Here is a 53,940-nt window from a genome sequence, read left to right on the forward strand (position 1 = left end):
CGGTGGCGGCCGCTCGCAGGCGCGCGCCCGACCGTATCTGGTGTCTCGCCGAAGCGCTCGAAACGCCCGGTTCGTCGCGGCTCGCGTCCGTTGTCGCCGTGACCGAAACCCTTTCACTGCGACCCCGAAAGGTGGAGACGATGCGGAAAAGCGGCCCCCCGAAAGGCCTGATCTCGTACCTCGTCTTGGAGCTGCTCGACGAACGCCCGCGCTACGGCTACGAGCTGCTCGGCGAGATCACGGAGATAAGCGGCGGCCACTGGGAGCCCTCCTACGGCTCCGTCTACCCCATCCTCTACAAGTTCGAGGAGGAGGGCGTCGCGGAGCGCGTCGAGCGCGACGACGAGCCGGACCGCAAGTACTTCGCGCTCACCGACGCGGGCCGCGAGGAACTGGCCGAGAAGCGCGCCGCGATCGGCGGCGAGGCGCGGGACTTCGGCGACGTGGTATTGGGCTTTTACCACCTGTACGCCGCGCTCGCAACCGACAACCGCTTCGAGGTGACCGACGACGACGCCGAGTGGGAGTACTCGGAGCGGTACAGCGCGTGGATCGTCGAACAGATCATCCGCCACCACGAGCGCGACTTCGGCGAGTTCGAGCGGATCGACGCCTCACCCGAGGAGTTCCACGACGAGGCCGACGCGACCGACACCGGAACCGCGGACGAGGCCGACGAGTCCGAGGAGGCCTCGTCCGGCGCGGCCGACGACTGAGCCCGGACGCGACCCTCGCGGTTGACGGTCGGGGTTCGCCCGCGAAGCAGTCGAACAGCGGCGGCTCAGCGGTGGAGCAGCCGCCACAGGATCCCGCCCGGGAGCCCCGCACGGACGAGTCGGTCGTACAGCCGGTCGGGGAGGACGCGAGCAAGTCGCGGCAGCCACCGCGCCCGGTGGCTCACGCGGTACCGGGTCCGCGGCCGGTCCGCGGTCGTCGCGGTCACCACGCGTTCGACGACGGTTTCGAGGTCGGTGGCGGCCGGCGAGTACCCCTCGAACGCGCGGTAGGCGTCGGCGTAGGGCCCGTCGGAGTCGGCCGCGGCGGCCGCGGCGGCCGCCCGCTCGTTGAACCCGGTCGGGACCGGTCCCGGCTCGATCAGCGCCACGTCGACCCCGCGGGGGCCGACCTCCCTGCGGAGTGCGTCGACGTAGCCGTCGAGTCCGGCCTTCGCGGCGCTGTACGCGCCGTGGTACGGCAACGCGACCGATCCGACCATCGAGCCGACGACCACGACCCGCCCGCCCCGCTCGCGCAGCGCCGGGAGCGCGGCGGAGACGGTCGCGTGGACCGCCGTCAGGTTCGTGTCCAACTGCCGCCGGAACGCCTCGACCGAGGTGTCCTCGATCGCCCCGATCTCGTAGCCGCCGACGCAGGAGACGACCGCGTCGAGCGACCGGTCCGCGAGCAGGTCTCGGACGGCGGCCTCGTCGCGGAGGTCGACCGCGGCGGTCTCGACCGCGTCCGGCAGGTCGGCCAGCCCGTCCGCGTCGCGGTCGACCCCGAGGACCTCGTGTCCGGCGGCCGCGAGCGAGCGCGCGACCCCGCCGCCGATCCCGCCCGCGGCCCCCGTCACGAGCACGTTCATGAGTCGGCGTTCGCGGCGGGGTCAGTAGACGGTGGCGGTTCGCGGCGTCCCCGCGAGTCGGCGGGTCACCCTCCCACCGCACCCGGGAGTCCGGGCCGACGCCCGAAGGCATATATCCGCGACGGGCGATCGTCCGGACAATGTCCACCGACGAGCCGTCCGTCCCGATCGTGTGCGACGAGTGTGAGACGGAGACCCGCGTCCCCCTCGACGACCTCGCGGACGCGCTCGACAAACACAACGCCCAGAAACACGACGGGGAGTCCGTCGCGGAGGTCGACCCGGCGATCAAAGAGCGCCTCGCCGACCTCGTCGCCGAGGATCTGGGGCTGTTCGACGAGGAGGCGACGGAAGAGCCGTGAGCGGGCCTCGCTGACCCGGGACGAACGCCTCGGCCCGCGGGACCGGCAGCAATACTCGCCGTAGTCGGTGACGCCGCCTACAGTAGAATATTTCGTAAAATCGGTTTTTGAGCGGTTCTAGTGGCAATATAGTCGATCAGTGGCGTCATCGGAATCCGCTTCGGTTGCTGGTGACGCGAGGGTGTTGCCCGCGGCCCCGCTTTCAGGTATATGTACCAGTCAACGCGGACAGCGTCGCGACGGTCGTTTCTCGCGGCCGCGGGCGGGACTGCCACGGTCGGACTCGCGGGCTGTACGGGCGGCGGAAGCGGCGGCGGCCTCGACGAACTGACGGTCGCGCACATGCCGATCTACCCCGACCTCCAGTGGTACGTGATGGAGGGCGAGGGGTACTTCTCCGAGGTCGACGCCGAGATCACCGGGCAGGAGTTCGGCAACGGCCCGGCGATCGTTCAGGCGCTCGGCGGCGGCGACATCGACGTCGCGATGTTCGGGATCGTCCCCGCCATGATCGCGATCGACCGCGGCGTCCCCGCGCAGGTGACCGCCGCGAACATTCGGGAGCCGATGGGGATCATGGCCGAGGAGTCGTTCCACGAGACGTTCGAGTCGCAGGGGGCCGACGCGTTCGCGGCGTGGGAGGCGGAGACCGGCGAGCCGTTCACCTTCGGCACGTTCCCGCAGGGGAGCGTCCCGGACGTGCTGCTCCGCTACTGGCTCCGCGACGTCGGCGTCGACCCCGCCGCGAACGACAGCGTCGAGATCATCGAGATCGACGGCGCGAGCGCGGTGTGGCAGGCGATCGCCAACGACGAGATCGACGGCACGTCGATCATGGAGCCGGTGCCGACCATCGCGCAGGCGGAGGGCTCGTCCGTGACGATGCTCCGGACCGCCGCCGAGGTCCTCCCCGGCCAGCCCGCCGCGGTCACCCTGATGAGCGACGCGGTACGGGACTCGCCGCTCGCGGCGCAGTTCCTCGAACAGCACGTCCGCGCCACGGACTTCATCGACGAGAACCCGGACGCGACCGCGGCCCACGTCGAGGAGGGGATCGGGATGCCGGTCGACCGCGCGCGGAACGCGCTCGACTCGCCGCTGTCGAACTTCATCACTGACCCCAACGAGATCACGGACGCGACGCAGGTGTTCTCGGAGTTCGCGGCCGGGAACGACCAGATCGACGAGCAGCTGTCGACCGATCAGATCTTCGATCTGGAGGGGTACGACTCGCTCTGATGGCGACCGAAACCGGATCGGAACTGGACGGCGACGCGGCCGTCGCGGTCGGGCTCGGCGACCCCCGCCGGCTCCTCCGCGGCGCGCTCGGCGTCGCGGGGTTCCTCGCCGTCTGGTACGTCGTCGCGCTCGGCTCGCCCGCGTACGTGGTCCCCTCGCCGGTCGCGGTCGCCGAGGCGTTCGCGAGCGAACTGGCGTCGGGAGACATGACCGCGGCGCTCTTCCAGAGCGTCAGGCACTGGATCCCCGGCACCGTCGTCGGGACCGCGCTCGGCGTCGGTGCGGGCGTGGCGCTCGGGTGGAGCCGGCTGCTCGACGACCTCACCGCGCCGCTCGTCCGGACGCTGCGACCCGTGCCGCCGCTCGCGCTGATCGGCTTCGCGATCGCGTGGTTCGGCATCAACGACTGGGGCGCGGCCTTCATCATCGCGGTGGGCGCGTTCTGGATCAACTTCTACGCGGCGTACGGCGCGGTCGAGGGCGTCTCCGAGGACCTCCTCGACGTGGGGCGGACGCTCGGCGTCCGGGGCGACCTCGACGCGGTCCGGTCGATCGTGTTGCCTGCGGCGACCCCGGGGATCATGACCGGGATCCGGACCGGACTGGGGCGGTGTTGGATGCTCGTCGTCGCCTCGGAGATCTTCGGCGTTCCCGGGGTCGGCCGCGAGATCATCCGCGCCAGCAACAACCTGCGCGTCGACCAGGCGATCGCGTACATCCTCGTGTTGAGCCTGATGTACCTGCTCGTCGATGTGGCGTTCCGCGCGGTCGAACGGAGGGTGTTGGTATGGCGCGCATGAACGGGAACGGCGCGGACGAGTGGGAAGGAGGCGGATCCCTCCCGCCCGCGGCCGCGAGCGTCGCGCTCGACCGGGTCGGCAAGACGTACTCCGCCGACGGCGACCCGGTGCGCGCGCTCGACGACGTGTCGTTCTCGGTCGCGGACGGCGAGTTCGTCTGCCTCGTCGGCCCGTCGGGCTGCGGGAAGACGACGCTGTTCCGGATCGTGGCCGGGCTGACCGAGGCGACGGACGGCCGCGTCCTCCTCGACGGGACCGAGGTCACGGGCCCGACGACGGACATGGGCGTGGTGTTCCAGGAGTACCACCTGTTCCCGTGGCTGACGGTCGCCGAGAACGTCGGGTTCGGGCTGGAACGAAGCGACCGCTCGCCCGACGAGCGCGAGCGGCGGGTCGACGAGATGCTCGGTCTCGTCGGCCTGACGGAGTTCCGCGACGCCTACCCGAAGTCGCTGTCGGGCGGGATGAAACAGCGCGTCGCCATCGCCCGGGCGCTCGCCGTCGACCCGGACCTCCTGCTGATGGACGAGCCGTTCGGCGCGGTGGACGCCCAGACCCGAGAGATGCTCCAGCGGGAGCTGCTCGACGTGTGGGCGTCGACGGGGAAGACCGTCCTCTTCGTCACGCACGACGTGGCGGAGGCGGTGACGCTCGCGGACCGGATCGTCGTGATGGCCGCCGACCCGGGCCGCGTCCGCGAGGTCGTCGACGTCGACGTCGGGCGGCCGCGCGAGCGCGGCGACGCCGCATTCGCCGAGTACGTCGGCCGCGTGCGGGAACTGATCGGTGCCGGGCCGTAGCCGGATCGTAGCCGGGTGTTCGACCGCCCGCGGGGGACCAGTCGGCGACCCGGTCCCGCGCCGGCTACTCCTCGCTCTCCTCGACGCTCGCCGACAGCTCGTCGACGTGCGTCCGCAGCGTCGCTAGCGTCGCGTCCGCGTCGGCGTACCCCTCGTCGTAGTCGTCGAGCGCGGACGCCGCTCGGTCGAGGAACCGTTCCACCGCCGGGTCGGTCGACTCGTCGGTCATGCCCGTCCCTCCGCCCGCGAGCGGTTTATGTCTCCCGCCGGGAGCTTTCGGACGGCGCGCTCGGCCCACGGATCGCGCGTTCAGCGCCCCGTCAGCGCCGTCGGAGGGCGTACGTCGTGTAGCCGACCGCGGCGACGAGGACGGCCGAGAGGAGGGTGCCGAGGACGGCTGGCGAAGCGGTGACGTAGTCCCCGAACGGGTCGGTCAGCGCGAACACGGCGACGACGAGCGCGACGCAGATGGCGATCCCGACCGCGCCGAACGCCTTGAACGCCGCGTCGAGGTCGAAGCGTGGCGATCCCGGTTGGTGGCTCATACCTCTCTATACGCGCTTCGAACATAAACCCGTCCGGCAGGATTCTCACTCTCGGGGAACACCGACCAGTCCGCGATAGAGCGTAGCTACCGTCGTTTTTCTATCGCTGTTGATAATTTACGCCGAGGTTTTTTAGGTCTATCTTGCCGATTCTCGCGGGATGAAAAACGTGCGAACTGCCACGCTCTCTCGGCGGCGGCTCACCGTCGGCCTCGGCGGCGCGGTCGCGGGCGCGCTGTCCGGGTGTCTCGGGGACGGGACCGACGGGACGGCGTCGATGGAGTCCGGCGACGACGACTCGACGGACGGGGGAACCGACGCGATCCGAAACGCGGGCGACGCGAGCGCCACGGTCGGGATGATCTACGCGCTCGGCGGGCTCGACGACCGCTCGTTCAACGACGCCGCGAACCGGGGGATCCAGCGCGCTCGCCTCGACCACGACGTGGCCTTCGCGAACGAGGAACCGAGTTCGGTTCCGGCGTTCGAGACGACGCAGGCCGACCTGTCGGCGTCCGACGACCCCGACTACGACCTGCTCTGCTGTATCGGCTTCCTCCAGGCGGACGCGCTCTCGACCGTCGCGGGCGAGTACCCCGACCAGCGGTACGCCATCGTCGACGCGGTCGTCGACCGCGACAACGTGGCGAGTTACGTGTTCCGCGAACACGAGGGGTCGTTCCAGGCCGGGCACCTCGCCGGGCTGGTGACCACCCGCGACCTCTCCGTCGGCGCGGGGTCGACCCGGCCCGATGAGCGGACCGTCGGCTACGTCGGCGGCGTCGAGTCGGACCTCGTGCGCAAGTTCGAGGCCGGCTACCGCGCCGGCGTCGACCACGCAGCCGCCGACGTGTCGATCCGTTCCACCTACCTCGGCGACTTCGACGACCCCGAGGGCGGGTACGACGCCGCCGCGGAGATGTACGAGGCGGGGGCCGACGTGGTGTACCACGCGGCCGGCGGCAGCGGGCTCGGCGTGTTCCAGGCCGCACAGGAGTACGGCCGGTACGCGATCGGCGTCGACTCCGACCAGTCGCGGAGCAACCCGCGGTACGCCGACGTGATCCTCGGCTCGATGGTGAAGCGGGTCGGCACCGCGGTGTACGACGCCGCCGAGCGGACGATCGATGACGAACTCCAGACCGGCTCGACGAGGGCCCTCGGCCTCGCCGAGGACGGCGTCGCGCTCGTGTACGGCACGTCGCTCGGTCCGGCGATCCCGGACGAGGTCCGCGCGGCGATCGCCGAGTCCGGCGAGCGGATCGTCGCCGGCGACCTGTCGGTCCCCTCGGACCCGGAGGCGGTGGGCCAATGAGCGACGGGATCGTCGAGCGGGTGGCGCGCGCGGCGGGGCGGGTCATGCCCGACGCGGTCCGTCGCCGGTACGCCGCCAAGTTCGCGCTGGCGTTCCTCGTCGTCGCGGCGGTCGTCGTCGCCGGCGGCGCGTTCACCTACCTCCAGACCGAGCAGACCGTCGAGTCGGACGCGACGACGCAACTCGCCGAGACCGGCGGGCTCCAGGCCGACGCGATCGGCTCGTGGACCGAGCGGATGAGCACCGAAACGCGGTCGATGTCGGCGGCCGACGCCCTGCGGTCCGACCGGCGCGCGCCGGCGTACATCCTGTTGAAAGACGAACTGCTCTCCGAAGACATCGTCAGTATCCACGTCGTCGACTCGGGCGAGGACCGGGTCGTCGCCAGCACGGAGCAGCCGCTCGAAGGCCGCGCGCCGAGCGACCTCGACGCGCCGTGGAGCGACGCCGACGTGCCGGAGGGGGTCGGCGACGACGACCGCGTCTGGCGGTCGGAGCGCTCGTACCGGTCGCCCGTGCTCAACGACCGCCCGGTGATGGCGTTCGCCAGCTCCGTGCCCCGGTCCGACGGGCGATACCTCGTCGTGGTGACCCGGATCCAGCCGCAGCTCGAACGGATCCAGAACACCGACACCGGCGAGGAGACGATGATCCTCAACGCGGCCGGCGAGACCGTCCTCGACATCGACGGCACGGTCGACGAGGACCGCCACGCCGACGGCATCGGGACGGTCCGGGACGGGAACGCCACGACCGCGACGCGGATCGGCGACGGGCAGGTCCACGCGTACGCGTCGGTCCCCGAGACCGACTGGGTCGCCGTCACGAGCGTCGACCAGTCGACGGCCTTCGCCGTCCGGGACGACGTGGGGAACTCGGTGCTGCTCCTCATCCTCCTCACGCTCGCGTCGCTCGGGGTCGTCGGCGTCGTGTTAGGCAGCCGGACCGTCGTCCCCCTCGCGCGGCTGCGCGACCGCGCCGAGCGGATCGAGTCGGGACAGCTGGACGTGGACCTCTCGACTTCTCGGATCGACGAGATCGGTCGCCTGTTCACGAGCTTCGGCGAGATGCGCGACTCGCTGCGCGAGCGGATCGGCGAGGCGGAGACCGCGGCCGACGAGGCCGAGGCGGCCCGCGAGGAGGCCGAGGCCGTCACCCGCGACATGGCGGCCCGCGCGGCCGACTACAGCGAGGTGATGGGCGCGGTCGCCGACGGCGACCTCACCCGACGGATGGACCCCGACGCCGACCGCGACGCGATGCGGGAGATCGCCGAGGAGTTCAACGACATGGTGGCGCAGCTGGAGCGGACCACCGCCCGGGTCGCCGACTTCGCCGGCGAGGTCGACGACGCGAGCGCGGACCTCGCGGCCGGCGCGGACGAGGTCGAGACCGCCAGCGGGACCGTCAGCGAGCAGATCCAGGAGATCGCGGACGGCGCGGTCAGACAGGACGAACAGCTCGACGCGGTGGGCGACGAGATGAGCGACCTCTCCGCGAGCATCGAGGAGGTCGCGTCGTCGGCCGCGTCGGTCGCGGAGACCGCGGAAGCCGCCTCCGAGCGCGGGGCGACCGGCCGCGAGGCGGCCGCGGAGGCGCTCGACGAGATGGACGCGATAGAGGAGCGCTCCGCGGCCGCGGTCGAGCAGATGGAGTCGCTCGACGAGCGGATGGACGAGATCGACGAGGTCGTCGACTTCATCACGGACGTCGCCGAGCAGACGAACATCCTCGCGCTGAACGCCTCGATCGAGGCCGCCCGCGCCGGCGAGGCCGGCGAGGGCTTCGCGGTCGTCGCCGACGAGGTCAAGGACCTCGCGGAGGAGACGCAGGAGGCCGCCGCCGAGATCGAGTCGCAGATCGAGACCGTCCGCGAGGAGGCGGACGAGACCGTCGACGACATCCGCGAGGCGAACGCGCGGATCGACGAGGGGTCGGACACCGTCCGGGAGGCCTCCTCGTCGCTCGAAGCCGTCGTCGACGCGGTCGAGGAGACAAACCACGGCGTCCAGGAGATCAGCGAGGCCGCGGAGGACCAGGCGCGGTCGACCCAGCGCGCGGTCGAGGGCGTCGAGGACGTCGCCGAGGTGAGCGGCGAGGTCGCCTCCGGGTCCGAGCAGGTGTCCGCGGCCGCCGAGGAGCAGACGGCGACCGTGACCACCATCGCGGAGAACGCCGACCGGCTCCGCGCTCAGGCCGAGGCGCTCTCGGAGTCGGTCTCGACCTTCGAGGTCGACGTCGACCCAGACGAGGTCGACGACGGAGCGGACGGGGCGGCCGCCGAATCCGGCGGCGACTCGACGCCCGGTGACGGTCTCGCGGCCGACGGGGACGGACGAGAACAGCCGTCGGACGGGGCGGACCGGGACTCGGACGGGGACACCCGTCACTCGGAGGAGTCGGCTGGACCGTCAGCCGGGCGCTAATCCGCGCTCTCGGGGAATCCCTCGACGATTTCCACGCCCGAGGAGGCCCCGATCCGGACCGCCCCCGCGTCGAGCATCTCCGCCGCTTCCTCGTAGGACCCGACGCCGCCGGAGGCCTTCACCGGGAGGTACTCGCTCATCAGCTCCACGTCCGGGACCGTCGCGCCGCCGTCGGCGAAGCCGGTCGCAGTCTTCACCATGGCGGCGTCGGCGGCGACGGCGGCCTCGCAGCCCCGGCGCTTCTCGCCGTCGTCGAGGAGCGCGGTCTCGATTATCACCTTCACGGGGACCGGGACGGCCGCGACCACGTCGGAGAGCTCGTCGGCGACCGCGCCGTCGTCGCCCGCCTTCAGCCGGCCGACGTTGATCACGATGTCGACCTCGTCGGCCCCGTCCTCCCACGCCGCGACCGCCTCGTCGCGCTTGACTTCCGGGGCGTGCTGCCCGTGCGGGAACCCGACCACGGTGGCGAGCGTGTCGGGCGCGCCCTCGTACTCGGCCGCCTCGGCGACGTAGCAGGGCGGGATACAGGCGTTCATCCCGTGTTCGGCGGCCTCGTCGAGGACCGTCCGCACGTCGGCCCACGTCGTCTCCGGGCCGAGCACGGTGTGGTCGATGCTGGCGGCGAACTCCTCGCGGTTCATGTCTCCCCCGTGGCGACGGAACTTAAAAGACGTACGGGGTCGGCGCGGTGTCCGACCGGTGTCAGTCGCGGAATACGACCGTGTGGCCGTTCTCGCGGAGCGCCTCGACGAGGTCGTCGTCCGGCTCTATCCGGAACTCGTGGAAGGAGTTGCTCGGGCTGTCCGCCGAGTACAGCTCCGAGTCGATGTTCTCGGGGATCTCGTTTTGATGGGTGTCCTCCTGAACGACGACCGGCTGGCTGCGGGCGCGGTCGGAACCGTTGTCTTCGGTCATCTGGATACCGCTCCTCGTACCCGTTCGACCAACTGTGTTCCGATCCGAATCTTCGGTGTCCCGAGCGATCCGGACGGGCGGACCCCTCGGACCGCATCCCGACGCCGAACCCCCGGTTCGGGTTGGAGAAATCTCCAACCGTTTTGCGATCGCCCCGGACTTATTTTATCCGCGTGCCAGTCGGACCCATGGACCGCGACACCGCCACGCCCGTCGTCGACGACCTCCCGGGCGATCGCGCTCGGGAGTGGGTCGAGTACCACCACGAGTCGGCCGCGCCGAGCACCTACGTCTACGAGTTCGTCTGGGACCGCACCGCCCCCGCCGAGGGGCCGTTCTGTACCGACGTGGACGGCAACGTCCTCATGGACTTCACCAGCCACGTCGCCGCCGCGCCGCTCGGCTACAACAACCCGCTGATCATGGACCGGCTGGCGGAGTTCGACCTCGTCGATCCGCTGAAGATCGCCGGACAGGACTTCTACGCCGCGGGCGGTCCGACGCCCGACGACGGGATCCCCGGCTCCTCGGGACTGATGGACCGGCTGACGGACCTCACCGACCACTACGACATGGACACCGTCTTCCTCTCGAACTCCGGGGCGGAGGCGGTCGAGAACGCGATCAAGATCGCCTACGACGCGTCGGACGGCGCGAAGTACGCGATCACCTTCGACGGGGCGTTCCACGGCCGGACGCTGGGCGCGCTCTCCCTCAACCGTTCCAAATCCGTGTACCGCCGCGACTTCCCGGAGATGAGCGGCGTGATGGAGATGCCGTACTGCGACGACCGCACCTGCTCGCCGGAGACCTGCTCGTGCGGCTTCTTCGCGGACGGCGTCTCGCGGCTGCGCCGGAAACTCGACCCGAAGCGGGGGAACGTCCACCCGGACGACGTGGCCTACCTGATCATGGAACCGATCCAAGGGGAGGGCGGCTACCGGTTCCCCTCCGACGCGTTCACCGACGAGATCGCGGCGATCACCGAGGAACACGACATCACGCTGATCGCCGACGAGATCCAGTCCGGCGTCGGCCGCACCGGCGAGATGTGGGGCTCCGACCACTACGCCTACGAGCCGGACGTGATCACGAGCGCCAAGGGCCTCCGGGTGGGCGCGACCGTCTCCCGTTCCGACGTGTTCCCCGAGGAGACCGGCCGCCTCTCCTCGACGTGGGGGGCCGGCGACCTGATCGCCTCGGCGCAGGGGGCGATCACGCTGGACGCCATCGAGGAGGCGGACCTCATGGCGAACGCCGTGACGCGCGGCCGGCAGTTCACCGAGACGATGCGCGACGCCGACCTCGACCCGGTCGACGACGTGCGCGGGAAGGGGCTGCTGTGCGCCGTCGAGTTCGACACGAAGGAGCGCCGCGACGCGGTCGTGAAGAACGCCTTCGGGCGCGGACTCCTGACGCTCGCGTGCGGCCACAACGTCCTGCGGATCCTCCCGCCGCTCGACGTCACCGAACGCGAGATCGACCTCGGGACCGACCTGCTGACCGACGCGATCGCCGAGGCGGCCTGAGGCGTCGACCGCGGCTCGGGACCGCCGCCGAGACCGGGACCGCGACTCAGCGGTCCGCGTACCACTCCGCGAACTTCTCCAACGCCCGGCCGCGGTGCGACACCGCGTTCTTCCGGTCGGTGTCCATCTCCGCGAACGTCTCGCCGTCGTGTTCGAAGATCGGGTCGTAGCCGAACCCGCCGTCGCCCCGCGGCGCGACGATCCGGCCCGGGACGTACCCCTCGAACAGCTTCACGGGGAGCGGGTCGTCGCGGCCGCCGTCGACATCGTCGTCCGCGCTCTCGCCCGCTTCGGGTCCGGCCGCGGCGGCCGCGTCGCGGTCCCCGCGGTCGACGGGGTCGGGGCTCGCGGCGAACCCCTCGCCGTCGCAGTAGCCGAGGACGCACCGGAAGGCGGCGCGGCGGTCGTCGAGGTCGGCGGCGATCTCGTGGACGCGCTCGACCCCGAGGGTGTCCTCGACGTACGACGAGTACGGGCCGGGGAAGCCGTCGAGCCCCTCGACGAACAGCCCCGCGTCGTCGACGAGGACCGGCGCGTCGGCGTGGCGGTACGCCTCGCGGGCTCCCCGGGCCGCGATCGGGCCGAGTCCGTCGGCCTGGACCTCCGTGTAGTCGAAGTCGAGCCGCTCCACCGAGCCGTCCGGGAGGTACCGCTCCGCCTCGCGCACCTTCCCCGGGTTCGTCGTCACGTACCTGAGCACGGATCGGCGTGGGCGCGCCCGCGAGGAATAGGCGTCGGTCGCGCCCGGAGCGACGGCCCGTCGGCAGTATGCTTTTGTCAACGTAACTGGATCGTCCGACCATGGCCCTCCCCACGTTCGGTAAGACGCGACTCACCGGTCTCATCGGGGTCCTCTCGTTCGGACTCACGTCGCTTTTCGCGGTCCTGGTCCCGGCACTGTTGGAGCCGCTGATCCCCGCCACCTTCATTTTCGGCTTCTTCATCCTGATCCCGCTGGTGTGGCTGCTCGGCGATGACTTCCCGCTGGTCGCCTCCGGAAGCGAGGCGGACACCGCCGTCGACCGCTCAACGACGGCCGAGCGTCCGATCGCGGAACTGCGCGAGCGGTACGCGGCCGGCGAGATCGACGAGGCCGAGTTCGAGCGGAAGCTCGACCGGCTGCTGGCGACGGAGGATCTCGACGAGCGGTTCGACCGCGTCGAGTCCGACCGCGCCGAAAGAAGCCGGGAACGCGATCTCGAACTCGAATGAACCGGACCTCAGAGTTCAGGGATCGACGCGGACGATCCACGCCTCGGGGTCGTCGATCTCGGCCGCGGTCGGGAGGTTCTCGGCGCGCTCCCAGACGGCCCCCGCCGCCTCGATGCCGCGCTCGTCGGCGACGTGTCGGAAGAAGGCGGCCCCGCGCTCGTACTGCCGCCGTTTGAGCCCCAGCCCGAGGAGCCGCTGCGCCAGCCGCCGCACCGGGCCGCCCCCGCCGCGGCGGTCGTCGAGCTTCCGCCGGAGGTCCGCGTACTCGCCGTCGAACGCGCGGTCCATCAGCACCTCGGCGTACCCCTCCACGGCGGTCATCGCGGTCTGAAGCTCCGCGAACGCGTCGGGGTCGAGCCCGCGGCCGGTCATCCCCTCGACCCCGCGCTCCACGCGCGATTCGAGGTACTCCGGGAGCCACGGTGCCGCGCCGAACTCGGCGGCGTGGGTCACCTCGTGGAACGCGATCCAGCGGCGGAACCGCGGGTACTCCACGTTGAGCGCGGCCGCGACGGCGACGATGTTCGGGTGGACGAAGTAGAGCCCGTGGTCGGCGTCCGGCTCGTCCGCGAGCAGGAGCGGGTCGTACTGGCCGAGGACGTTCCGCGAGAGGAATCCCAGCGCGAACGCCATCGACCCGGTGTTGGCGATCCGCGAGAGGTCCCGCGCGAACGCGGCCCCGGGCGTCGACCCGACCGGCCCGGGGGCGGCGTCCGGCACCACGTCCACCGAGTCGCCCGCGACGCCGGAGCCGGAGCGGTCGTCGCCGAGCGCGCCGGCGTCGTCGCCGAGCGCGCCGGCGTCATCGCCGACCGCGCCGCCGTCGTCACCGAGCGCGGACGCCTCGATCGGGTCCATCACGCGCCGGAACGTGCCGACGCTCGCGTCGATCCAGTGGTGGCGGTTCTGGACCTCGACGGTGTCGGGCACGTCGAAGTCGATCCCCGCGACCGCCGAGAGCCGCGAGCGGGCGTCGCGGACGTCTCCGGCGTATCCCGCGCGCTCGGCGTCGGTGAGCGCGATCGATCCCGGATCGGTGGCGCTCTTGGCGGCCGACGCGGCCCGGTCCCAGTCCACGACGCCCGGTCCCTCGGCCTCGGCGACGGCCCGGACGCTTCGGAGGATGTCCATGGCGATCGGACGGGCGGCCGCCTCAAAGCGCTTGTGTCGGCCGGCCCTTTCGGGGGAAACGGCGGATCCGGATCCGACGTTTTCTTGCCGGACGCCACGCAGCCGCACACATGGACGACACGCGCCGAGCGTTCCTCGACGACCTCCTCGCGACGCCGAGTCCCTCGGGATTCGAAACCGCCGTGCAGCGCGTCTGGACCGACTACGTCCGCGAGTTCGCGGACCGCGTGGAGACCGACGCGTACGGCAACGCCGTCGCGGTCCACGAGGGCGACCCCGACGCGCCGACGGTCGCCGTCACCGGCCACGCCGACGAGATCGGCTTCATCGTCCGCGACGTGCTCGACGAGGGGTTCCTCCGAATCGCCCGCATCGGCGGTGCCGACCGCACCGTCTCGAAGGGCCAACACGTCACGGTCCACGCCGAGGAGCCGGTCCAGGGCGTCATCGGCCAGACCGCGATCCACCTGCGCGACGGCGACGACGAGTACGAGGACGTCGCCGGCCAGTTCGTCGACATCGGTGCCGAGGACGCCGACGAGGCGCGCGAACACGTCGAGGTCGGCGACCCCGTGACGTTCTCGACGGGGGCCCGCGACCTCGTCGGCGACCGAATCGCCGCCCGCGGGGTCGACAACCGGGCCGGCGCGTGGGCGGCCGCGGAGGGGCTCCGGCGCGCCGCCGAGGACGGGGTCGACGCCGCCGTCTACGCGGTCTCGACCGTCCAGGAGGAGGTCGGCCTTCAGGGCGCGCGGATGGTCGGCGTCGACCGCGACGACGTGGACGCGTTCGTCGCGGTCGACGTCACGCACGCCACCGACAACCCTGACGTCGACCGCGAGCGGCGCGGTCCGGTCGAACTCGGAGCCGGCCCGGTGATCGGGCGGGGCAGCGCGAACCACCCGGTCCTCGTCGACCTCGCGCGCGACGCGGCCGAGGCCGCCGGCGTCGAGGTCCAGCTACAGGCGGCCGGCACCCGGACCGGCACCGACGCGGACGCGTTCTACACGGCCCGGGGCGGGACGCCGGCGCTCAACGTCTCGATCCCGAACCGCTACATGCACACCCCGGTCGAGGTGATCGACACGGCGGACCTCGACGCGGTCGCCGACCTCCTCGCCGCGATCGGATCCGCGGCGGGTGACGCCGACTCGACGCCGGACCCGTTCGCCGTCGACGTCTGACTCGTCCGCCGTCGGAGCCCACACCGAATCCGTCCGCTCTCGGTCGGTTCGCCACGACAAACCGGGGCACGGCGGCGTCGAAACGGAACTGTTTTACTATCGTCTTTCCTACCGTAGATTGCGACGAACGGACGTGCTCTGGTGGTGTAGTCCGGCCAATCATATCACCCTCTCACGGTGATGACCTGGGTTCGAATCCCAGCCGGAGCACTTTTTCGAACGACGCGCACCGAACTTCCGTAGCGTTGCGTGCCTCGACCGCGTCGGGGCGCTCGCTCCGGTTCGGTCGTCCGCGACGAGTCAGTCGTCCCCGACGGCCACCGACTCGTCATCTCCGACGAACCCGGCGTCGCTCGCTCGGCGACGTGCGGCTGGAACACCCACGCCGTCAACAATACGACCGGGACCATCGAGCCGGCGGCCGCGGACGCCCCGACCGAGGAGGCGGAGCCGCACGAGGCTGCGGCCGACGACTGACGGGCCGCTCCGAGGCGACGGGTCGCGGCGCGGCGTCCGGCGCTCGATCCGCCAAGCGAGGGTTTAATTCCGACAGCGCGCGAGGGCGTCGTGTGGACCCNGAGATGTGTATAAGAGACAGGCGCAGTAACAGGCGGTCGCCGACATCCGCGACGCGTTCGCGGCCGGGAACCGGGTCGTGCTGGTGCGCGCGCCGACGGGCAGCGGCAAGTCGCTGCTCGCCCGGGCGATAATGGGCGCGGCCGAGACCGCCGGCGAGGCGGCCCCCAGCGAGGCGACCGGCGCGTACTACACGACCCCGCAGGTGTCGCAGATCGACGACGTCGAGGCCGACGACCTGCTCGACGACCTGGCGGTGATCCGCGGGAAGTCGAACTACGACTGCGTGCTCCCCGGCGAACACGACACGCCAGTGAACCGCGCACCCTGCGCGCGCCAGCAGGGGTTCGACTGCTCGATCCGGCACCGCTGTCCGTACTTCTCCGACCGCGCCATCGCCTCCGGCAACCGCTTCGCGGCCATGACACTCGCGTACTTCATGCGCACCGCCGGCTCCGAGGTGTTCCGCAAGCGCGACGTGGCGGTGATCGACGAGGCCCACGGGCTCGCGGAGTGGGCCGAGATGTACGCGACCATCGAGTGCTCCCCCGAGCGCGTCCCGGTCTGGGACGACGTCGGCGTTCCAGACGTCGCGGCCGACGCCGGCCCCGAGGAGGACGCGCTCGACCGGACCGCGCGGTTCGTCGAGACCCTCCGCGACGTGGCGATCCGCGCCAAAGACGAACTGGTCGGGCGGCCCGAACTCGACCGCGAGGAGGTCGCCCGCCGCGACCGGCTCCAGGAGCTGATAAGCGAACTCGGCTGGTTCTTGGAGGACTACCGCGACCCGGAGTCGCCGACCACGTGGGTCGTCGACCAGCCGGGCGGCGAGGGGTCGGCGATCGACATCAAGCCGCTCGACCCGGCGCGGTACCTCAGGCACACGGTGTGGGACCGGGGGAACCGGTTCGCGCTGCTGTCCGCCACCATCCTCTCGAAGGAGGCGTTCTGCCGCGGCGTCGGCCTCGACCCCGCCGACGTGGCCCTCGTCGACGTCGAACACACGTTCCCGCTCGCGAACCGTCCGCTGTACGACGTGACGCAGGGGTCGATGACCTACGAGCACCGCGACGAGACCGTGCCGAAGATCGCCCGCCTGATCGTTCGGCTGATGGCCGAACACCCCGACGAGAAGGGGCTGATCCACGCGCACTCGTACGACATCGCCGAGCGCCTCACCGAGCGGCTCGGCGAGTTCGGCGTCGCCGCGCGCGTCAGGCGGCACGACCGGGAGAACCGCGACGCCGAACTGGAGGCGTGGAAGGCGAGCAGCGATCCCGAGGTGTTCGTCTCGGTGAAGATGGAGGAGGCGCTGGACCTGAAAGGCGACCTCTGTCGCTGGCAGGTGGTGTGTAAGGCTCCCTACCGGAACACGAACGACTCGCGGGTCGAACGCCGGCTGGCGGACGGCCAGTGGGCGTGGTACCACCGCACCGCGCTGCGAACCGTAATTCAGGCGTGCGGGCGGGTCGTCCGCGCCCCGGACGACTACGGCGCGACGTACCTCGCCGACGACTCCCTGCTCGACCTCTTCGACCGCGCGGAGCCGGACACCCCCTCGTGGTTCCGCGACCAGATCGACGCGATGACGACCCCGTCGCTGCCGGCCGTCGACCCCGAGGCGGCGCTCGCCGGGATCGACGCCGCTCCCGCCGGCGGCGTGGGCGCAGGACGGCGACGGAGCCGCCGGTCGGGCGAATCGAGCGGGTCGGACGGCACGGGCGACGGCCGCTCGGCCGCCCGCGACAGGGACGGCGACGCGGGCGCGACCGCCTCCGACGACTCCGGCGGCGGCGGTTCGGTCCGGACCCGCTCCGAGCGGGACGCCGAGCGACGGTCGGACCACCCCCTCTCCGACGTCTGGGGCGACGGCTGACTCGGGAACGGTTGCGGCCGCAGCTCGACGGCGGCGACGGCGACGGCCTCGACTGCCGACGGCCTCGACTGCCGACGACCTCGACTGCCGACGACCTCGACCGCCGACCGGAAGGGGACTCCTCGCCGACTACAGCAGCGAGACGCCGTAGGCGACCATCGAGCTCACCATGAGAAACGCGAAGAACAGCGCGAAGATCTGTTGTCTGTCCATGTCCGCGTCTCGACCGCAGAGCGACATAACTCCTGCGGGAGACGGTCGCACGGCCGAACGCGCTCGATCGCGCCCCCGACGCGTCCGCGGGAGCGGCTGCCGCGCCCCTGTGTATTATCACCGCGGTTTCGATCACTCGTCAATATATATCGTATAAGGTGTATCAGGTCCCTCAATGAAGTAGTAACCTTCATAATCCCTCACTCGCCTACTGAGTGTATGGCCACCAACGGGCTGTCGAGCGCGCTGACGCTGTACGGTGCGAGAACCCTGACACTGTCGCAGGCGGCCGCGCAGGCGGGGCTCAGCGAGGCCGAGTTCATCGAGCAGCTCGAGCGCCGCGGCATCGAGGTGACCGACTCCGAGCGCGCCGCGGCGCTCGGCAGCGAACGGCCCGCCCGCGCCGACTGACCCGTCGCGCCCTCGGTCGGCCCGCGACGGCCCCGCTCCTCCGCGTTCTCCGACGACCGATCAGTTTTCGGTCTGTCGCGCGTCGTCCGCGACGGACGCCTCGCCCTCCCTCGGCACGAGGCGAACCTCGCCCTCGTGTTCGAACGCGAGGACTTCGTCGGCGTCCTCGTCGACGAACGCGGGGTTCGGCACGGTCTTCGCCTCGTAGGTGACCGGATCGAGCACCTGGATCGCGTTCTCGTCCTCGACGGTCACCACGGTCGTCTCCGTCGCGTCGTCGCGCGTGCCGAGTCGGGTCGCGTCCGGGGCCTCCCCGTCGGCGAACGCGGAGGTGTACGCCGCGCCCGTGGCGAGCCGGACGCCCTGAAGCCGGCCGGAGACGCCGGTGACGAGGACCGGGCCGTCGCCGTCCTCGGGATCGATCACCTCGCCCTCCGCGTACTTCGGAAGTCGGACCGCGAACGTGACGCGGTACACCTCGTTGCCGTCGCCGTCCTCGGTGACCAGCGTCGGGTACGACTCGAAGCTTCCCCCCAGCGACTCCGTGATCCGCGTCGCGACGTTCTGCGCGAGGCGGTTCGAGGAGAGCTTGATGTCCGGCCCGTCGTCGGTCTCGTTCACTTCGGTGATGAACGCCTCGCGGTCGCCGTCGGCCTCCTGGTCGGCGACGTACGTCTCGGCGATCTCCAGCGCCTCGGCGCGCTCCGCGGGCGTGAGGTCGCGCTCGTCCGCGCGGACTTGGACGATCCCGGCGTAATAGCCGCCGGCGATCCGGCCGCAGCGGTCGCAGGTCCCCCGCGAGATCTTCACCGGGACCGTCACCTCCGCGGAGCGGAGCGTCCCGCGGACGACTCCCGAGAAGCGGCAGTGCATCCGAACCGTGTTCTCGTCGACCTGTTCCGGCTCGACGCCCCACTCGACGTCCTCGGCGTCGACGTGGACCCCGAGCGCCTCCGCGACCTCGTCGACCGCGACGTCGGTGTAGTCGCGCGCGCCCACGTCGCGCCACGACTCGCCGCGCCGGACCGCGCCGCAGCCGGAACAGACCAGCACCTCGATCCGGTCGGGCGCGTCGACCAGCTCGAAGTCCTCGAAGTAGCAGTCGTCACACAGCAGCGCGTCACGCCCTCGGGGGTCGCCGGGAAGCGGCTCGCGCCGCTCCGGGACGGCGTCGCCACACCGAGGACAGAACTCCCGCGAGTCGCTCATTACCGGCGGCTACGCCGAGGACCCGTTTAAACGGCGCGGACCGCACCGCCAACCGCCGCCGGCTGCGAGCGCGGAGCCGGCCGATCCGCGCGGGTCTCGACCTCCGAAATGGTTTTTCGCACGGACCGAGAACGGATGCGTATGAGCGGTAACCCCGACGACGAACGGCTCGAAGAACTGCGCGAGAAGAAGATGGAGGAGCTTCGCGAGCGACAGGGCGGCCAGGGCGACGCCGCCGAGGCCCAACAGGAGGCGCAGGAGCGCGCCGAGGCCCAACAGGAGGCGGTGTTGAAACAGCACCTGACCGACGGCGCGCGCCAGCGGCTCAACGCGGTCGAGATGTCGAAGCCGCAGTTCGGCGAGAAGGTGAAACAGCAGGTCGCCGCGCTGGCACAGAGCGGGCGCGTTCAGGGGCAGATCGACGAAGACCAGATGCGGGAGCTGTTGAAAGAGCTCCAGCCCGAACAGAAGAGCTTCGACATCCGCCGCCGGTAGATGGAGCTCGCGCTGCTGTACAGCGGGGGGAAAGACTCCTCGCTCGCCGCCCACCTGCTCGACCGGTTCTACGACGTCCGCTGCGTCACCGGCAGCTTCGGGCTCACGGACGACTGGCAGCACGCGGAGCGCGCGGCCGCCGAGCTGGGGTTCCCGTTCGAGCGCGTCGACCTCGACCGCGACGTGGCGGAGCGCGCCGCCGAGACGATGGTCGCGGACGGCTACCCGCGGAACGGGATCCAGCGCGTCCACGAGCACGCGTTAGAGACCATCGCCGCGCTCGACGTGGACGCCATCGCGGACGGGACGCGCCGCGACGACCGGGTTCCCACCGTGTCGCGGGCGCAGGCGCAGAGCCTCGAGGACCGCAACGGGATCGACTACATCTCGCCGCTCTCCGGGTTCGGTCGCCACGCCGTCGACCAGCTCGTCGACGCGACGTTCGACGTCCAGCAGGGCCCCAGCGAGGAGGTCCCGAAGGCGGACTACGAGGACGAGCTCCGGACGCTCATCGCCGACGAGTACGGCGAGGGGACCGTCAGCGACGTGTTCCCGGACCACGACCAGACGTACGTCCACGGGCGCAACGACTGACCGGCGACCCCGCGGCTCTCGTTAGTTGATAATTCCGTCCGACTGACCGGATCACGTCAGGACTCCGTCACATGGTGTCTCACGCATCTCCTCACCTCGGTCGCGATCGTTCCTCACTAGATTATCCGATCCGATAATTCGGAGTGAGGCGTTAAAACCCGGTCCCCATTCCAGTTGCGTATGTGTCGCAACGGGCGGATCTCGGAACGCAGCCGCCGCGAGTTGTTGGCCGCGACGACCGGCGTCGCGGCCGTCGGGCTCGGCGGCTGTCTCGGATCGAACGGCGAACAGGCCGCGGACAGCCGCACGCCCCTGTCGGAGCGAACGCTCCGGTACGGCGGCGTGATGGCGCTCTCGGGCGGACTGGGATCGGTCGGGGAACCGATCGCCGACGCGGTTGAGCTCCCGGGGAGACAGCTCGAGGCGTCGGACGTCGAAGCCGGCGTCGAGTGGCGGATCGAGGACTCGGAGACGACCGCCCGCGGCGGGATCGACGCGATGCGGACGCTCGTCGACGCGGGGTACCCCGCGGTCGCCGGGCCGCTCGGCTCCGACGTGACCCTCCAAGCGGTCCAGCAGGCCTCCATCCCCGCGGAGGTCGTCAACTGCTCGCCGGCGAGCACGACCCCGACGCTCTCGATCCTCAACGACCGCGGGTTCAGCTTCCGGACCGCGCCCGACGACTCGCTGCAGGCGGTCGTCGCCGCCGGCCTCGCGGCCGACGACCACGGCGCGTCCTCGGCGGCGACCCTGTACATCGCGGGCGACTACGGACGGCAGCTCTCGGGCGCGTTCGCCACGTCGTTCGACGGCGAGATACAGCGACAGGTCTCCTTCTCGGACGCCTACGAGGAGGCGCTCGCGACCGCGCTCGCGGACGACCCCGACCTGCTCTTCGTGATCGGCTACCCGGAGGACGGCGTCGAGATCTTCTCCCACTACTACGACGGCCACGCCGGCGACGAGACCGTGTTCACCACAGACGGGATGATGGACCCGTCGCTCCCGGAGCAGGTGGGCGAGCCGATGTCGAACGTGTACGGGACCGCGCCGTCCTCGAACGGCCCGGGCTACGACGCCTTCGCCGAGCGCTACGAGGCGGAGTACGATCGCTCCCCGGGCATCTTCACCGCGAACGGGTACGACGCCGCCGCGGTCCTCCTCCTCGCGAACGCCGCCGCGGGCGAGAACGACGGAGGCGCGATCCGCGAACAGATGCGGGCCGTCGTCTCCGACGGCGGCACCGAGGTCACGCCCGACACCCTCGCGGAGGGAGTCCGCCGGGCCGCCGCGGCCGACCCGGTCGAGTACCGGGGCGCGTCGAGCGAGGTCGTCTTCGACGAGAACGGCGACGTCTCCGGGATCGACTACGAGTACTTCCGGTACGACGTCGACGGGATCAGCGTCATCGAGACGGTCTCCCCGGAGGTGGAGGCATGAGCGGTCCCGACGCCGACCCCCGGGAGAGCGACGACCCCCGGACCGACGCCGACGGGTCGGTCGTCGGTCGCGTCGCGCGACGGCTCACCCCGGGCGTGATCCGGCGGAACTACCGGGCGAAGTTCCTCATCTCCATCCTCCTCGTCGTGGTCGTCCTCGCGGCCGTGGGCGGCGTGAACTACGCGAGCGCCGAGGCCACGGTCGAGCGGGACGCCGAACAGCAGCTCACCGCGACGGTGGACATGTACGCCGACTCGATAAACGAGTGGGCGGTCTCGATGGAGACGCACACGCGGTCCGTCTCGTCGACGCAGGCGCTCGCCGGGGCCGAGGCCGGGACCGCCGAGGGGGAGCTGATACAGAAGCAGGCGCAGCTCCCGGTCGACGTGCGGGCGATCCACCTCGTCGACACGGCCGGCGGCGAGGTCGTCACGAGCACGTCGCCCGCCCTCCGGGGCGAGTCGGTCGACGGGGTCGACGCCCCGTGGAGCGACGTGGAGCCGGGCGTCGACCTCACCTCGTCGAACGACGTGTGGAACTCGCCGACGGCCTACGAGTCGGCCGAGATGGGCGATCAGGTGATGGCGTTCGCCAGCCCCGTCGCGGGCGACGAGTCGCGCGTCGTCGTGCTGGTCGGCACGCTGGAGTACCGGGTCGACAACCTCCGACAGCTCCACGCGGATCAGGAGACGACGATTGTCGGCGCTGACGGCGAGACGATCCTCTCCAGCGGCGACGACGCCCTGAACGCCGACGAGGGGCTCGTCGCCGAACTGGGCGCGTCCCGCGACGGGGCCGCCTTCGAGCGCAACGATGACGAGGTGGCGGCGTACGCCTCGACCGGCGACAAGGAGTGGGTCGCGGTCACCACGGTCCCGACGGCGCAGGCCTTCGCCGCGGGCGACGCGGTCGGCACGAGCGTCCTGACGGTGATCGGTGCCGGGCTGCTCTCGCTCGCCGTCGTCGGACTGGCCCTGAGCCGACAGACGGTCGGGCCGCTGCGGGACCTCCGCGACCGCGCGGAGCGCATGGAGTCCGGGGATCTCTCGGTCGACTTGGAGACGAACCGGATCGACGAGATCGGTCGGCTGTACGGGTCGTTCGGCGCGATGCGCGACTCCCTCAGCACCAAGATCGACGAGGCGGAGTCCGCACAGGAGGCCGCCGAAGCGGAGCGCGAACGGATGGAAGAGCGGAACGACCGACTGCAGTCGACGGCCGACGACTACGGCGAGACGATGCGGGAGGCCGCCGACGGCGACCTCACCGCGCGGATGCGCACCGACGCGGACGACGAGGCGATGGCGGCGATCGCCGAGGAGTTCAACGGGATGATCGCGGAGATAGAGCGGACGTACGCCCGCCTCTCCGCGTTCGCCGACGAGGTCGCCGCCGCGTCCGAGCAGGCGACGGCCGCCGCGGAGGAGGTGGCCGAGACGGCCGACGAGGTCGCCGGCTCGGTCGACGAGATCTCGCAGGGAGCCGCGGACCAGAGCGAGTCGCTGGCCGAGGTGAGCGGCGAGATGAGCGATCTCTCGGCGACGATCGAGGAGGTCGCCTCCTCGTCCGACCAGGTCGCCGAGGCCGCCGCGCGGACGGCGGCGGCGGGCAACCGCGGGCAGGAGGCCGCCGAGGAGGCGATCGACGAGATGGAGACGACCGAGGAGACCGTCGAGGAGGCGGTCGCGGCGATCCACGCGCTCGACGAGGAGGTGAGCGAGGTGGACCAGCTGATAGACCGGATCTCGGAGATCGCGGAGCAGACGAACATCCTCGCGTTGAACGCCAACATCGAGGCCGCCCGCTCCGCCGGCGAGGCCGGCAAGGGGTTCGAGGTGGTCGCCGAGGAGATCAAGGCGCTGTCCGACGAGGTGAAAGATGCCGCGGAGACCGCGGAGTCTCGGATCGACGCGATCCGCGGGCGCATGGACCAGTCGACGGCGGAGGTCGAGTCGACGAGCGACCAGATCGACGACGCCGCGGAGCGCGTCGAGGCCGCCGTCGACGACCTCGAAGACATCGCCGACCTCGCCGACGAGACCAACGACGGCGTCCAAGAGATCTCGGACGTGACCGAAGAGCAGGCCGCCTCCACCGAGGAGGTCGTCTCCATGGCCGACGAGGTGGCGACGATAAGCGAGGAGACCGCCTCCGAGGCGGACACCGTCGCCGCGGCCGCCGAGGAGCAGACCACCTCGCTCGGGGAGGTCTCCGAGTCCGTCTCGTCGCTCTCCGAACGCGCGACCCGGCTCTCGGAGACGCTCGACCGATTCGAGACGGACGCCGACGTCGATCCGGCGGCGGACGAGCGAACGGGTCCGCGCCCCCGCGCGACTGCCGACGGCGGGAGCCGAGAGGCCGAGTAGCGCTGCGCTGGCGGCAGCGTCCGGCAACTTTTAAACGGCCACGCTATTCGGGGCATCCCGGCTTCACGACACGCGGCATACCTACGGGCGAGATGTCAGACGATCGAGCAACTGGCGGAACCGATGCCGACGACTCCGGTCCCGCGGGGGCCGGCGAGGGCGATGCGAAGCGGGCGCGGGACGCGGCGGATCCGATAGCGACTCGGACGCGCGTTCCGCCGGCGTCCGCGGAGGACGAGCGGACCTCCTCGGCTCCGACCGCGACCGACCTAGGCGAGAGCGACCGGGGGACACCGATCTGTCCGTACACGAGAGCGCCCTGACGCCGACCGGGCGAGGGCGCGCGTCACGCGACTCGGACGCCGACGCGACGCTGAAGCGATCTCTCGCCCCCGAAAGGATGCTTTCAAGCGGGCGCTCGCCGAACCGGCACGCATGTACGACGGCCTCAAGGGATTCCGCGACTTCTACCCCGGCGAGCAGTCCGCCCGCCGCGAGGTGACCGACGCGATCGAGGACGCCGCGAGCCGGCACGGCTTCCGCGAGATCGCCACTCCCGCCCTGGAGCGGACGGAGATGTACGTCGACAAGTCGGGCGAGGAGATCGTCGAGGAGCTGTACGCCTTCGACGACAAGGGCGGCCGCGGCGTCTCGATGACGCCGGAGCTGACCCCGACCGTCGCCCGGATGGTCGTCGAGAAGGGCCAGGAGCTGTCGAAGCCGATCAAGTGGATGTCGACCCGGCCGTTCTGGCGCTACGAGCAGGTCCAGCAGGGCCGGTTCCGCGAGTTCTACCAGACGAACATCGACGTGTTCGGCTCCTCGGCTCCCGAGGCCGACGCCGAGGTGCTCGCGGTCGCGGCCGACGCGCTCACGAGCCTCGGACTGACGGGCGACGACTTCGAGTTCCGCGTCTCGCACCGCGACATCCTCGGGGGTCTCGTCCGCGCGCTCGCCGACGACCCCGACGCGGTCGACGCGGAGGCGGCGATCCGCGCGGTCGACAAGCGCGCCAAGGTCGACGACGCCGAGTACGTCGGCCTGCTCTCCGACGCGGGCCTCGCACGCGACACAGCGCGCGACTTCGACGACCTCATTGCGGGCGTCGAGACGGTCGACGACCTCGACGCGATCGCCGAGGCGGGCGACGAGGCGGTTGAGGCGGCGGTCGAGAACCTCCGGAACGTCCTCGCCGCGGCCGACGACTTCGGCGCGGGCGAGTTCTGCGAGGTGTCGCTGACGACCGCCCGGGGGCTCGACTACTACACCGGCGTCGTCTTCGAGTGCTTCGACTCCACGGGCGAGGTGTCCCGCTCCGTCTTCGGCGGCGGCCGCTACGACGACCTGATCGAGAGCTTCGGCGGGCAGCCGACGCCCGCGGTCGGGGTCGCGCCCGGCCACGCGACGCTCAAGCTCCTCTGCCAGCGCGCCGGCGTCTGGCCCGACGAGGAGCTCTCGACCGACTACTACGTCCTCAGCGTCGGCGACACGCGGAGCGAGGCGGCCGCGCTCGCGAACGACCTCCGCGCGCTCGCCGACGACGTGGTCGTCGAGCAGGACGTCTCCGGCCGCTCGTTCGGCTCGCAGCTCGGTTACGCCGACTCGATCAACGCCGAGACCGTCGTCGTGGTCGGCGAGCGCGACTTAGAGAACGGCGAGTACACGGTGAAGGACATGGCGAGCGGCGACGAGACCACGGTTCCGGTCGAGGAGTTCCCGCCCGAAACCGGGCTCCCGACCTACGAGGACTACGAGTAGCGGTCCGGAACGCGGTCCGACCTCGGGCCGCCGTCGTCCCTCAACGCTTTTGGGTCGCGCGCCGGGACCGTGGGGACGATGATCCCGCTCTCGACGGCGATGGCCTCGACCGAGGTCGCCCTCCGGATCGCGGCCGGCGTCTCCCTCATCCTGATCAACGCCTACTTCGTGGCGATCGAGTTCGGACTGACCCGCCTCAGGCAGTACCCCGAATCGGAGATGGACTCGCCGGGGCTGCGGCGAGCGTGGGAGATGACCGACGACTTGGAGTTCTACCTCACCACCTGTCAGATCTGGATCTCGGGTACGAGCATCGCGCTCGGCATCGTCGCCGAGCCGGGGCTCGCGGCGCTTTTCGCCCCGCTGTTCGAGAACACGACGTTCGCGTCCGCCGGTGCCGGCTCCCTCCTCGGCTTCTTCATCATCAACATGGTCCACCTGACCCACGGCGAGCAGACGCCGACGTACCTCGGCGTCGAGCGCTCGAAGCAGGTCGCCGAGTACGGCGCGCGCCCGCTCTACTGGTTCGCGTGGCTCATCTCGCCGCTGATCCGGTTCGGCGACTGGGTGGCCAAGGCGACGCTCCGGCTGTTCGGCGTCGAGATGACCGGTTCGTGGACCGAGGCCGAAGGGGAGGTGTTGGAGACGCGCGCGCAGCTCCGCACCCGCCTCGGGTCGATGATGGAGGAGATCGAACTGCCGGCGGAGCGCCGCGAGGAGGTGCTGAACGCCCTCGACGTGGACCGGGTGACCGCGGCGGACGTGATGACGCCCGCCGACGGGATCGTCTCGCTGACCACGACCGCGTCCGTCGAGGAGAACCTCGATCGGATCCGCGACACCCCTCACACCCGGTTCCCGCTCGTCGGCGGCGATCTGAACGAGTTCGAGGGGATCGTCTACGCGCCGTCGATCGTGAGCCGCTTCGAGGCGCTCCGGTCCGGCGAGGCAACGTTCGCGTCGATCGCCGCCCCGCCGATGACGCTCGCGGCGGACACGAGCGTCAGCGACGCGTTCGACCGGTTTCAGGCGGAGGCGCAGGAGCTCGCTCTGGTGGTCGAAGACGGGGAGGTCGTCGGCCTCGTCACCGCGACCGACGCCCTCGAAGCGGTGATGGGACAGCTCGAAGACCCGCTGGACGCCGGTGACTTATAAAGGACGAGGCGGTGGCGCGCCGCCGAGGCCGCCTCGCGGCCGAGGTGCGCGTGCGAGGGAGTCGGCGCTCCGAAGCGAAGCGGAGGATCGCCGACGCGGCTGGGGCTTCGGCGGTCTCGGTTGTGGAGTTGTTCACGGCGAAAACAGTCACGTATAGCCGAGCGACCGGGGCTTCGGCGGTGTTCACCGTCGCTCCGGGAGTACCGAGTCGCACCCAACTAACCAGCCGTTCGGAACTGCCCCCGCATTCAGATCAGTTCTTGTACGCCTCGCGCAGGAACACCAGCGCCCCGCCCAACATCGCGAGGTTCCCGAAGAAGGCGAGCCGCTCGCCGCTCTTGTCGTCCTCGTCCGCGTTCCAGAAGTCGTGCATCGTCGCGGTCACGACCGTCAGGAAGGCGACCGCCGCGCCGGTCGCGATCCGGGGAAGCCGCCAGAGAACGATGCCGAGGCCGGCGACCACCATCATCCCGGAGGCGAACGGCGCGGCGACCTCGGGCATCGGGACGCCGGCCGACTCGGCGTACTCGACCGTGTCGTCCATGTCGCGGAAGTCTTCGGAGGCTTGGGCGGCGAGGCCGACCCCGAGCAGCGCGCGGCCGAGCCGAGAGGGGGGCCCCGCGGCCGTCGTCGCGCGCCGCGTCGGTCGTCTCCGTGTCGTCGTCGCTCATACGCTTCGTAACGGAGTCGGGCCCTATAAATCGCGGTGGCGGTGCGACCCAGTGGGCCCCTGTCCCGGTCACTCTCGCCCGGTCCGCGCCAGCGGCCGCGTCGTCGCCGTCACTCCCGCTCGATCCGCGAAAGCAGCCGCGCCGTCGCGGCCTCGTCGAAGGCCATCGGCCGCCGCCACCACGGCCCCTTCCCGGAGTCGCTCGACAGGGCGGTCACGATCGGGTTCGCCGCCGTCCCGGCCTCGGGCGCGCTCAGCGGGACGACGCGGTCGAAGAGCCCGGACGCGTCGCCGTCGCCCGCGACGACGACCCGCGCGTCGAACGGGTCCCGCTTCAGGTGCGCGTTCGTCGGCGCGGCCTCGGCGGCGGCCGCGCGCTCGACGACGCCGCCCCCGTCCGCCGAGACGGCCTGCTTGACCCGGATCCCGGCGAACAGAAACGCCCCCCACTCCGACGGGAGGTCGTCGTCGACGGCGACGCCCCGCTCGCGGAGCCACTCCCCGCCGCGGTCGTCCGCGCCCGCGTCGCCGACGCGCTCCTCGCCCGGTCCCCGCCAGTCGCGCGGCCGCAGCGACAGCGTCGCGTAGAAGCACAGCCAGTCGCCCGGGCCAAGCCCCGCGATCCGCCCGGCTTTCACGCCGTGGGGGTCGCCGTAGCTCGCCCGCTCGCGGCCGTGGACGCCCGGAAACTCGGGGTCCGCGTGAACGGGGACCTCCCGGAGTTCGCTCGGGAGCGCGAAGGGCAGGTCGAGGTCCGCGTACGTCGGCAGCGGCTCGTCGACCGCAAACCGCTCGCGCGGCAGCGTCGCGGCCGACTCCGGAATCGGGACGTACGCGAAGGAGCCGTCGGGGTAGACGGGCCCGCGGAACCCGGGGTCGTTCGTGTTCGCGGCGACGTTGACCGCGACGGCGCGGGGGTCGGGCATTAAAATGAGAGCTCCGGGCGAGTTAGTCCGCCGTCGCCGCAGTCGGATCGTGCTCGATCTCCGTCCCGAGCAGGTCGAGGAACTGCGCGATCCACTCGGGGTGGTCGGGCCACGCCTGCCCGGTGACGAGGTTGCCGTCGGTCGTCACGCCGTCGACCCACGAGCAGCCCGCGGCCTCGACCTCGGGCCTGACGGCGGGGTACGCCGTCAGCTCGTAGCCGTCGAGGACGCCCGCGGCCGCGAGGATCTGCGGCCCGTGACAGATCGACGCGACGGGCTTGTCAGCCTCGAAGAAGTGCCGGACCGCGTCGAGCACCTCGTCGTACCCGCGGAGGTACTCCGGAGCCCGTCCGCCGGGGACGACCAGCGCGTCGTACGCCGCGGGGTCGACCTCGTCGAACCCGTGCGTGAGTTCGAAATTGTGCCCCCGCGCCTCCAGATACGTCTGGTCGCCGCGGAAGTCGTGGATCGCGGTCTTGACCGACTCGCCGCCCTCCCGCTCCGGGCAGACCGCGTGGACCTCGTGGCCCACCGCCTGAAGCGCCTGGAACGGGACCATGATCTCGTAGTCTTCGCCGAAGTCGCCGACGATCATCAGTATCCGCTGTCCTGTCATGCGTGTAACACCACGCGATCGTACGCGTCGCACTCTCATAACGATACTGGCGAGCGGTAACACACCACGATCTAACCGCGACAGCTGATCGCGACCGCAACCGTGGTTCGCGGTGGCGCGTGCCTGTGAGGCCGCTCCGCGGCCGAACAGCACGCGCGAGGGACGCGGCGACCGAAGGGAGCCGCGAGGCTGGGGAGGCTGAGGTGCGGTTGCGGTGCGGGCGGGACTCGAAGGGGCAGCCGCGAGGACGCCGCAGGCGACGGCAGCACCGCAGGAACGAGCGCAGCGAGTGACGAGGAGCGCAACGAGCGTGCGGCGTCCTCGCGGCTGGGGCTTCGNGCCGCAGGCGACGGAAGCACCGCAGGAACGAGCGCAGCGAGTGACGAGGAGCGCAACGAGCGTGCGGCGTCCTCGCGGCTGGGGCTTCGGCGGTGTCCGTCACCGATTTCGACTTATAATACGGAACCCTCTCGTCCGACCGATCGATTCACCTCCCGGTAATCGCTACGAGGCGTCCGCAAAACCGTGACGCAACGGCCTATCGGTCCGTCGGGGGCGGCGAGGGGTTCTCGACGTCCGGCGGCTTCAGGTCCCGGCCGAACTCGTCGAACTGATCGAGGTCGTCGGGGAGTTCGTACTCGATCTCGCGTTCGTCCTGGTTGTCGGGGAGCCGCCCGTCCTCCAACTCCTCGGCGGCGGACTCCCAGCCGGGCTTCACGCGGACCGACCGAGCCGGCGACCCCACGACGACGTGGTGATCGGGCACGTCACCCTGAACGACCGACCGCGCGCCGACGACGCTGTTCTCGCCGATCCGGCAGCCGGCCCGGACCATCGCGTCGTAGGTGACGCGGGCGTCGTCCTCGATGATCGTGTGGAAGTTCCGGACCGTGGTCTGGTCGACGATGTCGTGGTCGTGGCTGTAGAGGTGGACGCCGTCGGAGATAGACGCGCGGTCGCCGATCGTCAGCTTCCCGCGGTCGTCGAGGTGGACGCCGTCGTGAATCACGACGTTGTCGCCGACCTCGATGTTGTGGCCGTAGGTGACGGAGATGCCCTTGAAAAAGCGGCAGTTGTCCCCGCACTCGGCGAAGAGGTGGTTGCCGAGCATCTGCCGGAAGCGGAGCGCGAACTCGACGTTGTCGGCCATCGGCGTGGCGTCGAACTGCCGCCAGAGCCACTGGAGGTGTTTCGAGCGCTGGAAGCGGTCCTCGTCTTTCTCGGCGTAGTACTCCGACTCCAGCGTCGCGTTACACGGGTCGTACCCCTGAAGGCGAACGCGCTCGGCCCGCGAGACGGACTCGCCGTCCTGCCACGCCTCCCACGCCTCCCGGTCGCCGTGGAGGTCGACCAGCACGTCGCGGACGACCTCGCAGGTGTCCTCGTCCGAGGAGAGCCGCTCGTCCACCTCGTCGATGAACCCTCGGACCCCGGCCTCGGCACCGTCGGGCAGGGACACGTGTCGCTTTGTCATCGGCCCACCTTCGTCGCCGTGGTTCAAAGGGATTCGGTTGTGCGAACGCGGCGTCAGGGAGCGTCGCCGCCCGCACCTCCCGGCTCGCCGCCGACGCGCCGGTCCCGGTCCGGACCGAGCGCGACGCCGACGACGCTCAGCAGAATCAGGAACAACACCGCGAGCATGAGACCGGTGGGGCCGTACCGAACGGTGAGGTCCGTGAGCCCGACCGCGGCGATCACCGCGAGCAGGAAGGCGATCACGTTGAGCGCGTCGTGGAGGGACTCGTCCATACGCGGTGGAACTCGCCGGTGACGCTTATAATCTGTGAGGCCGGTGTCGCCGGACCCGGCGTCTCGGCGAACCGGCGCTACCGCGTCCCGAGAGCGACCGCGCCCGATAAGTGTCCCGACCGCCAACCGGTGGGTATGCAACACCGCGAACTGGGGAACTCCGGCGTGGAGGTCTCCGAGATCGGCTTCGGCGCGTGGGTCGTCGGCACCGACTGGTGGGGCGACCGCTCGGACGAACAGGCGGTCGGAATGGTCGAGGACGCGCTCGATTCGGGCGTCACCTACGTCGACACCGGCGACGTGTACGGCCACGGCGACAGCGAGGAGATCATCGGGAAAGCGATCGACGGCCGCCGCGACGAGGTGACGCTGTCGACGAAGATCGGCTACGACTTCTACGACAACCCGCAGGCCGGCCACGGCGAACTGCCGAAGGAGCTGAACCGCGAGTACCTCACGGAGGCGTTCGAGGCCTCGCTCGACCGGCTCGACACCGACTACGTCGACGTGCTCCAGCTACACAACGCCAACGTCGACGAGGTCACCCCCGAGGTGCGCGACCTCCTCGCGGAGTGGAAGGCCGATGGCCGCGTCCGCGCGCTCGGCTGGGCGCTCGGCCCCTCGATCGGCTGGCTCGCCGAGGGCGACGCCGCCGTCGAGTACGAGGAGTTCGACGCGGTCCAGACCGTCTTCAACCTCTTCGAACAGGAGCCGGGACGGCACTTCGTGGACAGTATCCGTGAGAGCGGCTCGGACACCTCCGTCATCGCCCGCGTCCCGCACTCCTCGGGGCTGCTCAACGAGCAGGTGACGCCCGACACCGTCCTCGAAGACGGGGACCACCGCTCGCACCGCCCGAAGGAGTGGTACGAGACCGGCTGGGAGAAGGTCGAGGCGATCCGGTTCCTCGAGGAGCCGGACCACGCCGAGGGGACCCGCACGATGGCGCAGGCCGCGATCCGCTGGCTGCTCGCGCACGACGAGGTCGCCTCCGTCACGCCGACGTTCCGCGACGGCGACGACATCGCCGAGTGGAGCGCGGCGAGCGACGTGCCGCCCCTCTCCGAGGCCGAGTACGAGCGGCTCGACGACCTGTACGCCCGCAACTTCGATGTCGACCGCGACGACGGGATGGACGTGCTCCGAACCTCCGTCGACGGCGACGACATCGAGGCCGCCGGGCTCGACAAGCGCGCCGCGTCGTACTGAACGCTGGGCCGACCGCCGGTCGACTCCCAGTCTCGCCGCTCCGACCGACCCATCTCTTTCGCGTCGAAACCGCCGGACAGCGCGGCGTAGTCCGCGTCCCAGAACACTTTCACTCCGCACCGCGTCAGCGCCGCCGCTCCGCGATCGGTCGGGGGTGTTCGGGCCGCAGACGGACGGCGATCGGACCGCGAGCGAACCGTGAGCTAGCCGCGTCGCTGGCGGTCGTGGGAACGGTGGCTCGGTCGAAACCCGTCGTCACAGGGGGCTCGGTGGGGGTAACCGACTCGTCATCGCCACCACACCGACGGTTGCGCGGTCGCGGATATAAATGGCTCGCGACCGGTCCGGAACCCGTTTGAACCCCGGCGACCTCGGAGTCCCCATGCGGGAAGTGACGTTCCGGATCTACCACGCGGGGGAGCCGGAGTGCGAGGTGAGCGCGCGCCACCCGGAGGTCCGGTACCGGTCCGTCTCGTCGATGACCGGGAACGGTCCGGAGCGGAAGCGGATCGCCGAACTCACCGGTCCGTCGGCCGAGATCGAGGCGTTCGTCGAGGAGTTCCGCGAGTTCGACCTGATCGTCTCCGCGGAGCCCCTCGCGCCGATCGAGGGCGGCCACGCGTACGTCGCCCTGACGATCGACGCCGAGGCGGCCGACTGGGAGGGGATCGGCGACCGCTTCTCGCGGATGGGGATCCACTACCGGACGGGGACGACGATCTCCGGCGGCGTCGAGCGCTGGACGGCGTACTTAGAGGGCGACGACGACCTCTCCGCGGTGATGCGCGAGCTCGAACGCGGCGGCAACGAGGTGGAACTGGCGCGGAACGTGGAGCTCGCCTCGATCGAGCGCTCCCCGCAGCTCCCGGCGTCCGGGCTCCTCGACGACCTCACCGACAGGCAGCGGGAGGTGCTCGCGACCGCTATCGCCGCGGGCTACTACGACCACGGCGGCGGCGTGGGCGTCGAGGAGGTCGCGGCCGAACTCGGGCTCGGCTCGACGACGGTGTGGGAACACCTCTCGCTCGCCGAGTCGACGGTGATGAACGCACTGTTCGACCGGTTCGCGGAGGGCGAGCCGGTCACCGCCGCCCGCGAGACGGACCGGTCGGACCTCTCGTAGGTCCGGTCGGTAGTGTTCAGCTAAGCTGATTCAACGCGAAGGTGAAGGATCTGAGCCACTCGTTTGCTGTTTCCGCTTCGGCGTTGCTGAAACAGCTTGAGAAACTGGCAGTTCTGCGTTTTCCCTCACGGAAGATACGTTCGACGCTGTTCCGATATCCATGCCGCTCGTATCTGAAATCGACGCCATGTTTTTCACAAGCTCGGTGAAGTGGGACTGCGCCACCGACGAGAAAGATCGCGTCATCCACGTCGTGTTTGTCGCGGAGTTCTGCGAAAAACAGATCTGCGATCACGTTCGTTCTTGTCGTCTCAAGCGTTGTATGTGGGAAATCGCTTAATTGAGATCGACGGCAGCGGACAGCCAATACGGTTCATCGTTGCGCTGAATCACAGTCTCGTCAACGGCAACGTGATTCGGGCTCCGATCCGATTCCGGCTGCAGATCGCCTTTGTGAACCCAGTTATGAACGGTCGATCGAACTCGATCAACACCGAATACCTCAAGAACCGAAACAGTATCCGAGAGCGGTAATCCTGCCAAATGGAGCTGAATACTGAGCTTCATCGACGGCCGCGGTGTCGCCTCTCGCTTCACAAACTCTGCGTTTATCTCGTCCAAACAGCCGCTGAAGCGCTCGTTTTCGGGCATAGGTCACTTTGAAAACGCACCGCCTCACTTTCGATCCGTATCTGAACACCGCCTCTCAGAACACCCCGGCGATGAACCCGACGCCCATGACGACGAGGACCGCCGCGGAGAAGGCGGGGAGGTAGGGCGCGTACCGCTCGACGCGTTCCTGCGACCGGTGATACCCCGCGACCAGGAGCATCGTCAGGCCGACGATGCCGGCGATCACGGTGAGCGCGTATGCGCTCATCAGTTCGAGACAGCGGTTCGACCCGGCACAGAGCGCGATGATCTCGAACTCCTCCTCGTGGGCGAACCCGAGGACGAACGCGAACCACGCGATGCCGAGGAGCCCCCTGTCGGCGCTCTCCTCGAAGCCGTCGTGCGAGTGCGAGTGACCGCCACCGACGGACGGGAGATAACCCCACAAGCGGGAACCGAGTCCGGGGTCGTGGCCGTGGTCGGCGGACTCACCGTGGTCGTGGCTGTGGTCGTGACCGTGGTCATGATCGCCACCGGACGCGTTGTCGTGTCGATCCGGCGAGCCGTGGTCGCGGTGGTCGTGTACGTCGTCGGAAGCGCCGTGAGAGTGGCCGTGGACGTACTCGCGGACCCCGAGGCCGACGAGCAGGACGCCGGCGACGAGGCTGACCGGGCCGCCGATCCGGACGCCGCCGAGCACCGTGATCGGCTCGTTGACTTGCGTGAGATCGAAATACCCCTTCGCGTAGAAGAAGACGCCCACCATCGCGACGCTGCTGACGAGGTGTCCGACGCCGATGATGAGACTCGCCGCGAACCCGTAGACCCACTTGTTGGTCTGGTCGAGCGCGTACGAGGCGGCGACCGGCCAGCCGTGGCCCGGTTCGACGCCGTGGACCGCGCCGAGCAGAATCGCGCCCGCGAGCGGCCCGAGCAGTTCGCCCGAGAGCATCGTTCGGGTGAGACTCGAGGGCGACCGCGTTTAGCGGTTGTTACTACCGGATCGGGGGGATCGTCATAACGGGGTTCTTGTGGCCCGGCGCTCACCACGAGAGCGTGCGCACGAGCTTCAACATCCCGGACGAGACCGTCGCGGAGTTCGACCGGGTGTGGCGCGACGAGGGAATCGAGAACCGGTCGCGGGCGGTCCGGGAGGCGATGTCGGAGTACATCGAGGCGCATTCCCGGCTCGAATCGACGACGGGCGAGGTCGTCGCGCTCGTGGGCTTCGACTACCGCCACCACGACGTCATCCGGGAGCTCCACGGCGTCCAACACGCGTACCAGGACGTGATCCTCAACACGAGCCACACCCATCAGGGCGAGTGGTGTCTCGAATCGCTGTTCTGCCGCGGAGACGCCGAACGCGTCCGCGAACTGACCTACCGCCTCCGCGACTTCGACGGCGTCCGGCGGGTGAAGGTGATGGTGATCCGGGACGGCGTCGAGTAGGCGACCACGCCCTCGGCGTCGGCTACCGGCTCTCCCGCTGCTCGACCTTGTTCAACTCGATCAGCAGCCGGAAGATCGCCTTCACGAGGTTCGCGTCCACGTCGAACTGCTCGGCGTTCTCGCCCGCGCGCTCCATCACGCGCTCCTCTTGGCCCTCGTCGGTCGTCGGGAGGTCCCGGTCCTCCTTCACGGCCGCGACCGTGTCGGCGACGTAGGTCCGGCGGGCGATCAGTTCCACGATCTCGCGGTCGATGTCCTCGATCTCGCGGCGCAGTTCCTCCAGGCTCATCTCTTCGGGGTTTGGTGTCTCGCTCATTGGTGGGTCACTCGACGGCCGCGCCGTCGTTTCTCGTCGTCGTTCGCCGCAGCGTTCCGGGCCGGTCGCGCCACGCGTCGGCGACCGCGTCGAGGTCGGTCTCGGGGTCGTCGGGGGCCGCGACGGCGACGACGCTCGGCCCGGTTCCCGACAGCGACACCGCCGTCGCGTGGGGCATCGCCTCGACCGCGGGGTCGGCGTCGAAGCCGAGCGCGGCCGAGAAGGCCAGCCCGTTCACCGTCATCGCCTCGCCGTACCGGCCGTCGAGCGCGAGGTCGGCGACGAGGTCGGCCATCGGGGCCACCGCCTCGCAGCGCGCCACGTCGGCGTCCGCGCTGTAGGCCCGCTCCGGCGGGGTCCAGACCAGCGCGTCCCAGTCGACCGGCTCGCGGACGCGCAGTTCGTCCGCGTCGTTGTCGGTGACGGTGACGCCGCCGAGCATCGACGCGGTCGCGTCGTCGAACGCGCCGGTGACCGTGACGCCGGCCTCGCGGGCCGCCCGCACGCCGAGCCGGCACGCCTCCAGTCGGGTCACGTCGATCTCGGGGTCGTCCGGGTCGTCGCCGACCGCGAGCCCGAGCGCGTCGCAGGTCGCGAGGGCGGTCGCGTTGGCGGCCGCGCTGGAGCTCTTGAGGCCGGCCGCGAGGGGCACGTCGCTGTCGGTCCGGACCGTCCCGCCCTCGCCGTCGCCCCAGCGCTCGGTCGCGAGCGCGACGCAGCGCTCGATCAGGTCGGTGTCGGCGTCGGCGTCCTCGGCGATCGTCCCCTCGACGCGGTCGGCCGCGGGGTCGAGTTCGACGGTCGCGCGCGTCTCGACGTCGATCCCGAACGCCGCGCCCGTGCCGGTCGCGAGCGCGTTCAACACGGTCCCGGCACCGAGTGCCGCCGCCCGTCCCTCCATGGATCCACGGCTCGCGAGCGCGGACAAAGAGGTAGCGATCACGGCGAGACTCTCGGCCGGGGATCGCGGAGGGTACCGGAACCCGGCCGGTCAGAGCGGTTCGGCGCGCCGCACCGCCGCGTCGACCGCGTAGCTGCCGGGGTCCGCGCGGGCGTTGCTCCGGCGACTCGGGAACGTGATCTCGGCCGTGAACCGCCTGGATCGAGAGCCGTCGAACCGGTTGTCGGGCGAAAACCGCTCGGTGACGTACTCGAACCCGACGGCCTCGCGCTCGTCCGACCCGGCCGGCGTCGCGTACGCGTCAATCCGGAACTCGACCGTCCCGTACTCGAAGCGACCCGCGTTCTCGACGGTCAGGCGCGCCTCGACCGTCGTCCGGCCGCCGCTCTTCGTCACGTCGAGGACGGTCGCCTCCGTGACGAGCAGTCCCGAGCCGTCGGGACCGACTTCGTCCGGCGCGTCGTCGGCACCATCCTCGCCGCTTCCGGCGTTACTGCCCGAGTCCCCGCCGTCCGCGTCCGAGCCGCCCCCGCCGTCCTCGTCGTCCGTCTGCCCGGCGGCGTCGCCGTCGACGCTCTCCTCCTCGGAAGTCACGAGACAACCGGCGAGCAGTCCGGTCGCGCCGACGGCGAGGACGCCCCGCCGCGACGCGTGCCGGAGGGAAGGGTCCTCGTCGGGAGCGGCCGGGCCCGCGTCGCGGTGACCGTCCGGCTCCGCGTCGGCGTCGCGGGTCATCGCATCACCGTCCCCAGGACGCCGGTCGACGCGCCGACGGCCCCGGACACGAACGCGGTCGCGAGCGTCGGCAGGAGCGCGTCGGCGATCCCGTGCGCCTGCGTCGCGGCGTCGCCCTGCGAGACGACGATCACCGTGACCGCCACCAGCCCGTACGCCAGCGCGCCGAGACCGGTTCCCAACCCGCAGGTCGACGCCGCAGAGACGACGCCCCGAGCGCGCGACCCGACGAGGACGCCGATGACGCCGGCCAGCGGGACCGCGGCCACGAGGACCGTCGCGGTCGCGGCGAGGTACGACTGCGCGACGAACACCGGCCCGAACCGCGCCGTCTCGCCGGTCGCGGCGGTCGCCAGCGCGGCCTCGGCCCAGCCGGTCGCGGCCGCGCCGACGATGCCGACGCCGGCTCCGACGAGCGCGAACACCGCGGCCACCAACCCGATCTCGTTCGCGTTCACGCGCCGGTCACCCACCCGTCCCGCAGTCTGCCGCGCCAGCCGGTCCGCTCCTCCCACGCGTCGCCGGAGAAGCCGGTCGCGAGCAGGAACTCGCCGGCCCGGACGACGTAGCCGTACTGGACGCCGGCGTGTTCGTCGAAGCCGTACCGCTCGCCCTCCGCCTCGCGGTGGTAGAAGCGGTACCAGGCGGTCGGTCCGGGGTCGACCGCGTCCCCCGCTTCGCCCGTCGCGTTGGCGGCCGTGTCGTTCGTCGGCTCGGAACCGTTCCCGCCGAAGTCGGAGCCGGCGAGCGTCGCCTCGGGGTCGATTGCGGCGCGGCCCTCGGTCGCCCCTTCGTCGAGTGCCGTCGAGAGCCGGGCCGCGGCGGTCTCGGCGTCGGGATACCGTTGGACGTGGACCGGGACGCCGTCGAGTTCGCGGGCCCAGCCGCGGAACGGGTCTCGCCGTCGGTTCCCGACGGCAGGCCGGTCCGCGAACGAGACGAACAGCTCCTCGACGCGGTCCGCCGGCTGCGGGATCGGCCCGAGCCGGGCGCGGAGTTCGCGCCGGCGCTCGGAGCCGAACGCGTCGCCGTAGATCCGCGGAACGCGCTCGGGGGCGAGCTCGTCGTCGTACGGGCGGTGCGCGAACGCCGAGAAGCCGCGGCTCGCGACGGCGAGTTCGACGAGCGCTCCGCCCGTGACCCGGCCGCGTTCGGGGTCCTTCGGCGGGAGGGGTGCCAGCAGCCGGCGGAACAGCCGGTTGTGGATCGGGTCCCGGGAGAACGCCGACTCGACGTAGATGTCGGTCCCGATGCTCGAGAGGCCGTCGCGCATCCGGTCCAGCTCTTCGAGGGCCCGGTCGACGTCGCCGCGGGGGGCGAACTCCCGCAGGACCTCGACGTGGGGGTCGACCCGCTCGCGGATCCGCGGGCCGGGCGAGAAGTGGGGTTCGAGCGCCTCGGCCGCGCGGGCGACGGCCTCCTCGCCGGCGGCCGCGACCGCGTCCACCTGGTCGCCCGTGATCGCCGCCTCCTCGTCGACGGTCGCGCGGACCGATTCGACGGTCGAGACCGCCGCGGCGACCGCGTCTTGATAGGTCGCGACCGCCTCCGGGTACTCGGTCGCGAACCACACCGCGTCGTCGACGACCGCGCGCGTCGCCGACGCCAGCGCGGCGTTGAGCGTCGGCGGCTCGCCGTCGGCGTCCGCCGGCTCGTCGGGAGGGCCGTCTTCGGACGGGCCGTCGCCGGGATCGCCGGCGTCGCCCGGGGCGTCGGCGTCCGCGGGAGCGTCGGGGTACTCGACGCCCTCGACGCCGAGACACCCGGCGGTCCCGACGAGGGCGGCACCGACGCCCAGAAGCGTCCGTCGCGTCCGTTCCATGCCACGCACTCCCCGCGGCAGGAACTTAAATGTGGCACGCCGATTCTCGCGGCTGACAGCGCCCGGACGCGCGGCCGTCCGACCGTAGTCCCTCGGAACGACCCGGCGCGAGCCCCGAGCGCGGCCCTTTTGAGGCCGGCACCCCGAGCGACGCGTATGTCCGCGCCAACACGCAGCGACGTGCCGCCCACGTCGATCGGCGTCGACCTCCGCGAGGAGGGCGTCGTCGTCGAGTACCTCGACGGGCGGACGACCCTCTACCGGGGCGTCCCCGAGTCCGCCGAGGGGTCGGTGACCGCGGGTCCCGGCAAGGAGACCCACGTCCTCGTCACCGACCCCACGGAGACCGAGGGCGTGATGACGTACGTGAACGACTACAAGACCGACGACGAGATCCTCGAAGACTCCGGCGTCGGCCGCGTCATCGTCGAGGACGGCGAGCGCGACGAGGTGTTCCCGGGCGTGATCGTCGGCCGCGACGGACAGCGCAACGAGGTCGTGGCCGACCCCGAGATCGCCGGCGGGCGGGTGTTCGTCTTCGTCGAGGACGGCTGGACCGAGGGGAGCTACGAGATCGTCGAGGGGCCGGAGGACGGCCTCGACGCGCATCGCTGAGGCCCCGATATCAGATCGCATCCGATGAGCCTCGCGAAACCGTGGCGCGACCTCGACCGCTCGACGGTCGGGAGCGCGCCGGACCGCTACGCGCTGTACGAACTCGGCGACCCCGACGGCGACACGGTCGGGTTCGGGACCGGGATCCTCCGCGACGAGCTGAAGGAGGCGCTCGCGTACGGCGACGCCGCGAAGGTCCGCTGGGAGTCGGCGGAGTCGGCCGATCACGCCGAACGACTGCTCGCGGAACACGTCGAGGGGTAGTTCACGGGCCACGCGGACGAGCGAGCGACCCCCTCCTTGCGAGAGCGCGGGAACGACCGACAGACGAAAGTCCCGCGGCCGCCGAGGGACGGACATGAGCGACGAGGCCGAGACCGGCGACGACGAGGCCGCGATCGACAGCGGCGAGGAGGCCGCGACCGACGGCGGTGAGGAGGTACTTCGCGCGAGCGACCTCGGCGGCGAGGGGCCGCCGGTGGAGGAGAAGCCCTACAAGATCGTCTTCGAGGCGAACAAGTGCTTCGGAGCGGGGAAGTGCGCCGAGGTCGCGGACAACTGGGTGATGGACGTGGTGAGCGGGATGGCGAAGCCGGAGACGTACTACATCGGCGAGGAGGACTTAGCCGAGAACGTCCGCGCGGCGGAGGCGTGTCCCGCGAAGAAGGAGGCGGGCGTGATCCACGTCGTCGACCGCCGGACGGACGAGGAGATCGCCCCGGACCCGCACGGCGACGGGACGCTCTCGGTCGACTGGTAGGGCGTCCGGCCGGGGTTCCGAAAGGTGTTTCACCCCGCCGCGGGTAGCCGAATCCGCGCGGGGGTGGCTGAGCCTGGCCAAAAGCGGCGGACTTAAGATCCGCTCCTGTAGAGGTTCGAGGGTTCGAATCCCTTCCCCCGCATCGCTGTCGCGAGCACACCGCGAGCGACAGCGCTGAGAATAGAAGGGATTCGAAGTAGGGAGGTCGCGCGCAGCGAAGCGAGCACGTCCGACCGTGGTTCGAATCCCTTCCCCCATACGGAGATCTTACTGGAATTGGGTGTCATGGGATGTTGTTTTCACGTATCTCTTACTGAGTCACCCAATAGGACGAACCTGCTTACAGGACAGGTATTTCGTGTGTGATGTTGGTGATGAGAATGGGATTGCTTCTGGTGCGGTGAATACTCCCGAAGCCCCAGCCGCGAGGACTCGGTGCGCTCGCTGTGCTCCTCGTCGCTCACTCCGTTCGCTCCTGCGGTGCTTACGTCCCGCGCCTTCGCCCTCGCGGCTGCCCCTTCGAGTCCCACCCGCCCCGCACCGCATCGCACCTCGCACCTCCCCAGCCTCGTCGGCGGTCCTCAGCTTCGCTCCGGACCGCCGACTCCCTCGCGCGGCGCTGCTCGGCCGCAAGGCGGCCTCGCAGGCGCGCGCCGCCTCGAGTTCTGCGACGGCGGCCTCGTCCAGACGCTGTTCTGGGCGCGGCTCCCGGGCGACACGCTGATCATCGCCGGGACGGCGATTACATGGCCGACCCGATCCGCAAGCGGTTCGTCCTCCGCGCGTCCGAGGACGATCCCTCGGTCGACGACATGGCTGTCACCGAGGGGATCGCGGGGGACGACTGAGGGGTCGACGCGCCGGCCGCCCGGATCACTCAGTCGCCGAAGCCGTCGGAGCGTTCCGACCACCCCGTCGCGTCCGTCGCGAGGTCGTGTACCTCGCGTCGGATCCCGGCGTAGTTGTCGACGACGTCCTGCGTGGTGACGATCCCCGCCGGGGTCACCCCGTCGACGACGACGAGCTTCTTGACGCCCTCCGATCGCATGCGTTCCGTCGCGGTCCTGAGTGTGGCGTCGGGTCCGACGGTGACGAGCGGGGCGCTCGCCGCCTTCTGTACCGGAATCGTCGACAGCGGGTCGTCGGTGGCGTAGGCGGCGTGGAGGACGTCGCTCTCGGTGAGGATCCCGGCGGGCGTCCCGCCGTCCGTGACGACGACGCTCCCGACCCGGTTGCGGAGCATCCGCTCCGCCGCGTCTCGGACCGCGGCGTCGGCGTCGCAGGTCACGAGGTCCGTCGTCATCACTTCCTCGACGCGCATGGGGTGAGATAGCACGGCGGAGTACTTGTAGGTGACCTCGGCGACGTCGGCGAGGGACGCCGAATCCGCCTCACCCGTGGCGGTCTCCGGCGCTCAGTAGTGCCAGGGGTAGTCCCGGAAGTTCGGCTCGCGCCCTTCCAGGAACGCGTCGCGGCCCTCGGCCGCTTCGTCGGTCATGTACGCCAGCCGGGTCGCCTCGCCGGCGAACACCTGCTGGCCGACCATCCCGTCGTCGGCCATGTTGAACGCGTACTTCAGCATCCGCATCGCGGTCGGCGACTTCCGGGTCATCTCGTCGGCCCACTCCAGGGCCACCTCCTCCAGTTCCTCGTGCGGGATCACCTCGTTGACCATCCCCATGTCTTCGGCCTCCTCGGCGGAGTAGGTCTTCCCGCGGAAGAACACTTCGCGGGCCTTCTTCTGGCCGATCTGCTTCGCGAGGTAGGCGGAGCCGAACCCGCCGTCGAAGGAGGCCACGTCCGGGTCGGTCTGGAGGAACTTCCCGTGTTCCTCGCTGGCGAGCGTCATGTCGCAGATCACGTGTAGCGAGTGGCCGCCGCCGACCGCCCAGCCCGGGACGACCGCGACGACCGGCTTCGGCATGAACCGGATCAGGCGCTGGACTTCGAGAATGTGTAGCCGACCGGCGCGGGCCTCCTTGACGAGCGGGTCGTCCTCGTCGGCCGCCTCGTCGTCGTCGCGGTACTCGTAGCCGGAGCCGCCGCGGACCGACTGGTCGCCGCCCGAGCAGAACGCCCACCCGCCGTCCTTCTCCGAGGGCCCGTTGCCGGTGAGGAGGACGCAGCCCACGTCGGCCTGCTTGCGGGCGTGGTCGAGCGCGGCGTACAGCTCGTCGACCGTGCCCGGCCGGAAGGCGTTGCGGACCGCGGGGCGGTCGAACGCGATCCGGACCGCGGGGACGTCGACGGCGCGGTGGTAGGTGATGTCGTCGAACTCGTCGGTGACGGGCTCCCACGCGTCGGGATCGAAGATCTCCGAGACCATGCCCGGACGTACGCCCGGGCCGCTCATAAACGCCGCCGGATCGGGCGAACGGGGAGGGCTACCGGTTCGAGCGCGGTCCCCCGCGCCGGCGCGCGACGAGGACCGGGAGCCGGGACCAGCGGCGGGGGCGGACGCCGGGGGCGCGGTCCGTCCGCCGAGACGTGTCAGTCGTTCTGCGCGTGCGCACCCTTCGGATGCCCCTTGTGCTGGAGGTTCCGATTGTCGCGTTCCCGCGTCGCGGTCGCGGGGATGACCTCGCGGCTCGGGTCGATCTCCGACCGCGGCATCCCGGTGTAGCCGTGGTCGGGGTGTTCGGAGCAGTGCGCCATCGCGTCGTGCGAGCCCTCCCACGGGCCCTCGTCACAGCCGTCCGCCGTACAGACGAACACTATATCCTCTGACATGCTGATCGGGGGTTCCCGACCGGTGTATAAAAATCTCGCACCGAAATTATCAGAGTTGATTTCGGTTGGTGCCCCTCGCCCCCGATCCGCAGCGCGTCCCGCGGTCAGTCGCTGACGGCGGGCGCGCCGAACAGTTCGACGCTCGTCCCGGCGTGGCGGCAGTCTTCGAGGGCGTGTTTGGCCGCGAACCCGGCCTCGTGCGCGGAGGCCCCCTGCCCGACCCCGACCTGTAGCTCGATGTCGACGTCCTCCTGGACGTGGTCGACCGCCGCCGAGAACGCCGTCTCGGGCAGGTCCGGGCAGACCGCCACGACGTTGTCGCCGCCGACGAAGAAGGAGAGGGCCCCGTGCGCCTCGCGGAGGTGGCGCATCAGCGAGCCGTACGCCCGTTCGATGTTGATGAACGTGTCGAACTCGTTGAGTCGGTCGGTGTACTTCCCGGTCGCGTTGACCACGTCGAAGTGCGCCACCTGGAGGTCCGACCGGTTCGTCTCCGAGAGGTACTCCCCGGCGAGCACCTCCGTGCGACTCTCGTCTTGGGCGCTGCCCGCGGTCTGGAGCCGCCGGTTCGCGGCCTCCAGCGCGTCGACGGGACGCTCGGCGACGGCGGTCCCGAGGCTGACGCTGACCGGATAGCGGTTGCCGATCGACTCCTGAAGGGTCGCGTGGGCCGCGCCGTCGACGCCGTTCGTCACCGCGATCATGTTGTCGAATCTGGTGAAGAAGACGTAGGCGTCGCGGTGGCCGAGGAACTGCGCCACGTCGGCGAAGAGGCGCGACTGGAGCGTCTGGAGGTCCATCTCGCGGCGCGGCTCCGGCGTCGTCGTCCACGGCCCGTAGTTGTCGATCTGGACGAGGGTCACCTGGGTCGTCGTCACAGTGGACACCGGTACGGAACGCTGCCGCTTTACCCTTCCGTTATCCCGAAGATGGAACTGGTACCGAGTTCGTGATTCGGTTCGGGTCGGCGATCGTCGCCCGCGGCGGTCGTCCGGCGGGAGCCCGAGTCGTCCGACGCGGATCCGGGCGCAACCCCTACGGCCGTGGCGCGCGCAGTCCCGGCATGGAATTCAGCGGTGCCGTCCTCGACGTCGACGGTACGGTCGTGCGCGGCGACGAGCCGATCCCGGGCGCTCCCGCGGGGTACCGCCGGCTCCGGGAGGCCGGGATCGAGACGCTGTTCGTCTCGAACAACCCGACGAAGGCACCGCCCGCGTACGTCGACCGCCTCGGGGCGGCGGGGTACGACGTCGACGCCGACCGCGTCTTCACCGCGGGCAGCGTGACGACGCGGTACCTCCGGCGACACCACGCCGACGACGATCTGCTCTGTGTCGCCGATCCCGGACTGCTCGACCAGTTCGAGGCGGCGGGGCTGTCGACGACCGACGACGTCGACGCCGCCGACGCGCTGGTCGCCTCGATCGACCGCGAGTTCGACTACGAGGACCTCTGTACGGCGCTGTGGGCCTTGGAGCGCGACATCCCCTTCATCGGCACCGACCCCGACGTGGTGATCCCGGCTCCCGAGCGCGACGTGCCCGGGTCCGGCGCTGTGATCCACGCGATCGCCGGCGTCGCCGAGCGCGACCCCGACGCCGTCCTCGGGAAGCCGTCGGACACCGCGATCGAGATGGTCCGCGAGCGGCTCCCGTACCCGCCGGAGGAGTGTCTCGTCGTGGGCGACCGCCTCGACACGGACATCGCGCTCGGCGAGCGCGCCGGGATGACGAGCGTCCTCGTCCGCTCCGGCGTCACCGACGCGGACGACCTCGCGGCGTCCGCGGTCTCGCCCGACTACGTCCTCGACCATCTCGGCGAGATCGACCGCGTCATCGGGTGAACGCTGGATTCGCTGAGCGTTTCACCTCCGCCGCGTGGACAACAGTTATATGCCAGCGACCGCTTCGCTCACACATGAGTGTGGTTGACTCACACGAAGACGGGACCGGGGACGACGAGGAAGATCCGGAGGCGTCCGTCCGCGTGCTGGAGGGACACGCGGTCCAGTTCAACGAGTACCGGTACTGACGGCATCCTGACGGCGTCTGTTCGGCATCCGCCGGGCGGAGTCCGCCCGGCTCGACCGCCCGACGGCTGTCGGGACCGTTAAGTGGTCGTCGCGGGTAGCCGGGGGTGTGATACGGAGGGTCCGACGCGAGAGTGTCTTCGCCGCGGTGGCCGCCCTCGCGGCCCTCGCACCGACGCTCGGCGACGCCGCCGCGGTGCCCTTCTTCGCCGTCGCCGGGGCCGCCTTCTTCGGCGTCCGCGACGGCGAACTGTTCGAGACGCTCGCCCTCCCGGGCGACCGCGAGGAAGAACGCCTCTACGGGCTCGTCTCCTTCGCGCTCGCCGGCGGAGGGCTCGCCCTCTTCGCGTCGCTGCCGCGCGCGTTCGGGCGCGTCCCGCTTCCGTACGAGGCGTTCGCGGCCGCGACGCTCGCAGTCGCCGCCGGCCGCCTCGGCCGGACGCTCCTCTCCCGCGAGACGAGCGACGAGTTCACGCTCGTCGCCGGCTACGTCGCCGCCGGGACGGCCGCCGCCCTCGCTGGGCAGGTCGCGGTCCGCCTCCAGACCGGCGCGCCGGTCGACGGCGCGACGGTCCCGCTCTTGACGTTCCTCGCGGCGGCGGCCGCGCTGACGGCCGCGCTCGTCCGCTCGTTGGTGTTCTCGCGGGACGCCCACATCACCAGCGTCCTCGTCGCGTTCGCGACGTGGGGGTTCCTCGCCTTAGAGCCGACCGTGGGCGCGCCGCTCATCGCCGTCGGCCTCGCGGTGACGGGCGCGCTCGGCTACGTCTCGTTCGCCATCGGCACCGCCTCGGTGGCCGGGATGCTCACGGGCGTCGTCTCGGCGCTGCTCGCGGTCGTCCTCGGCGGCGTCGGCTGGTTCCTCACGCTCATGTCCTTCTACGCGATCGGCGGGCTGGCCTCGAAGTACCGGTTCGACGAGAAGGCGGAGCGCGGGGTCGCACAGGAGAACGAGGGCGCGCGCGGCACCGGCAACGTGCTGGCGAACTCCGCGGTCGCGCTCGCGGCGGTCGTCGGCTACGCGGCCGCGCCCCACCTCGCGCTCCCGGCCGCGCCGCTCGGCTTCCTGTTCGCCGGCGCGACGGCGACCGCGATGGCCGACACCCTCTCGTCTGAGATCGGCGGCCTCTTCGACGGGCCGCGGCTGGTGACGACGCTCCGGCGCGTCGAGCCCGGCACCGACGGCGCGATCACCTGGCAGGGCGAACTGGCCGGGCTCGTCGGCGCGCTGCTCGTCGGCGCGCTCGCCGCCGTCGGGGCTCCCCTCTTCGACCCGGTCGTCTCGGGGGGCGTCGCCGCAGCCGGGGCCGTCGTCGCCGCGGGCGTCGCCGGGATGACCGTCGACAGCCTCCTCGGGGCCCTGATCGAGGGCGACCGGGTCGGCAACCAGGCCGTGAACTTCCTCGCGACGCTCGCCGGCGGGGCCGTCGCCGTCGCGCTCTGGGCGGTGGTGTGAGATGGCGGGCGACGACGCAGACCCCGACTCCGGACCCGACGAGCCCGACCCCCGAGTCCGCCCCGGTCGTCCCGGCGACGCCGACCGGATCCGCGAGCTCCAGTCGTACCTCCGGCAGCCGAGCCCGGACCTCTTGGAGTACGGGCTCGCGGTGGGGGCCGCCCGCGTGAGCGTCGCGGACCGCCGCGTCGTCGGCTACCTGCTCCCGGTCGACGGGCCGAACCGCCGCGGCGTCCACCTCGCGGAACTCGTCGTCGCGCCCGCGTTCAGGCGCGAGGGGCGGGGGCGCGCGCTGCTCCGCGCGGCGATCGCCGACGCCGACGGCCCGGTGACGCTCCAGGCCCACCCCGACAACGACGCCGCGCTCGCGCTGTACGAGTCGCTCGGCTTCGAGGTCGTCGAGCGGCGACCGGACGCGTACGCCGACGGCGACGCGCTCGTGTTACGACGGGACCCGGACACGTAGCGGTCGCGGGGCGGCCCGCCGTCGATGCGTTCCCGACCGGTGGCCGCAGACACAAGGACTATTCGAGCGCCACGCCTCCGGACAGCCATGAGTGACGCCGACGCGGAGGCCGAGCCGATCGACGTCGACTTCGGCGAGGACGGGCTGGTGCCGGCGGTCGCGCAGGACGCCGACTCCGGCGAAGTGCTAATGTTGGCGTACGTCTCGCCCGAGGCGCTCGAACGCACCCGCGAGACCGGCGAGGCCCACTACTACTCCCGGTCCCGCGAGGAGCTGTGGCACAAGGGCGGCTCGTCTGGCCACACCCAGTCGGTCCGGGAGGTCCGGGTGGACTGCGACGCCGACACCCTGCTGTACCTCGTCGAGCAGGAAGGCGGGGCCTGCCACACCGGCCACCGCTCGTGTTTCCACCGGACGATAGACGGCGAGAACGTCGGTGAGCGCGTCTTCGACCCGGACGAGGTGTACTGACCGATGGCGGACGGGGACGGCGGGACGGGGAGCGCCCGGGCCGCCCGCGGCGACGCCGAGAGCGACGCCGACGACCCCGTCGCCGAGGCGGGGGAGGCGGCCGCGCGGCTCCGCGAGCGCTACGACGAGCTCCGGCGGGTCGAATCGCGGATCGACGGGTACGGCCGAGACCGGGTCGAGGCCGCCGCGGACGCCTACCGGCTGGCGCACCGCGTCCTCGACCGCTACGAGGAGGACGCGGTCGGCTCCGGCGACTTCGAGTCGTACGTCCGGTTCCGCGGCGAGTTCGGCGAGGCGGTCGACGTCGGCGACGAGGTCCCCGCCGGCGACGCCTTCGAGGCGGCCGACGAGGCGGTGGACAAGCGCCGGCTCTCCGAGGGGGACATCGCCGCCGCCCGCGAGGCGCTGGAGCCGGCCGGCGAGTTCGTCGACCTCCTGGAGGCGTACGACGACGCGGTCGACGACTACCGGGCGGCCCGGAAGGCGGCCCGCGAGGCCCGCAAGCGACTGGAGGCGCGGCTCGACGGGCTCCGCGAGGTGGCCGAGATGGCCGACGCCGACCTCGACGCCGACCTCTCTCGCCTCCGCGGCCCGATCGAGGCGTACGACGAGGCGGTCCGGGAGGCGTTCCGCGAGTTCTTCAAGTCGGCGTCCGCCCGGGAGGTGTTCGAGTTCCTCGACCGCGCCGACGGGACGCCGTTCGTCGACGTCGACGTGCCGCCGACGGACCTCGCGGAGTACGTCGAGACGCACGCGGCCGGCGAGGAGCCGCCGGCGACCCTGCTGGAGTACGCCGACTACACGAACTCGAAGCTCGAACACTACGTCGACGACCCGGGCGCGCTGCGGACCGCGGTCGCGGTCCACCGGACCTACCTCGAACGGCTCGACGGCGAGCCGCTGACGCTCGACTGGCCGCCGAAGCCGGGCGACGAGCTCGCCTACGAGATCGATGAGCTGGTCCCGCTCGTCGGGCGGATCGCCGACGACGAGGTCGTCGCGACGCTGCGCGAGGTGCGGGAACTCGCGCGGAGCGACGGGTACGAGCGGCTCCGGCGCGCGGCCGAGGTCCGCCACGCGCTCGACGACCCCGATCTGGCCCTGATCGAGCGCGGCGAGGCCGACGAGCGGGTCGTGACCGCCGAGGAGACGCGCTCCGTCGTCGACGACGTGCTGGCGGAGACGGAGCGGGACTGAGCCGGACGGGACCCGTCGCCCGGGGCAGAGCGGGGCGGGGCCGGCCGGCGCGGCCTCGCCGGGGCAGAGTGCGGATTTTTAAGCCCCGTCGCGGCCGAGCGGAGGTATGACCCGATTCGACGCCGCGACCGAGGACGAGCGGCTGAAGCTGTTCGCCGACGCCGCGGCCGCGCACCGCGCGCGCTCCGGCGACGTGATGACCGTCGACGTCGACCCCGACAGCGACGACACCGAGGGCGGCGAGGTCCCCCCGTGGATCCAGCTCGCGGGCACGGAGCTGATACTTGACTGTACCGACGAGGAGCTCGAACGCCTGAAGGACCTGCTCGGGGAGTTCCCCGAGTTCCGAATCGACGAACTGGTCAGCCCCGAGGAGGCCGAGGGGACCAACGCCGTCGTCACCGCGCGGTCGGACGCGAACCGCGTCGCGGGGTTCATGGAGCGCGCCTTCCGCGAGGTGTACGAGCTCGACGAGGCGTACAAGGCGTGGGTGACCGCGGTCTGAGAGCGGTCCCGACGACCGCCCCGCCCGACGGTCACTTCGCGAAGTAGCTGGTGAAAAAGCCCGAGAGGAAGGAGCTGACGGCGACCGCGACGAGGAGGTCTGTCGTGTCGTGGTCCCCGTCGCCGGCCGCGAGCCAGGTGACTGCGACGCCGATGCCGAGCGATATCACGCCGTTCGCGGTGTCTGCTTTGAGACCCATGCGTTCCGTTGGCGGCGGACGGATAAAACCGATGTGGCGCTCTCGACCCCGGTCCGGTCGGCGGTCGGCCGCGGCGGCCGCGCTCGCCGGAGTCAGTGGAAGCCGCGGTCGACGTCGTCCTCGTCGATCAGGTCGTCGAGCTCCGAGGTGAGCAGCTCCTCGGCCGCCTCGAAGGTGTCCGACAGCTCGTCGAGCTCGTCGGGCCGGTCGTCGAACTCGTACTCCATCGGGCCGAAGGCGGGCGACTCGACCGCCTCCATCACGTCCTCGAAGAGGTGGTCGGGGTCTGTCGGCGCTTCGGCGTGGACCCGCAGCGTCTCCGTGAGCCGCGTCGCCATCTCCTCGGCGTGCTCCTCGTCCTCGGGGGCCGACCGAACGGCGAACCGGCCGTCGCTGTCGGCGTCCGGCAGGAGCGGGTCGAGCTCGTCGTCGACCTTGCGGGCGACGCGCGTCCCGACGCCGCGGAGGTCGCGGGGGTTCTTCGCGTACGTCTTCAGGTGGTAGAGTCCGACACTCGGGTGGCCGAAGTAGAGGTCCTCGCCGAGCCCCTCGCGGCGGGAGCCGGCGACGGCGCGCCAGCCGTCGGGGTCGGTCGAGTCGCTCGCGACGTCCGCGAGGATGTCGTCCCAGTCTCGTACGCGCATGTCGGTCGACGTGTCGGCCGCGCGAGCGCAAGAGCGTGTCGGTGGCGGCCGCTTACTGGTACGCCTGCATCCCGGTGAGGTCCTCGCCGAGGATCAGCGTGTGGATGTCGTGGGTGCCCTCGTAGGTGTACACCGTCTCCATGTTCGCCATGTGGCGCATCGGCGAGTAGTCGGCGGTGATCCCGTTGCCGCCGAGCATCTCGCGGGCGATCCGCGACTGGTCGCGGGCGGTCCGGACGTTGTTCCGCTTGGCCATCGAGACGTGCTGCGGCCGCATCTCGCCCGCCTCCTTCAGGTCGGCGAGCCGGTGGGCGAGCAGCTGCGCGAGCGTGATCTGCGTCGCCATCTCCGCGAGCTTCTCCTGTTGCAGCTGGAAGCCGCCGATCGGCTTGCCGAACTGCTCGCGGTCGGTGGCGTACTCGCGGGCGACCTCGAAGCAGTCCGCGGCCGCGCCGACCGCGCCCCACGCGATGCCGTAGCGGGCCTGCGTGAGACACGACAGCGGCCCCTTCATCCCGGAGACTCCGGGGAGGCGGTTCTCGGCCGGGACGCGGACGTTCTGGAGGCTGATCTCGCCCGTGATCGACGCCCGGAGGCTGAGCTTCTCGTCGATCTTGTTCGTCGTGACGCCGTCGCGGTCGGTCTCGACGAGGAACCCGCGGACGGGCGTCCCCTCCTCGCCGTGGTCTTTCGCCCACACGACCGCGACGTCGGCGATGGGGGAGTTCGTGATCCACGTCTTCGAGCCGTTCAGGACGTACTTGTCGCCGTCCGGCTCGGCCATCGTCTCCATCGCCGAGGGGTTCGACCCGTGTTCCGGCTCGGTGAGCCCGAAGCAGCCGACCGCCTCGCCCGCGCCGAGCCGCGGCAGCCACTCCTCCTTCTGCTCGTCGCTACCGAACGCGTGGATCGGGTACATCACCAGCGCGCCCTGGACGCTCGCCATCGAGCGGAGCCCGGAGTCGCACGCCTCCAGTTCCCGCATCAACAGGCCGTACGCCCGCTCGCTCACGTCAGGCAGGCCGTAGCCGTCGAGGTTCGGCGCGTAGAATCCCATCTCGCCCATCTTCGGGACGAGCTCCGTCGGGAACGTGCCGTCGATCCAGTGGTCCCCCATGTCCGGCACCTCGCCGTCGATGAACGAGCGGGCGGAGTCGACGAGGAGGCGCTCCTCCTCGGACAGGGTCGACTCCATGTCGAAGTAATCTAGCATACCAACGCTTGCGTTGCCAAGGATAAATAAGTATATTCCCGCCTGAGCGCTCAGAACCCGTCGGTCCCGCCGAGGCGGTGCTCTTCGACGACATCCATGTCAAGTTCGATGCCGAGGCCGGGCGTCTCCGGCACGGCGATGCGACCGTCCTCGATCAGGGGCTCGTCGCGCGCCAGCAGGTCATCCCACCAGTCGACCTCCAGCGCGTGGTACTCCAGCAGGTCGAAGTTCGGCGTGGCGGCACCGAGGTGGACGCAGGCCATCGTCCCGACGGGGCTACAGACGTTGTGCGGGGACATCGGGATGTAGTTCTCCTCGGCGCGGTCGGCGATCCGCATCGTCTCCGTGAGCCCGCCGACGGTCGCCGGGTCGGGGGTGACCACGTCGACGCCGTGGTCGTAGATCAGGTCCGACAGCTCGAACACGCGGAAGCGGTTCTCTCCGGTGGCGACCGGGGTCCGCGTCGCGCTCGTCACCTCCTTTTGCGCCGCCATGTTCTCCGGCGGGATCAGGTCCTCCAGCCACATCAGGTCGAACTCCTCAAGTTGGTGTGCGAGCCGCTTCGCGCTCTCGACGGAGTAGTCCCAGTGGCAGTCGAAGGCGAGGTCGACGTCGGAGCCGATCTCGTCGCGCACGGCCGCGACGATCTCGCGTTTCTCTCGGATCGCGGCGTTCGTCAGCCGCCCGTTGTACGGGTCGTTCTCGTTGTCGGCCGGGAGGTCGAGGTCGAACTTCAGCGCCGAAAAGCCCATGTCGGTGACCCGAGCCGCCTCCGCGGCGTACGCCTCCGGGGAGTACGCCTCGGCGTCGGCGTAGGCGGTCGCGCCGTCCTCGACCGCGTACGCCTCGCCGGCGTGGCAGTCGCAGTAGAGCCGGACCTCGTCGCGGTACTTCGAGCCGAGCAGCTGGTAGACGGGGAGTCCGAGGATCTTCCCGGCCGCGTCCAGCAGCGCGATCTCGATGCCGGAGGCCGCGGTGACGACCTTCCCGGTCGTGCCGCCGTGGCCCGACATCTCTTGGAGGACGTAGCGGACCAGCCGCTCGACGTCGAGCGGGTTCTCGCCGACGAGGAACCGGTTCGTGTACTCGACGAGCTCCGGGACGCCGCCGCCGCGGTACGCCTCGCCGATCCCGGTGACGCCCGCGTCCGTCTCCACCCTGATCAGGTTCCACTCGAAGTTCCCCTCGACGACGCAGGCGTCGAGGCCGGTGATCCGCACGTCTCGGTCCGGGTCGCGAGTGTCGATCTGGCCCGAGTAGTCTCTCATGGGTGCCTCGATCCCGTGTCGGCGGTCGGTCGGCCGCGAACGTCGGCGGCGCGTCTCTGGTCGGTGAGCGTCCGGTCGGAGAGGCGGGCGAGCGACCCCGGCGGCGGCTCGGTCGAGGCCGACTCGGTTTCGGTGATCCGCATGCGTGGTGCGGTGTCACACGGATACAAGTAAACCGCTGTATCGGCAATGCTCCCGGGGGTTCCGTCGGGCCGGGTGGAGCGACCCGCAGTTTTTGTATCGTCGCCGCGAGGGGCCCGCATGGAGTTCCCCGATCGCTCCGCGGTCGACGACCTCATCGATCCGCAGCCGCTCCCCGAGTTCGCACGGGTCCGGTACGAGCCGGAGACGCAGCGGCTCGACGACCCCGTCGGAGCGGCGCGCGAGGCGGTGGACGCGCTGGATCTGGACGGGCTCGACTCGGGCGCGACCGTCGCCGTCGGCGTCGGCAGCCGCGGGATCGACCGCGTCGACGAGGTCGCGGCGGCGGTCGTCGAGCGGGTCGCCGAGCGCGGCCTCGACCCGGTGGTGGTGCCCGCGATGGGCAGTCACGGCGGCGCGACCGCCGAGGGACAGCGGGAGGTGCTGGCGTCGCTCGGGATCACCGAGGCGTCCGTCGGCGCGCCGATCGACGCGCGCATGGCGGCCGCGGAGCTGGCGGCTGTCTCGGTCGGCGACGCCGACCTCCCGGTGTACTTCTCGGAGGCGGCGCTCGCGGCCGACGCGGTCCTCGTCGTGAACCGCGTGAAGGCCCACACAAACTTCACCGGGGCGATAGAGAGCGGGCTCGCGAAGATGACCGTCGTCGGGCTCGGCAAGCAGCGCGGCGCGAAGTCGTTCCACTCGACGGCGATCGCCGAGGGGTACGTCGAGGCGCTGACGGCCGCGCTCGACGTCATCGAGCGCGAGACCCCGATCGTCGGCGGGATCGCGCTCGTCGAGAACTTCGAGGAGGAGATCGGACACCTTGAGGCGGTCCCCGCCGGCTCGTTCCTCGACCGCGAGCCGGAGCTGCTGGAGCGGGCGTACGACGAGATGCCGACGCTGCCCGTCGACGACGTCGACCTGCTCGTCGTCGACGAGATCGGCAAGGAGATCTCGGGCGCGGGCATGGACA

Annotated in this window: 60 protein-coding genes, 2 tRNA genes and 3 pseudogenes (1 of these 65 only partly in view); 36 read left to right on the plus strand and 29 right to left on the minus strand. The window is 70.9% G+C overall.

Going from position 1 to position 53,940, the window contains the following annotated elements:
• Positions 1–140: 140 nt before the first annotated feature.
• The gene (locus tag C472_RS13345; RefSeq protein WP_049906649.1) at positions 141–716 is read left to right on the plus strand and encodes a PadR family transcriptional regulator; all 576 of its coding nucleotides are present in this window, start codon (positions 141–143) and stop codon (positions 714–716) included.
• Between the two features lie 65 nt (positions 717–781).
• Here C472_RS13345 and C472_RS13350 read toward each other — a convergent pair whose 3' ends face one another.
• Positions 782–1,585: an SDR family NAD(P)-dependent oxidoreductase gene (locus C472_RS13350; protein ID WP_006630376.1), complete on the minus strand. Its 804-nt coding sequence runs from the start codon at positions 1,583–1,585 to the stop codon at positions 782–784.
• A 140-nt stretch (positions 1,586–1,725) separates the two neighbouring features.
• On the opposite strand from C472_RS13350, the gene C472_RS13355 reads away from it, so the two are divergent.
• The 4 genes from C472_RS13355 (at position 1,726) to C472_RS13370 (ending at position 4,786) form a co-directional block, all read left to right on the plus strand.
• Positions 1,726–1,947 carry a hypothetical protein gene (locus C472_RS13355; RefSeq protein WP_006630377.1) on the plus strand — a complete coding sequence of 74 codons (222 nt, stop codon included), beginning with the start codon at positions 1,726–1,728 and terminating at the stop codon, positions 1,945–1,947.
• Positions 1,948–2,157: 210 nt separating this feature from the next.
• A complete protein-coding gene (locus C472_RS13360; RefSeq protein ID WP_006630378.1) occupies positions 2,158–3,186 on the plus strand; it encodes an ABC transporter substrate-binding protein in 1,029 nt (342 codons plus the stop codon).
• Positions 3,186–3,986, plus strand: a complete 801-nt coding sequence (locus C472_RS13365; RefSeq protein WP_006630379.1) for an ABC transporter permease — start codon at positions 3,186–3,188, stop codon at positions 3,984–3,986. The genes C472_RS13360 and C472_RS13365 overlap by 1 nt, the downstream gene beginning before the upstream one ends.
• Positions 3,974–4,786, plus strand: a complete 813-nt coding sequence (locus C472_RS13370) for an ABC transporter ATP-binding protein (protein WP_006630380.1) — start codon at positions 3,974–3,976, stop codon at positions 4,784–4,786. Before C472_RS13365 ends, C472_RS13370 begins: the two co-directional genes overlap by 13 nt.
• A gap of 64 nt (positions 4,787–4,850) precedes the next feature.
• On the opposite strand, the gene C472_RS17595 is transcribed toward C472_RS13370, so the two are convergent.
• Both C472_RS17595 and C472_RS13375 read right to left on the minus strand, forming a co-directional pair.
• On the minus strand, positions 4,851–5,015 hold the full coding sequence (locus C472_RS17595; protein ID WP_006630381.1) for a hypothetical protein: 165 nt from the start codon (positions 5,013–5,015) through the stop codon (positions 4,851–4,853).
• Positions 5,016–5,106: 91 nt separating this feature from the next.
• Positions 5,107–5,331, minus strand: a complete 225-nt coding sequence (locus C472_RS13375; RefSeq protein ID WP_006630382.1) for a hypothetical protein — start codon at positions 5,329–5,331, stop codon at positions 5,107–5,109.
• A 160-nt stretch (positions 5,332–5,491) separates the two neighbouring features.
• Between C472_RS13375 and C472_RS13380 the strand changes: the two genes are divergently transcribed.
• Positions 5,492–6,646, plus strand: a complete 1,155-nt coding sequence (locus tag C472_RS13380; RefSeq protein WP_006630383.1) for a BMP family lipoprotein — start codon at positions 5,492–5,494, stop codon at positions 6,644–6,646.
• Entirely contained in the window at positions 6,643–9,072 is a 2,430-nt protein-coding gene (locus C472_RS13385; protein ID WP_006630384.1) for a methyl-accepting chemotaxis protein, read from the plus strand. The genes C472_RS13380 and C472_RS13385 overlap by 4 nt, the downstream gene beginning before the upstream one ends.
• On the opposite strand, the gene deoC is transcribed toward C472_RS13385, so the two are convergent.
• Together deoC and C472_RS13395 are read right to left on the minus strand one after the other, a co-directional pair.
• A complete protein-coding gene (gene deoC / locus C472_RS13390; RefSeq protein WP_006630385.1) occupies positions 9,069–9,716 on the minus strand; it encodes a deoxyribose-phosphate aldolase in 648 nt (215 codons plus the stop codon). The two genes, C472_RS13385 and deoC, sit on opposite strands and share 4 nt — an antisense overlap.
• Before the next feature lie 61 nt (positions 9,717–9,777).
• The gene (locus tag C472_RS13395; RefSeq protein ID WP_006630386.1) at positions 9,778–9,990 is read right to left on the minus strand and encodes a hypothetical protein; all 213 of its coding nucleotides are present in this window, start codon (positions 9,988–9,990) and stop codon (positions 9,778–9,780) included.
• A gap of 188 nt (positions 9,991–10,178) precedes the next feature.
• Here C472_RS13395 and C472_RS13400 point away from each other — a divergent pair, with 188 nt between their 5' ends.
• On the plus strand, positions 10,179–11,519 hold the full coding sequence (locus C472_RS13400; RefSeq protein WP_006630387.1) for an aminotransferase class III-fold pyridoxal phosphate-dependent enzyme: 1,341 nt from the start codon (positions 10,179–10,181) through the stop codon (positions 11,517–11,519).
• Positions 11,520–11,565: 46 nt separating this feature from the next.
• Here C472_RS13400 and C472_RS13405 read toward each other — a convergent pair whose 3' ends face one another.
• On the minus strand, positions 11,566–12,219 hold the full coding sequence (locus C472_RS13405; RefSeq protein ID WP_006630388.1) for a non-canonical purine NTP pyrophosphatase: 654 nt from the start codon (positions 12,217–12,219) through the stop codon (positions 11,566–11,568).
• A 101-nt stretch (positions 12,220–12,320) separates the two neighbouring features.
• On the opposite strand from C472_RS13405, the gene C472_RS13410 reads away from it, so the two are divergent.
• Entirely contained in the window at positions 12,321–12,731 is a 411-nt protein-coding gene (locus C472_RS13410; RefSeq protein ID WP_006630389.1) for an SHOCT domain-containing protein, read from the plus strand.
• Positions 12,732–12,746: 15 nt separating this feature from the next.
• Here C472_RS13410 and C472_RS13415 read toward each other — a convergent pair whose 3' ends face one another.
• Positions 12,747–13,862, minus strand: a complete 1,116-nt coding sequence (locus C472_RS13415; RefSeq protein WP_006630390.1) for a zinc-dependent metalloprotease — start codon at positions 13,860–13,862, stop codon at positions 12,747–12,749.
• Positions 13,863–13,972: 110 nt separating this feature from the next.
• Between C472_RS13415 and C472_RS13420 the strand changes: the two genes are divergently transcribed.
• The 5 genes from C472_RS13420 (at position 13,973) to C472_RS13440 (ending at position 18,122) form a co-directional block, all read left to right on the plus strand.
• Positions 13,973–15,046 carry a M20/M25/M40 family metallo-hydrolase gene (locus C472_RS13420; protein WP_006630391.1) on the plus strand — a complete coding sequence of 358 codons (1,074 nt, stop codon included), beginning with the start codon at positions 13,973–13,975 and terminating at the stop codon, positions 15,044–15,046.
• Between the two features lie 135 nt (positions 15,047–15,181).
• Positions 15,182–15,256, plus strand: a tRNA-Glu gene (locus C472_RS13425).
• A gap of 39 nt (positions 15,257–15,295) precedes the next feature.
• Positions 15,296–15,523 (plus strand): hypothetical protein, encoded by a 228-nt coding sequence (locus C472_RS13430; RefSeq protein ID WP_006630392.1) that lies wholly within the window; start codon positions 15,296–15,298, stop codon positions 15,521–15,523.
• 232 nt (positions 15,524–15,755) lie between these two features.
• Positions 15,756–17,498 carry an ATP-dependent DNA helicase gene (locus C472_RS13435; RefSeq protein WP_006630393.1) on the plus strand — a complete coding sequence of 581 codons (1,743 nt, stop codon included), beginning with the start codon at positions 15,756–15,758 and terminating at the stop codon, positions 17,496–17,498.
• Between the two features lie 432 nt (positions 17,499–17,930).
• Positions 17,931–18,122: a UPF0175 family protein gene (locus C472_RS13440; RefSeq protein WP_006630394.1), complete on the plus strand. Its 192-nt coding sequence runs from the start codon at positions 17,931–17,933 to the stop codon at positions 18,120–18,122.
• A gap of 60 nt (positions 18,123–18,182) precedes the next feature.
• Here the strand turns inward: C472_RS13440 and C472_RS13445 are convergent, their stop codons facing one another.
• Entirely contained in the window at positions 18,183–19,331 is a 1,149-nt protein-coding gene (locus C472_RS13445) for a 60S ribosomal export protein NMD3 (RefSeq protein ID WP_006630395.1), read from the minus strand.
• A gap of 141 nt (positions 19,332–19,472) precedes the next feature.
• Between C472_RS13445 and C472_RS13450 the strand changes: the two genes are divergently transcribed.
• The 7 genes from C472_RS13450 (at position 19,473) to C472_RS13480 (ending at position 27,139) form a co-directional block, all read left to right on the plus strand.
• Positions 19,473–19,826 (plus strand): DNA-binding protein, encoded by a 354-nt coding sequence (locus C472_RS13450; RefSeq protein ID WP_006630396.1) that lies wholly within the window; start codon positions 19,473–19,475, stop codon positions 19,824–19,826.
• Complete coding sequence (locus C472_RS13455; protein WP_006630397.1) at positions 19,827–20,420, plus strand: DUF7411 family protein; 594 nt, start codon at positions 19,827–19,829, stop codon at positions 20,418–20,420.
• A gap of 180 nt (positions 20,421–20,600) precedes the next feature.
• Positions 20,601–21,860: an ABC transporter substrate-binding protein gene (locus C472_RS13460; protein ID WP_006630398.1), complete on the plus strand. Its 1,260-nt coding sequence runs from the start codon at positions 20,601–20,603 to the stop codon at positions 21,858–21,860.
• Positions 21,857–24,226 (plus strand): methyl-accepting chemotaxis protein, encoded by a 2,370-nt coding sequence (locus C472_RS13465; RefSeq protein ID WP_006630399.1) that lies wholly within the window; start codon positions 21,857–21,859, stop codon positions 24,224–24,226. Before C472_RS13460 ends, C472_RS13465 begins: the two co-directional genes overlap by 4 nt.
• A gap of 92 nt (positions 24,227–24,318) precedes the next feature.
• Positions 24,319–24,549: a hypothetical protein gene (locus tag C472_RS13470; protein WP_049906650.1), complete on the plus strand. Its 231-nt coding sequence runs from the start codon at positions 24,319–24,321 to the stop codon at positions 24,547–24,549.
• Between the two features lie 112 nt (positions 24,550–24,661).
• Positions 24,662–25,984: a histidine--tRNA ligase gene (gene hisS / locus C472_RS13475; RefSeq protein WP_006630400.1), complete on the plus strand. Its 1,323-nt coding sequence runs from the start codon at positions 24,662–24,664 to the stop codon at positions 25,982–25,984.
• Positions 25,985–26,062: 78 nt separating this feature from the next.
• Entirely contained in the window at positions 26,063–27,139 is a 1,077-nt protein-coding gene (locus tag C472_RS13480) for a CNNM domain-containing protein (RefSeq protein WP_006630401.1), read from the plus strand.
• Between the two features lie 253 nt (positions 27,140–27,392).
• Here the strand turns inward: C472_RS13480 and C472_RS13485 are convergent.
• From C472_RS13485 to C472_RS13505, 5 genes and pseudogenes are all read right to left on the minus strand, one after another.
• Positions 27,393–27,810 (minus strand): annotated as a pseudogene (locus tag C472_RS13485) (DoxX family protein).
• 109 nt (positions 27,811–27,919) lie between these two features.
• A complete protein-coding gene (locus C472_RS13490) occupies positions 27,920–28,735 on the minus strand; it encodes an Nmad3 family putative nucleotide modification protein (protein WP_006630403.1) in 816 nt (271 codons plus the stop codon).
• 22 nt (positions 28,736–28,757) lie between these two features.
• The gene (locus C472_RS13495; RefSeq protein ID WP_006630404.1) at positions 28,758–29,351 is read right to left on the minus strand and encodes a DJ-1/PfpI family protein; all 594 of its coding nucleotides are present in this window, start codon (positions 29,349–29,351) and stop codon (positions 28,758–28,760) included.
• A 538-nt stretch (positions 29,352–29,889) separates the two neighbouring features.
• Complete coding sequence (locus tag C472_RS13500; RefSeq protein ID WP_006630405.1) at positions 29,890–30,825, minus strand: acyltransferase; 936 nt, start codon at positions 30,823–30,825, stop codon at positions 29,890–29,892.
• Between the two features lie 53 nt (positions 30,826–30,878).
• Positions 30,879–31,100 (minus strand): hypothetical protein, encoded by a 222-nt coding sequence (locus C472_RS13505; RefSeq protein ID WP_006630406.1) that lies wholly within the window; start codon positions 31,098–31,100, stop codon positions 30,879–30,881.
• Positions 31,101–31,235: 135 nt separating this feature from the next.
• Between C472_RS13505 and C472_RS13510 the strand changes: the two genes are divergently transcribed.
• Both C472_RS13510 and C472_RS13515 read left to right on the plus strand, forming a co-directional pair.
• A complete protein-coding gene (locus C472_RS13510) occupies positions 31,236–32,309 on the plus strand; it encodes an aldo/keto reductase (RefSeq protein ID WP_006630407.1) in 1,074 nt (357 codons plus the stop codon).
• Positions 32,310–32,691: 382 nt separating this feature from the next.
• Positions 32,692–33,432 carry a helix-turn-helix domain-containing protein gene (locus tag C472_RS13515; RefSeq protein ID WP_006630408.1) on the plus strand — a complete coding sequence of 247 codons (741 nt, stop codon included), beginning with the start codon at positions 32,692–32,694 and terminating at the stop codon, positions 33,430–33,432.
• 16 nt (positions 33,433–33,448) lie between these two features.
• Here the strand turns inward: C472_RS13515 and C472_RS16410 are convergent.
• Both C472_RS16410 and C472_RS13525 read right to left on the minus strand, forming a co-directional pair.
• A pseudogene (locus tag C472_RS16410) lies at positions 33,449–34,083 on the minus strand (IS6 family transposase).
• Positions 34,084–34,138: 55 nt separating this feature from the next.
• Entirely contained in the window at positions 34,139–34,996 is an 858-nt protein-coding gene (locus C472_RS13525) for a hypothetical protein (RefSeq protein WP_006630409.1), read from the minus strand.
• Between the two features lie 104 nt (positions 34,997–35,100).
• Between C472_RS13525 and C472_RS13530 the strand changes: the two genes are divergently transcribed.
• Complete coding sequence (locus C472_RS13530) at positions 35,101–35,496, plus strand: CopG family ribbon-helix-helix protein (protein WP_006630410.1); 396 nt, start codon at positions 35,101–35,103, stop codon at positions 35,494–35,496.
• 22 nt (positions 35,497–35,518) lie between these two features.
• On the opposite strand, the gene C472_RS13535 is transcribed toward C472_RS13530, so the two are convergent.
• The 5 genes from C472_RS13535 to C472_RS13555 form a co-directional block, all read right to left on the minus strand.
• Positions 35,519–35,812 (minus strand): chorismate mutase, encoded by a 294-nt coding sequence (locus C472_RS13535; protein ID WP_049906654.1) that lies wholly within the window; start codon positions 35,810–35,812, stop codon positions 35,519–35,521.
• A 7-nt stretch (positions 35,813–35,819) separates the two neighbouring features.
• On the minus strand, positions 35,820–36,713 hold the full coding sequence (locus C472_RS13540; RefSeq protein WP_006630412.1) for a shikimate kinase: 894 nt from the start codon (positions 36,711–36,713) through the stop codon (positions 35,820–35,822).
• 90 nt (positions 36,714–36,803) lie between these two features.
• Positions 36,804–37,448: a hypothetical protein gene (locus tag C472_RS13545; protein WP_006630413.1), complete on the minus strand. Its 645-nt coding sequence runs from the start codon at positions 37,446–37,448 to the stop codon at positions 36,804–36,806.
• The gene (locus C472_RS13550; protein WP_049906667.1) at positions 37,445–37,906 is read right to left on the minus strand and encodes a hypothetical protein; all 462 of its coding nucleotides are present in this window, start codon (positions 37,904–37,906) and stop codon (positions 37,445–37,447) included. Before C472_RS13550 ends, C472_RS13545 begins: the two co-directional genes overlap by 4 nt.
• Entirely contained in the window at positions 37,903–39,270 is a 1,368-nt protein-coding gene (locus tag C472_RS13555; protein ID WP_006630415.1) for a hypothetical protein, read from the minus strand. Before C472_RS13555 ends, C472_RS13550 begins: the two co-directional genes overlap by 4 nt.
• Positions 39,271–39,426: 156 nt before the next feature.
• Here C472_RS13555 and C472_RS13560 point away from each other — a divergent pair, with 156 nt between their 5' ends.
• The 5 genes and pseudogenes from C472_RS13560 to C472_RS17845 all read left to right on the plus strand — a co-directional run.
• Positions 39,427–39,885 (plus strand): DUF5796 family protein, encoded by a 459-nt coding sequence (locus tag C472_RS13560; RefSeq protein ID WP_049906656.1) that lies wholly within the window; start codon positions 39,427–39,429, stop codon positions 39,883–39,885.
• Positions 39,886–39,909: 24 nt separating this feature from the next.
• On the plus strand, positions 39,910–40,149 hold the full coding sequence (locus tag C472_RS13565) for a DUF7508 domain-containing protein (RefSeq protein ID WP_006630417.1): 240 nt from the start codon (positions 39,910–39,912) through the stop codon (positions 40,147–40,149).
• A gap of 94 nt (positions 40,150–40,243) precedes the next feature.
• The gene (locus tag C472_RS13570; protein ID WP_006630418.1) at positions 40,244–40,645 is read left to right on the plus strand and encodes a ferredoxin; all 402 of its coding nucleotides are present in this window, start codon (positions 40,244–40,246) and stop codon (positions 40,643–40,645) included.
• 57 nt (positions 40,646–40,702) lie between these two features.
• Positions 40,703–40,787, plus strand: a tRNA-Leu gene (locus C472_RS13575).
• A gap of 491 nt (positions 40,788–41,278) precedes the next feature.
• Positions 41,279–41,493 (plus strand): annotated as a pseudogene (locus C472_RS17845) (hypothetical protein); the annotation flags it as partial.
• Between the two features lie 29 nt (positions 41,494–41,522).
• On the opposite strand, the gene C472_RS13580 reads toward C472_RS17845, so the two are convergent.
• The 4 genes from C472_RS13580 to C472_RS13595 all read right to left on the minus strand — a co-directional run bounded on the left by C472_RS13580 (position 41,523) and on the right by C472_RS13595 (position 44,253).
• Positions 41,523–41,966 (minus strand): CBS domain-containing protein, encoded by a 444-nt coding sequence (locus C472_RS13580; protein WP_006630420.1) that lies wholly within the window; start codon positions 41,964–41,966, stop codon positions 41,523–41,525.
• Positions 41,967–42,059: 93 nt separating this feature from the next.
• Entirely contained in the window at positions 42,060–42,971 is a 912-nt protein-coding gene (locus C472_RS13585) for a 1,4-dihydroxy-2-naphthoyl-CoA synthase (RefSeq protein WP_006630421.1), read from the minus strand.
• 164 nt (positions 42,972–43,135) lie between these two features.
• Positions 43,136–43,375, minus strand: coding sequence for a hypothetical protein (locus C472_RS13590; RefSeq protein ID WP_049906658.1), 240 nt, complete (start codon positions 43,373–43,375; stop codon positions 43,136–43,138).
• Positions 43,376–43,479: 104 nt separating this feature from the next.
• On the minus strand, positions 43,480–44,253 hold the full coding sequence (locus tag C472_RS13595) for a GTP cyclohydrolase III (RefSeq protein WP_006630423.1): 774 nt from the start codon (positions 44,251–44,253) through the stop codon (positions 43,480–43,482).
• A gap of 185 nt (positions 44,254–44,438) precedes the next feature.
• On the opposite strand from C472_RS13595, the gene C472_RS13600 reads away from it, so the two are divergent.
• The 6 genes from C472_RS13600 to C472_RS13625 all read left to right on the plus strand — a co-directional run bounded on the left by C472_RS13600 (position 44,439) and on the right by C472_RS13625 (position 49,499).
• The gene (locus C472_RS13600; protein WP_006630424.1) at positions 44,439–45,218 is read left to right on the plus strand and encodes an HAD-IIA family hydrolase; all 780 of its coding nucleotides are present in this window, start codon (positions 44,439–44,441) and stop codon (positions 45,216–45,218) included.
• A 295-nt stretch (positions 45,219–45,513) separates the two neighbouring features.
• Positions 45,514–46,860 (plus strand): DUF92 domain-containing protein, encoded by a 1,347-nt coding sequence (locus tag C472_RS13605; RefSeq protein ID WP_049906660.1) that lies wholly within the window; start codon positions 45,514–45,516, stop codon positions 46,858–46,860.
• Position 46,861: 1 nt separating this feature from the next.
• Complete coding sequence (locus tag C472_RS13610) at positions 46,862–47,326, plus strand: GNAT family N-acetyltransferase (protein WP_006630427.1); 465 nt, start codon at positions 46,862–46,864, stop codon at positions 47,324–47,326.
• Positions 47,327–47,413: 87 nt separating this feature from the next.
• Positions 47,414–47,797, plus strand: a complete 384-nt coding sequence (gene hisI / locus C472_RS13615; protein ID WP_006630428.1) for a phosphoribosyl-AMP cyclohydrolase — start codon at positions 47,414–47,416, stop codon at positions 47,795–47,797.
• Between the two features lie 3 nt (positions 47,798–47,800).
• A complete protein-coding gene (locus tag C472_RS13620; RefSeq protein ID WP_006630429.1) occupies positions 47,801–48,994 on the plus strand; it encodes a DUF7118 family protein in 1,194 nt (397 codons plus the stop codon).
• A gap of 106 nt (positions 48,995–49,100) precedes the next feature.
• A complete protein-coding gene (locus C472_RS13625) occupies positions 49,101–49,499 on the plus strand; it encodes a hypothetical protein (protein WP_006630430.1) in 399 nt (132 codons plus the stop codon).
• Positions 49,500–49,530: 31 nt separating this feature from the next.
• Here the strand turns inward: C472_RS13625 and C472_RS17600 are convergent, their stop codons facing one another.
• The 5 genes from C472_RS17600 to C472_RS17325 all read right to left on the minus strand — a co-directional run bounded on the left by C472_RS17600 (position 49,531) and on the right by C472_RS17325 (position 52,966).
• Positions 49,531–49,698: a hypothetical protein gene (locus C472_RS17600; protein WP_006630431.1), complete on the minus strand. Its 168-nt coding sequence runs from the start codon at positions 49,696–49,698 to the stop codon at positions 49,531–49,533.
• Positions 49,699–49,790: 92 nt separating this feature from the next.
• Positions 49,791–50,342 (minus strand): hypothetical protein, encoded by a 552-nt coding sequence (locus C472_RS13630; RefSeq protein WP_006630432.1) that lies wholly within the window; start codon positions 50,340–50,342, stop codon positions 49,791–49,793.
• Positions 50,343–50,394: 52 nt separating this feature from the next.
• The gene (locus tag C472_RS13635; RefSeq protein WP_006630433.1) at positions 50,395–51,555 is read right to left on the minus strand and encodes an acyl-CoA dehydrogenase family protein; all 1,161 of its coding nucleotides are present in this window, start codon (positions 51,553–51,555) and stop codon (positions 50,395–50,397) included.
• Positions 51,556–51,605: 50 nt separating this feature from the next.
• Positions 51,606–52,823 (minus strand): mandelate racemase/muconate lactonizing enzyme family protein, encoded by a 1,218-nt coding sequence (locus C472_RS13640; protein ID WP_006630434.1) that lies wholly within the window; start codon positions 52,821–52,823, stop codon positions 51,606–51,608.
• Entirely contained in the window at positions 52,820–52,966 is a 147-nt protein-coding gene (locus C472_RS17325; RefSeq protein ID WP_161612651.1) for a hypothetical protein, read from the minus strand. The genes C472_RS13640 and C472_RS17325 overlap by 4 nt, the downstream gene beginning before the upstream one ends.
• Positions 52,967–53,084: 118 nt before the next feature.
• On the opposite strand from C472_RS17325, the gene C472_RS13645 reads away from it, so the two are divergent.
• Positions 53,085–53,940: the 5' portion of a DUF362 domain-containing protein gene (locus tag C472_RS13645; protein ID WP_006630435.1), read on the plus strand. The gene runs 464 nt beyond the window's last position; only the first 856 of its 1,320 coding nucleotides appear in the window; the start codon lies at positions 53,085–53,087; the stop codon falls past the right edge of the window.

Source organism: Halorubrum tebenquichense DSM 14210 (genome assembly GCF_000337415.1).
GTDB lineage: Archaea > Halobacteriota > Halobacteria > Halobacteriales > Haloferacaceae > Halorubrum > Halorubrum tebenquichense.

Excerpts from the sequence above, each read along its gene's own strand:
- C472_RS13345 (WP_049906649.1), top strand. The coding sequence starts at position 141 with ATGCGGAAAAGCGGCCCCCCGAAAGGCCTGATCTCGTACCTCGTCTTG.
- C472_RS13350 (WP_006630376.1), bottom strand. The coding sequence starts at position 1,585 with ATGAACGTGCTCGTGACGGGGGCCGCGGGCGGGATCGGCGGCGGGGTC.
- C472_RS13355 (WP_006630377.1), top strand. The coding sequence starts at position 1,726 with ATGTCCACCGACGAGCCGTCCGTCCCGATCGTGTGCGACGAGTGTGAG.
- C472_RS13360 (WP_006630378.1), top strand. The coding sequence starts at position 2,158 with ATGTACCAGTCAACGCGGACAGCGTCGCGACGGTCGTTTCTCGCGGCC.
- C472_RS13365 (WP_006630379.1), top strand. The coding sequence starts at position 3,186 with ATGGCGACCGAAACCGGATCGGAACTGGACGGCGACGCGGCCGTCGCG.
- C472_RS13370 (WP_006630380.1), top strand. The coding sequence starts at position 3,974 with ATGGCGCGCATGAACGGGAACGGCGCGGACGAGTGGGAAGGAGGCGGA.
- C472_RS17595 (WP_006630381.1), bottom strand. The coding sequence starts at position 5,015 with ATGACCGACGAGTCGACCGACCCGGCGGTGGAACGGTTCCTCGACCGA.
- C472_RS13375 (WP_006630382.1), bottom strand. The coding sequence starts at position 5,331 with ATGAGCCACCAACCGGGATCGCCACGCTTCGACCTCGACGCGGCGTTC.
- C472_RS13380 (WP_006630383.1), top strand. The coding sequence starts at position 5,492 with ATGAAAAACGTGCGAACTGCCACGCTCTCTCGGCGGCGGCTCACCGTC.
- C472_RS13385 (WP_006630384.1), top strand. The coding sequence starts at position 6,643 with ATGAGCGACGGGATCGTCGAGCGGGTGGCGCGCGCGGCGGGGCGGGTC.
- deoC (WP_006630385.1), bottom strand. The coding sequence starts at position 9,716 with ATGAACCGCGAGGAGTTCGCCGCCAGCATCGACCACACCGTGCTCGGC.
- C472_RS13395 (WP_006630386.1), bottom strand. The coding sequence starts at position 9,990 with ATGACCGAAGACAACGGTTCCGACCGCGCCCGCAGCCAGCCGGTCGTC.
- C472_RS13400 (WP_006630387.1), top strand. The coding sequence starts at position 10,179 with ATGGACCGCGACACCGCCACGCCCGTCGTCGACGACCTCCCGGGCGAT.
- C472_RS13410 (WP_006630389.1), top strand. The coding sequence starts at position 12,321 with ATGGCCCTCCCCACGTTCGGTAAGACGCGACTCACCGGTCTCATCGGG.
- C472_RS13415 (WP_006630390.1), bottom strand. The coding sequence starts at position 13,862 with ATGGACATCCTCCGAAGCGTCCGGGCCGTCGCCGAGGCCGAGGGACCG.
- C472_RS13420 (WP_006630391.1), top strand. The coding sequence starts at position 13,973 with ATGGACGACACGCGCCGAGCGTTCCTCGACGACCTCCTCGCGACGCCG.
- C472_RS13435 (WP_006630393.1), top strand. The coding sequence starts at position 15,756 with ATGGGCGCGGCCGAGACCGCCGGCGAGGCGGCCCCCAGCGAGGCGACC.
- C472_RS13440 (WP_006630394.1), top strand. The coding sequence starts at position 17,931 with ATGGCCACCAACGGGCTGTCGAGCGCGCTGACGCTGTACGGTGCGAGA.
- C472_RS13445 (WP_006630395.1), bottom strand. The coding sequence starts at position 19,331 with ATGAGCGACTCGCGGGAGTTCTGTCCTCGGTGTGGCGACGCCGTCCCG.
- C472_RS13450 (WP_006630396.1), top strand. The coding sequence starts at position 19,473 with ATGAGCGGTAACCCCGACGACGAACGGCTCGAAGAACTGCGCGAGAAG.
- C472_RS13455 (WP_006630397.1), top strand. The coding sequence starts at position 19,827 with ATGGAGCTCGCGCTGCTGTACAGCGGGGGGAAAGACTCCTCGCTCGCC.
- C472_RS13460 (WP_006630398.1), top strand. The coding sequence starts at position 20,601 with ATGTGTCGCAACGGGCGGATCTCGGAACGCAGCCGCCGCGAGTTGTTG.
- C472_RS13465 (WP_006630399.1), top strand. The coding sequence starts at position 21,857 with ATGAGCGGTCCCGACGCCGACCCCCGGGAGAGCGACGACCCCCGGACC.
- C472_RS13470 (WP_049906650.1), top strand. The coding sequence starts at position 24,319 with ATGTCAGACGATCGAGCAACTGGCGGAACCGATGCCGACGACTCCGGT.
- hisS (WP_006630400.1), top strand. The coding sequence starts at position 24,662 with ATGTACGACGGCCTCAAGGGATTCCGCGACTTCTACCCCGGCGAGCAG.
- C472_RS13480 (WP_006630401.1), top strand. The coding sequence starts at position 26,063 with ATGATCCCGCTCTCGACGGCGATGGCCTCGACCGAGGTCGCCCTCCGG.
- C472_RS13490 (WP_006630403.1), bottom strand. The coding sequence starts at position 28,735 with ATGCCCGACCCCCGCGCCGTCGCGGTCAACGTCGCCGCGAACACGAAC.
- C472_RS13495 (WP_006630404.1), bottom strand. The coding sequence starts at position 29,351 with ATGACAGGACAGCGGATACTGATGATCGTCGGCGACTTCGGCGAAGAC.
- C472_RS13500 (WP_006630405.1), bottom strand. The coding sequence starts at position 30,825 with ATGACAAAGCGACACGTGTCCCTGCCCGACGGTGCCGAGGCCGGGGTC.
- C472_RS13505 (WP_006630406.1), bottom strand. The coding sequence starts at position 31,100 with ATGGACGAGTCCCTCCACGACGCGCTCAACGTGATCGCCTTCCTGCTC.
- C472_RS13510 (WP_006630407.1), top strand. The coding sequence starts at position 31,236 with ATGCAACACCGCGAACTGGGGAACTCCGGCGTGGAGGTCTCCGAGATC.
- C472_RS13515 (WP_006630408.1), top strand. The coding sequence starts at position 32,692 with ATGCGGGAAGTGACGTTCCGGATCTACCACGCGGGGGAGCCGGAGTGC.
- C472_RS13525 (WP_006630409.1), bottom strand. The coding sequence starts at position 34,996 with ATGCTCTCGGGCGAACTGCTCGGGCCGCTCGCGGGCGCGATTCTGCTC.
- C472_RS13535 (WP_049906654.1), bottom strand. The coding sequence starts at position 35,812 with ATGAGCGAGACACCAAACCCCGAAGAGATGAGCCTGGAGGAACTGCGC.
- C472_RS13540 (WP_006630412.1), bottom strand. The coding sequence starts at position 36,713 with ATGGAGGGACGGGCGGCGGCACTCGGTGCCGGGACCGTGTTGAACGCG.
- C472_RS13545 (WP_006630413.1), bottom strand. The coding sequence starts at position 37,448 with ATGACCCGCGACGCCGACGCGGAGCCGGACGGTCACCGCGACGCGGGC.
- C472_RS13555 (WP_006630415.1), bottom strand. The coding sequence starts at position 39,270 with ATGGAACGGACGCGACGGACGCTTCTGGGCGTCGGTGCCGCCCTCGTC.
- C472_RS13560 (WP_049906656.1), top strand. The coding sequence starts at position 39,427 with ATGTCCGCGCCAACACGCAGCGACGTGCCGCCCACGTCGATCGGCGTC.
- C472_RS13565 (WP_006630417.1), top strand. The coding sequence starts at position 39,910 with ATGAGCCTCGCGAAACCGTGGCGCGACCTCGACCGCTCGACGGTCGGG.
- C472_RS13570 (WP_006630418.1), top strand. The coding sequence starts at position 40,244 with ATGAGCGACGAGGCCGAGACCGGCGACGACGAGGCCGCGATCGACAGC.
- C472_RS13580 (WP_006630420.1), bottom strand. The coding sequence starts at position 41,966 with ATGCGCGTCGAGGAAGTGATGACGACGGACCTCGTGACCTGCGACGCC.
- C472_RS13585 (WP_006630421.1), bottom strand. The coding sequence starts at position 42,971 with ATGGTCTCGGAGATCTTCGATCCCGACGCGTGGGAGCCCGTCACCGAC.
- C472_RS13590 (WP_049906658.1), bottom strand. The coding sequence starts at position 43,375 with ATGTCAGAGGATATAGTGTTCGTCTGTACGGCGGACGGCTGTGACGAG.
- C472_RS13600 (WP_006630424.1), top strand. The coding sequence starts at position 44,439 with ATGGAATTCAGCGGTGCCGTCCTCGACGTCGACGGTACGGTCGTGCGC.
- C472_RS13610 (WP_006630427.1), top strand. The coding sequence starts at position 46,862 with ATGGCGGGCGACGACGCAGACCCCGACTCCGGACCCGACGAGCCCGAC.
- hisI (WP_006630428.1), top strand. The coding sequence starts at position 47,414 with ATGAGTGACGCCGACGCGGAGGCCGAGCCGATCGACGTCGACTTCGGC.
- C472_RS13620 (WP_006630429.1), top strand. The coding sequence starts at position 47,801 with ATGGCGGACGGGGACGGCGGGACGGGGAGCGCCCGGGCCGCCCGCGGC.
- C472_RS13625 (WP_006630430.1), top strand. The coding sequence starts at position 49,101 with ATGACCCGATTCGACGCCGCGACCGAGGACGAGCGGCTGAAGCTGTTC.
- C472_RS17600 (WP_006630431.1), bottom strand. The coding sequence starts at position 49,698 with ATGGGTCTCAAAGCAGACACCGCGAACGGCGTGATATCGCTCGGCATC.
- C472_RS13630 (WP_006630432.1), bottom strand. The coding sequence starts at position 50,342 with ATGCGCGTACGAGACTGGGACGACATCCTCGCGGACGTCGCGAGCGAC.
- C472_RS13635 (WP_006630433.1), bottom strand. The coding sequence starts at position 51,555 with ATGCTAGATTACTTCGACATGGAGTCGACCCTGTCCGAGGAGGAGCGC.
- C472_RS13640 (WP_006630434.1), bottom strand. The coding sequence starts at position 52,823 with ATGAGAGACTACTCGGGCCAGATCGACACTCGCGACCCGGACCGAGAC.
- C472_RS17325 (WP_161612651.1), bottom strand. The coding sequence starts at position 52,966 with ATGCGGATCACCGAAACCGAGTCGGCCTCGACCGAGCCGCCGCCGGGG.